Here is a 56,412-nt window from a genome sequence, read left to right as displayed (position 1 = left end):
CAGGCTCTGGCTCTCGTGCAGTCCCATCGAGCGCGCATTGGCCACCGGCAGGCCTAGCCATTCGCGCGGCAGGTTCTGCTCGTAGCGGCCATGGCCGGTCTCGTGGATCGTCCCGGTCAGGCTCTGCAGGAAGCTGTCGTCGCGGTAGCGCGTGGTCATGCGCACGTCCTCGGGGACGCCGCCGCAGAAGGGATGGGCGCTCTCGTCCAGGCGACCGGCCTCGAAGTCGAAGCCCAGCAGCTTCATCGCGTCCAGGCCCAGCGCGCGCTGCGCGGCGGCGGGGAACGGGCCTTGCGGGTGGATGACGGTGTCGCCGGCCTGGCGCGCCATCACCTGCTGGATCAGGCCCGGCAGCCATTGGCGCAGATCGCCGAAGACGCGGTCCACCTCGGCCGAGCGCATGCCCGGTTCGTACAGGTCCAGCAGCGCGTCGTAGCGGCTCAGGCCGGCGTCCTCGGCGAGCAGGCGGGCCTCCTCGCGGGCGTGACGGACGACGGGGCGCAGGTTCTCGACGTAGCCGGCCCAGTCGTTGGCGCCGCGCTGGCTGCGCCAGGCGTGCTCGCAATGGGAATTGGCCAGCGACTTGGCCTCGACCAGGCTTTGCGGCAGCGCGTTGGCCGAGCGCCAGACGCGGCGCATCTCGCGCAGCGAGGCCCGCTGGAAGTCGTCCAGCGGCTCCTGGTCGGCCTCGTCGAGCAGGCGGCGCAGCTCGGGATCGGTGGCCAGCTGGTGCAGCAGCCCGCCCATCTCGGCCAGGGCCTCGGCGCGGGCCTGGGCGCCCCGCGCCGGCATGAAGGCCGACTGGTCCCAGGACGCGATCGATTGCAGGTGGTTCAGACGGTGCAGGCGCTGGTGGCGCTGGCGCAGGGCCTCGTAGGCCGGGGTGCTCGGGGCGGTGCTCATGGGCGGGTCTCCTGAGGAATCCGCGCATTGTGCTGGCAGTGACGGTACCGCTCCCGGCTCCCCCCAAATGGCGTGTACGGGGCGCCACTGCGGCGGTCCCGCGAGCGACGCCGGCGGATCCGCCCGACCCGTGATCAGCGCTCCGGCGACGGCAGGACGCGGCGGAGCGTCTCGGCGGCCTGGTCGAGCCATTCCCCGCGGCGGCGGTACATGGCGCGCTTCCTCGACGGCACGGTCGACAGGTCGCGCACGCCGACCTCGTCGGGCAGCGTCCAGCGGCCATCGGCCTGGCGCTCGGCGCCGTTGGACTCCCAGAAGCCCCGGTAGTCGAAGGCATGCGGCGAGCCCCGATGGCGGCGGCGCGCGCCGACCTTCAACGACGGGTCGATGCCGGCCACCGGCAGCGTCCACTGGCGGCCCAGCAGACGCAGCACGGTCAGCAGGAGATAGGGCGGGCGCAGGCCCTCGAAGGCCTGCGTCGCGGCGCGGATGCCATTCAACGCCTCGGCGTCGTCCATGCGGGGGCCCTGCACCGACCCCACCAGCAATCCGCCCCCCCGCACGAAGCAGAAGGTCAGCATCGACAGGCGCCGGCCCTCGGCGTCACGCAGGCTCAGCGACCACAGGCCTTCCTGCAGGCTGATCTCGTTCAGGCCCAGGTCGATGGAGAAGTCGCCATGGCGCAGCAGCACCTGGCGGCCGTCGGTCAGCAGCGCATCCTTGGCGCCGGCCAGCCAGGACTCGGCGGCGACCAGGTTGTGGTGGTACTGGCGGAAGCGCTCGCGCATGCCGTGGCGCTGGTCGACGAAGGCCTGGTAGAGGGGGGCGAAACCGCCGGCGCCACGCTGGCGCAGGAGCGGGCCGGCCAGGCTCAGCGGCGACACCTGCCATTCGAAGTCGCGCCGGTAGAAACGGGACCAGGCCATCGCCGCGCCGATGCGCAGCACTCGGCCGCAATTGGAGGGACGGGTCTTCAGATGCACCAGGATCTCGCCCAGCGAGGGCCAGGGCAGCGGCTGGAGCGCCGGTGTCCGCCGGGCGGAGAGGGCGTCGAGCGCCGCGGCAGCGGTGCCGCCGATCGGCAGCGTCATCGAGTTCATGGGCCGGTTGCTGTTTGATTCGCAATGTGAAGCAGTGTAAAGACACTTCACCAAATGCAACCATCCGGAGCGGCCCGGAGATAGGGGGAATGGAAGCGCTACCAGGCGATCGGCGGGCGAGGAGCGCGCGGGACGGCGCGAAGACCCTCACCCCTGCCCTCTCCCGCAAGCGGGAGAGGGGGACACCAGCGAGAGCGAGAGCGAGAGCGGGAGCGGAGAGCGGAGAGCGGAGAGCGCGAGTGGCGCTGTTGGCGGCGATGAGCGTCAGCCGATGATCGACATGCCGATCGCCGTCATCAGGACGTAGCGGGTGAACTTGCCGATCGCCATGTAGAGGACGCAGGGCCAGAACGGCAGGCGCAGCCAGCCGGCGAGCGCGCACAGCGGGTCGCCGACGATGGGCAGCCAGGACAGCAGGCAGGCCTTGGCGCCGAAGCGGCGCAACCAGCCCAGCAGGCGCTGGTCGCGCGGCTTGTGGTGGACGGCGGCCTCGTAGGCGCGCTCCGCGCCGTAGCCCATCCACCAGGTGATGGCGCCGCCCAGCGTGTTGCCGGCGGTCGCCACCAGGATCGCCGGCCAGAACAGGTCGGGCCGCGCGTTGACCAGCAGCAGCACCACGGGCTCGGAGCCCAGCGGCAGCAGCGTGGCCGAGATCAAGGCAATGACGAAGACCGCGCCGAGCCCGACTTGCGGGAGCGCCAGGGTCTCCAGCATCAGGTGAATCATGTGTTGCAGCCAGGCTTCCATGCTGGGATTATCCAAAGTCGATCCGAACGAGGACGCCAATGTCTCTTCGCAGCCTTGCTGCCACGACGATTGCGCTGCTGGGTCTGGTGCCCGTCTGGGCGCAGACGCCGTCGCAGCAGACGCCCCCCGGCGCTCCGGCAAGCCCTGCACCCGCCGCCCCGCCCCCGGTTCCCGGATGCCCCCAGCTGGTGGCCTCGGGCAACCCGCAGTACCCGCCCTACCTCTGGCGCGACCCGGCCGACGAGCAGAAGCTGATCGGCGCCAACGCCGACCTGATGCAGTGGGTGGCCGCCGAGATCGGCATCCCGATCGAGACCCGCTACGTCGGCCCCTGGGGCCGCGTGCAGGAGGAGGCGCGCGCCGGTCGCGTGGACCTGGTCGCCGGCGCCTTCTTCACGCTGCCGCGCACCGAGTACATGGACTACTTCCACCCCGCCTTCCGCGAGACCCGCAGCGTGGTGTGGACGCGCGGCGCCGCGCCGGTCGCCTACAAGCGCTGGAGCGACCTGGGCGGCTTGCAGGGCGTGACCGTGATCAACAACAGCTTCGGCGTCGAGTTCGACACCTACGCCCGGCAGTCGCTGAAGATGACGCAGGTGGCCAGCATCGAGCAGGCCATCCAGATGCTGCAGCGCGGCCGCGCCGATTACATGATCTACGAGGACACCCCGGCCGAGGCCTATGCCGCCCGCAACGGGGGGCCCGCGATCCGGCCGTTGACGCCGGCCGTCGCGCACGAGGGCCTGTACCTGACGCTCTCCCACCGCTCCCGCTGCAACACGCCCGAGGTGCGCGGCCGGCTGGCGCGCGCGGTCTACAAGCTCTCGCAGGACCGGGTCATGGCGCGCTTCGTCGAGCAGGGCTTCCTGAACTGGCGCAAGCAGTCCCCGCCCTGACCGGCCCCGCCGGGAGAGGGCGAGGCGGTTCTCCCCGGAGCGGTATACTTCTGCCTCTTTTTTGTGCAGATCCATCCGGTCCGCACCTCGTCCACCCCGCCCCGTTCCCGCTCCCGTTCCATGACGACGCCGACCCCCGGCCCTCTCGCGCTGGGTCCCTTCCAATTGCCGAACCGCCTGTTCGTCGCCCCCATGGCGGGGGTGACCGACCGGCCCTTCCGCGTGCTGTGCAAGAAGCTCGGCGCCGGCTACGCGGTGAGCGAGATGGTCACGTCGCGCAAGGACCTGTGGAACAGCCTGAAGACCTCGCGCCGCGCCAACCATGAGGGCGAGCCGGCGCCGATCTCGGTCCAGATCGCCGGCACCGAGGCCGCGATGATGGCCGAGGCCGCCGCCTACAACATCGACCGCGGCGCCCAGATCATCGACATCAACATGGGCTGCCCGGCCAAGAAGGTCTGCAACAAGTGGGCCGGCTCGGCGCTGATGCAGGACGAACCGCTGGCGCTGGAGATCATCGAGGCCGTCGTCGCCGCCTGCGCCCCGCGCGGGGTCCCCGTCACGCTGAAGATGCGCACCGGCTGGTGCCAGGCCGAGAAGAACGCCGTGGCGCTGGCGCGCGCGGCGGAGTCCGCCGGCATCGCCATGGTCACCGTGCACGGTCGCACCCGCGAGCAGGGCTACACCGGCCAGGCCGAGTACGACACCATCGCCGCGGTCAAGGCCGCGCTGCGCATTCCCGTGGTCGCCAACGGCGACATCGACAGCCCCCGCAAGGCCCGCGAGGTGCTGGCCGCGACCGGTGCCGACGCCATCATGGTCGGCCGCGCCGCCCAGGGCCGGCCGTGGATCTTCGCGGAGATCGCGCACTTCCTGGCCACCGGCGAGGAACTGCCCGCCCCCCGCATCGCCGACGCCAAGCGCTGGCTGGTGGAGCACCTGCACGATCACTACAGCCTGTATGGGGAGCTCACCGGCATGCGCAGCGCGCGCAAGCACATCGGCTGGGCGGTGCGGGCGCTGCCCGGCGGCGAGGACTTCCGCCGCCGCATGAATCTGCTGGAGAGCTGCGAGGCGCAGGTGGACGCGCTCAGCGGCTGGCTGGACGCGCTCGCGGACGAGCATGACCGTTTGCCGTACCTGGCCGCGCTGGACGCGGCCAACGATGAACAAGACCAAGACGAAGACCAAGAAAGAAGGCTGACGGCATGACGCCAAAACCGATCGAAACCTGCGTGCGCGAGAACCTGGAAGCCTACTTCCGCGACCTCGGCGGCGAGGCCCCGCATTCGATGCACGAGATGCTGATCCGGCTGGTCGAGAAGCCGCTGCTGGAAGTCGTCATGCAGCACAGCGAAGGCAACCAGAGCAAGGCCGCCGAGTGGCTGGGCATCAACCGCAACACCCTGCGCCGCAAGCTGGTCGAGCACAAGCTGATCTGAGCCGTCTGCCCCTGTCCCCCGGATCGCCGCATCGCTTCGACGCCGTCCCTCATCGAATCCCCGCATCCCCCTTAGAGAGCTCCCCATGGCACAACTCACCGCCCTGATCTCGGTCTCCGACAAGACCGGCATCGTCGACTTCGCCAAGGCGCTGCATGCGCTGAACGTGCGCCTGCTGTCCACCGGCGGCACCGCCAAGCTGCTGGCCGACGCCGGCCTGCCCGTGACCGAGGTCGCCCAGCACACCGGCTTCCCGGAGATGCTGGACGGTCGCGTCAAGACGCTGCATCCCAAGATCCACGGCGGCCTGCTGGCGCGCCGCGACCTGCCCGAGCACGTCGCCGCCATCCAGCAGCACGGCATCGACACGATCGACATCCTGGCGGTCAATCTCTATCCGTTCGAGGCCACCGTCGCCAAGCCCGGCTGCACGCTGGAGGACGCGATCGAGAACATCGACATCGGCGGTCCGGCCATGGTCCGCAGCGCGGCCAAGAACTGGAAGGACGTGACGGTGCTGACCGACGCGTCGCAATACGCCCAGGTGCTGGAAGAGCTCAAGGCCGACGGCAAGACCAGCGACAAGACGCGCTTCGCGGCTTCCGTCGCCGCGTTCAACCGCATCGCCCAGTACGACGCCGCGATCAGCAACTATCTGAGCGCGCGCCTGGACGACGGCACGCAGGCCGAGTACCCGGCGCAGATGAACAGCAGCTTCATCAAGGTGCAGGACCTGCGCTATGGCGAGAACTCGCACCAGACCGCCGCGCTGTACCGTGACCTTTACCCGGCGCCGGGCTCGCTGGTCACCGGCAAGCAATTGCAGGGCAAGGAGCTCAGCTACAACAACATCGCCGACGCCGACGCGGCCTGGGAATGCGTGAAGAGCTTCGACACGCCCGCCTGCGTGATCGTCAAGCACGCCAACCCCTGCGGCGTGGCCGTCGCGGCCAACGCCGCCGACGCCTACGCCAAGGCCTTCAAGACCGACCCCACCAGCGCCTTCGGCGGCATCATCGCGTTCAACCGCGAAGTGGATCGCGCCGCGGCGGAGCTGGTCTCCAAGCAGTTCGTCGAAGTGCTCATGGCCCCGTCCTTCAGCGCCGAGGCGCGCGCGATCTTCGCGAGCAAGGCGAATGTGCGCCTGCTCGAGATCGCGCTGCCCGCCGGCGGCGCGCGCCCCTGGGACCAGGGCCGCAACGCGCAGGACGTCAAGCGCGTGGGCTCGGGCCTGCTGGTGCAGACGGCCGACAACCACTTCCTGACCAAGGCCGACCTGAAGGTCGTCACCACGCTGCAGCCGACGGCGCAGCAGCTGGACGATCTGATGTTCGCGTGGACCGTGGGCCAGTACGTCAAGAGCAACGCCATCGTGTTCTGCGCGGGTGGCATGACGCTGGGCGTGGGCGCGGGCCAGATGAGCCGCATCGACTCGGCCCGCATCGCGTCGATCAAGGCGGAGAACGCCGGCCTGTCGCTGACCGGCTCGGCCGTGGCCAGCGACGCCTTCTTCCCGTTCCGCGACGGCCTGGACGTGCTGGCCGATGCCGGCGCGGCCTGCGTCATCCAGCCGGGTGGCTCGATGCGCGACGAGGAAGTCATCGCCGCCGCCAACGAGCGCGGCATCGCCATGGTCTTCACCGGCGTGCGTCACTTCCGCCATTGAGATCGACCTGACGACGCGGCGCGAGGCGGGGCAAGACCCGCCCCCGCGCTTGGTCCCAGGACACGAAGCCCGGCCTCGGCCGGGCTTTTTTCTTGGCGCCCGCGAGCCGGTACTTCGCGTCGCCGACGGGCGGTTTCGCCGAGCGTCAAGATCCCGTCAAGACGTGGGCGGACACCTTGAGGACCTCCCTACCAACGGGGGAGACGGGTGACGGCGGGATACCGTACGGCGTCGCGAGCCCGCCACTAAATCGACAAAATGTTGCTGGTTCATGACGTCCTTCATGGGGACCGGGTGCAAACCCTTGCTACCTTTCGCACCCCGCACCGATCGGGTGCTGATTCCAAGAGAGAAGTACGTCATGAAGAAGATCATCATCGCCGCCGCGGTCGCCCTGCTGGCCACCGGCGCCGCCCAAGCCCAATCGCAAGCCCTGACCGGCTTCTACGGCGACATCGGCTACACCTTCGTCAAGGTCAAGGACGACAACGTGGCTCCGAGCTTCAAGCCGGGCGCCATCCGTGCCTTCGTCGGCTACGACCTGCACCCCAACGTCGCCGTGGAAGCCATGCTGGCTGGCGGCGCTGGCGATGACACCAAGCAAGGCGTCACCGTCAAGATCTCGCGCTCGTACGGCCTGTTCGTGAAGCCGAAGTACGCCTTCAACGACCAGTTCGAAGTGTTCGGCCGCCTGGGCTTCGCCGACTCGAAGATCAAGGTCTCGGGCGGCAACGCCGTGGCCACCGGCAAGGACAACAGCTTCGCGTGGGGCGTGGGCGCTGCCTACAACTTCAACAAGCAGGTCTATGGCGCGGTGGACTACATGTCCTACTTCGACAAGGACTCGACCAAGATCGACGGCGTGACGCTGAGCGTCGGCTACCGCTTCTGATCGGTCCCCGACCGGCATGAGGGCTCCGAGCGGCCCTCGCCCCAAGGCCCGGCCCTGCGCCGGGCCTTGTCGTTTCTGGAGGCCGGATGTCGCCAGCGAGACGCGGCCTAGTCGCCCCTCTCTACTCCAGGGTCAGTTCGCTTGGCCCCACGCCGCGTTTGCGCTTAGCCTGCCGGGGTCGCACAAGAACATCGGGGAGACGCCCATGGACCACGCCCTGCACGAACGCCTGCACCTCGTGCTGGAGCAGCAGCGCATCGCCTTCGATCGTGAGCGCCTGCCCACGCTGGCACGTCGCCGTGACCGGCTGGAGCGGCTGCGGCGCATGACCTCGGAGAACGCCGAGGCGCTGGCCCAGGCGATGTCCCAGGACTTCGGCCATCGCTCGCGGCATGAGAGCCTGCTCGCCGATCTCTTCACCGTCGAGTCCGGCATCCGCCACGCGCTGCGCCACCTCAAGCGCTGGACCGCCGTGCGGCGCGCCCCGACCGCCCTGCACTTCCTGCCCGCCGGCAACCGGCTGATGCCGCAGCCGCTGGGCGTCGTGGGCATCGTCTCGCCCTGGAACTATCCGTACTACCTGGCGATGGCGCCCGCGCTCGCCGCGCTGGCGGCGGGCAACCGCGTGATGATCAAGCCGTCCGAGCTCACGCCCGCGACCTCGTCGCTGATGGCGCGCCTCGTGGCCGAGCACTTCGCGCCGGACGAGATGACCGTGATCACCGGCGACGCCGAGGTCGGCAAGGCCTTCACCCAGCTGCCCTTCGATCACCTGTTCTTCACCGGCTCGACCGCGGTCGGCCGCCATGTCGCGCTGGCCGCGGCGCAACACCTGACCCCGGTGACGCTGGAGCTGGGCGGCAAGTCGCCGGCCATCGTCGACCGCAGCGCGGACCTGGCCCTGACCGCCGAACGACTGGCCTTCGGGAAGCTGCTCAACGCGGGGCAGACCTGCGTCGCGCCCGATTACGTGCTGGCCCCGCAGGAGCTGGTCCGGCCGCTGGCCGACGCGATCGTCGCCGCGATGCGACGCCTGTATCCGCGCATCGCCGGCAACCCGGACTACACGGCCATCGTCAGCGCGCGCCATCACGCGCGGCTGCGCGGCCTGCTCGACGACGCCCGCGCCCGGGGCGCGACGCTGATGCCCACGCACGACGAGCATCCCGACGATCGCCGCCTCGTGCCCACGCTGCTGCTGGGCACCACGCCCGAGATGGCGGTGATGCGCGAGGAGATCTTCGGACCGCTGCTGCCCATCGTGCCCTACGGCCACGCGTCCGAGGCCATCGCACACGTCAACGCGGGCGACCGGCCGCTGGCGCTGTACTGGTTCGGCGACGACCGCGCCGCGCGCGAGGACGTGCTCGCCCGGACCCTCGCCGGCGGCGTCACGGTCAATGACTGCATCTGGCACCTGGGCCAGGAGGACCAGCCTTTCGGCGGCGTCGGCGCCAGCGGCATGGGCGCGTATCACGGCGTGTGGGGCTTCAACACCTTCAGCAAGCTCAAGCCGGTCTTCGTGCAGTCGCGTTTCGCGGGGACCCGGCTGTTCCACCCGCCCTACGGAAAGACCTTTGACCGCCTGCTCGGTCTGCTGAAGAAGATCTCCTGAACGCGGAGGCGGACATGTCCCAGGCCACCGCTCAAGCGGACGCTCGCGTGGGTACCCACGCGGATCCGACCTCGGCCGATGCGCGGGCCGACGCGGACTTCATCATCATCGGCGGCGGCTCCTCGGGCGCCGTGCTGGCCAGCCGGCTGAGCGAGGACGCGAGCTGCCGCGTGCTGCTGCTCGAGGCCGGCGGACGCGGCGACGGCTGGGTGACGACCACGCCCTTCGCCGGCGCGATCCAGGTCTCCCGGAGGGTCAACAACTGGGGCTTCGCGACCGAGCCCCAGCCCGGCCTGAACGGCCGCCGCGGCTACCAGCCGCGCGGCAAGGCGCTGGGCGGCTCGTCCGCGATCAACGCGATGGTCTACACGCGCGGGCATCGCAGCGACTACGACGCCTGGGCCGCCGCCGGCAACCCGGGCTGGTCCTACGAGGATGTGCTGCCCTGGTTCATCAAGGCCGAGGGCAACGCGCGGCTCGGCGCGCCCTGGCATGGCAGGCACGGCCCGCTGCGCGTGAGCGACCTGAGGACCGACAGCCCGATCCACACGGCCTGGAGCGCCGCGGCGCGCGAGCGCGGCCACGCGGTGCTCGACGACTTCAACGGCGCGGAGATGGAAGGCCTGGGCACCTACCAGGTCACGCAGCACGAAGGCGAGCGCTGGAGCGTCGCTCGCGGCTACCTGCAACCGCATCGGGACTCGCGGCCCAATTTGCGCATCGAGATCGGCGTGCGCGCGTTGCGCCTCGTGCTCGAGGGCCGGCGCGCCGTGGGCGTCGAGGTGCTGCAGGACGGTCGGAAGCGCACGCTGCGGGCCGCGCGCGAAGTCATCGTCAGCGCCGGCGCGCTCCAATCGCCGCAGCTGCTGATGCTCTCGGGCATCGGTGACGGCGCGACGCTGCAGGCGCTGGGCATTCCCGTGGCGCACCACCTGCCGGGCGTGGGCCGCAACCTGCACGATCATCCCGACTTCGTCTTCGGCTACGCGTCCGACAGCCTGGACCTCGCCGGCCTGTCGCCGCGTGGCGGCGCGCGGCTGATGCGCGAGATCGGCCGCTTCCGCCGCGAGCGCCGCGGGATGATCACCAGCAACTTCGCCGAATGCGGCGGCTTTCTCTCGACGCGATCGGGTTTGCCGGCGCCCAACGTGCAGCTGCACCTGGTGGTGGCGCTGGTCGAGGACCACGCGCGCAAGCTGCGGCTGGGACATGGCCTCTCGTGCCACGTCTGCCTGCTCCGTCCGCGCAGTCGCGGCACGCTGTCGCTGGCCAGCGCCGATCCGCTGGCCGCGCCGCGCATCGATCCGGCCTTCCTTCAGGATCCCGAGGACGTGCGCGAGCTGATCGAGGGCTACCGCTTGACCCGCGATCTGATGCGGGCGCCCTCGATGCAGGCGTTCTGGAGGAAGGAGCTGTGGAGCCTGGGTGTCGACAGCGACGCCGACATCGAGGCGCTGCTGCGGCGCCGTGTCGACACGGTCTATCACCCGGTGGGCAGCTGCCGCATGGGCGGGGACGCGATGGCGGTCGTCGACGCGTCCTTGAAGGTCCACGGCATCGACGGCCTGCGCGTGGTCGACGCCTCCATCATGCCCAGCGTCGTCAGCGGCAACACCAACGCGCCGGCGGTGATGATCGGGGAGAAGGCGGCGGCGATGATCCGCCGCGCTTGAGTCCTGGCCTCGACACCACGCCGGCCTTTCAGAGCGTCAACACACCGCCGCCCGCCGCGCATCTCACGTTGACCACGGTGTCCGCGGGCTGGACCAGGAAGATGGTCTGCACGGGATTCGAGAAGTCGCCCGCGCCGTTCGCGTCGATCTTCAGCGTGATGTCGCCGGCGGCATCGACCGATTTCTGGATGAAGCTGGCCTCTTCCCCCGCATCGAAGCCGCTCAGCAGCGCGCTCACGTCGAGCACGTCATGGTCCGACCGGAAGAAGTGCGCGATGACATCGATCCCCTTGTCGCCCGCGGCCCAGGTGACGGTGGCCGGGCCGCTCAGCTGCAGATAGTCGTTCCCGGCCGAGGTCGACCTCGGATTGGTGATCCATTGGAAGTCGTCGATCTGACCATCGGTCAGGTGATAAAGGGGGGCGCCGAAGGCATTGGCGTTGAGCCCGCCGCTGCGTTGACGGACCGCGCTCACGTTGCCCACCTCGTCCGTCGCGTAGAGGCGGTACATCCCGTCCGCCAGCGAGTCGAAGATCATCGGTGCGCCATCCAGGGCCCGTGCCTGGTGTTCCGTCGACGACACGGCCAGCAGGTCGTCGTAGGAGGACACCTGGCGGTCCGATCGCACGGCATGCAGGGTCACGTGTGCTTCGCTGCTGTAAGGGCTGCCGTTGCCCTCGATGGTGACGCTGGGCGCGGTGGTGTCGCGGACCACGTCGATCGAGGTGACCGCCGACTTGTTTCCCGCTGCGTCCACTTGCCACACCTTCAGGGTCATCGGCCCATCCGCAACGCTCGCCGGCAAGGAGAAACCGTCCGGCGAGTCCGCGCGGACGGTGTAGCCGTAGTCCACGAAAACGGTCGCGCCCTCCTCCGCGCCCCGCAGATGGAAGGCGTTGGTTCGGGTCAGCATTTGCCCGTTGGCACCGCGGACAAACTGCGCGGGGTCGAAGGCCATCGCGGCCGGCGCCTCATGGTCCACCGGTGGGGTGCCCGGGGCCTGATCCGCCATGGAGGGGACCGAGGGATCCGATTCCCCCGAGCTCGGTCCCTTCGCAGGAGGGTTCGCTTCGCCGGTCGGCTGATCGGCCGCGCTGTCGCGTGTCGGCTGGCCAGGCGTGGGCTCGGCAACCACCTCGACGGGAGCGGGGGCCGGGTCGGCAGCGGGCGCGGATGCAGGTTCGGGCACAGTGGGCGCTGGTGCGGGCGCAGTGGGCGCTGGTGCGGGTGACGGAACAGGAGCGGAGGCGCGCTGATCCTGGCCCAGCGCCTCGGAGGGCATGGTCGGGCTCACGTGGTCATCCGCCTTGGCCAATCGGCCAGAGGCCTGGAATGCGGACGTCTGTCCTCCGCCTCCCATCGCCGCGCCTGCCAGACCCAGCAGGCCGAGCGCGCCGACGGCCAGGCCTGACGTCGGCAGCGAGGGCAGCGCCACCGCGCAACCCCGATCGTCGTCGTGCGGGGCCTGCACCGGATCAGCCGTCCCCGTCGTGCTGCAATCGGTGGCGTCGGAGGTCGTGGAGGTCGTGGAGGTCGTGGCCGTCGTCCCGGTCGCGACCTCCGCGGCGACAGTCCCGGCGTCGGAGGGCGACGGTGCCGGAATCGGATCGTCGACACGCGGTGGCGGCAATGTCCCGATCTCGTCGAGCGACCGACGTCGGCGCGTCGACGCGATCGGGTCGGCATCGGCCGGCCGCGCGGTGGGGAGCTGGGGGGACGAACGGGGGGCGCTGTGGGCCATGGCGGATCCTTGGGATTGAACTCAAACGAGTGCGGCAGTCTCCGGCCCGTCGCTTGGCGCCGGAATGCCATCAATCGCGTGAACTGGTGTTCTTGGATAGCTTGTTTGAGCCATTAGCCGGTCAATCGAAGTCGGCCGGAACCGCGCGGGGATAATCCCGCCCCATGGTCCTCGCCGAAATCACCGGCCTCTTCCTCGCCTGGCTGGCGCGCCTGATCACCGGCGCGCAGGGGCACTGGAAGGGCAGCCCGCCGACCGCGGAGCAACGCATCTACTTCGCCAATCACCAGAGCCACTTCGACTGGGTGCTGATCTGGGCCTCGCTGCCCGGCGAGCTGCGCACCCGCACGCGCCCCATCGCCGCCCGCGATTACTGGACCAGTTCCAAGCTCAAGACCTGGCTCACCTCGGCCGTGTTCAACGCGGTCTACGTGAGCCGCACCCGCGCCACGCCGGACGAGGATCCGCTCGAGCCGCTGGTCGACGCGCTGCAGGGTGGCGATTCGCTCGTCATCTTTCCCGAGGGCACGCGCTCCAACAAGGGCGCGCCGCAACCGTTCAAGGCCGGCCTCTTCCACCTGTCCGAGCAGTTCGCCGACGTGCAGCTCATCCCCACCTGGATCGACAACGTCCAGCGCGTCATGCCCAAGGGCGAGGTCGTGCCCGTGCCCATCCTGTGCACCGTCACCTTCGGCGCCCCGATCCGCATCGAGCCCGGCGAGGACAAGCGCGCCTTCCTCGAGCGCGCGCGCGCCGCGGTGATGGCGCTGCGTCCGGGAGGATGGAAGGAATGAGCTGGCTCAAGTCCCTGAACCCCGGCGAGCAGGTGGCCTTCCTGTTCGTGGTGCTCTTCGGCGCGCTGCTGCTGGTGAGCATCGGCTCGGTGCTGTGGTCGCTGCGCGAGCGGCCGGAGGAGGAGCAGGACGAGTGGCAACGCCGCTGGTCCAACTTCCGCCACGAGCTCAACATGGTGTGGATCGGCGCCTGCCTCTTCTGGGCGGCCTGGGTCTCCGGACCGGTGGGCGCGACGCTGCTGTTCGGCGTGTTCTCGTTCCTGGCCTTCCGTGAGTTCATCACCCTGCTGCACACCCGCCGCGCCGACCACCGCGGGCTGATCATGGCCTTCTTCGTGATCCTGCCGCTGCAGTACGTGCTGGTGGGCACGCGTCACTTCGACCTGTTCTCGGTGCTGATCCCGGTCTACGGCTTCCTGGCGATCCCGGTGGCCAGCGCGCTGGCCGACGATCCGGCGCGCTTCCTGGAGCGCAACGCCAAGATCCAGTGGGGCATCATGGTCTGCGTCTACGGGCTGTCCCACGCGCCGGCGCTGCTGCTGCTGGACATCCCCAAGTACCAGGGCCGCGGCGCCTTCCTGCTCTTCTTCCTGGTGGCGGTGGTGGCCTGCGGCCAGATCGCGCAGGCGGTGGCGACCAGCCGCTTCCGCGCCAAGCCGGTGGCGCGCCACATCAGCCGCTCGTTCACGATGAAGGCCTGGTGGATCGGCACCTTCAGCGCCGCCTTCGCGGGCGCGCTGCTGTACTGGATCACGCCCTTCAAGGCCGGCCAGGCCGCGATCGCGGCCTTCATCGCGGCGGGCTGCGGCAGCTTCGGCGTCTTCGTGATGCAGGCGCTCAAGCGCGACGCCGGCATCAACGCCTGGGGCAATCGCAGCGCCATCACCGGCGCGGTGGGCCTGCTGGACCGCATCGCGGCGATGTGCTTCGCGGCGCCGGTGTTCTTCCACTCCGTGCGCTGGTATTTCGGACGAGGATGATCACGACATGAGCATGCGCATCCTCGGCATCGACCCCGGCCTGCAGACCACCGGCTTCGGCGTCATCGACGCGGACGGGCCGCGGCTGGCCTACGTGGCCAGCGGCACGATCAAGACCAACGCGCTGCCGACGGGCGACCTGCCCGGCCGGCTCAAGATCCTCTACACCGGGATCCGCGAGGTGGTCGCGCGCTACCAGCCGACCTGCGCGGCGGTGGAGATCATCTTCGTGAACGTGAACCCGCAGTCCACGCTGCTGCTGGGGCAGGCGCGCGGCGCGGCGCTGACCGCGCTGGTGTCCTGCGACCTGCACGTGTCGGAGTACACCGCCGTCCAGATGAAGAAGGCCATCACCGGCCATGGCGGCGCCGCCAAGGCGCAGGTGCAGGCCATGGTGGCGCGGCTGCTCGGCCTGCCGGGCGAACCCGGCAAGGACGCGGCCGACGCGCTGGGCATCGCGATCATGGACGCCCACGCCCGCGTCTCCTTCGACGCGATGAGCCGTCAGACCACGCTGCAGCGCCGTCAGCACGCGCAGTTCAAGGGCTCGCGGACGTATTGAGCGCGGCGCCCTCGACGAGCGCCGGACCGCGCCGGCGGACGACGCCTCGGGCTCGGTGTTCAGCGCTCAGCGTTCAAGGCTCGTCCTGCCAGTAGTCCAGGTCGCCCTGCCCGATCTTGCGCATCGCGTCGAAGTCCGGCTCGCCCTCGCGCGTGCGGCGCGAGGAGGCGAGGAACTTGCCCGAGTCCGGGTACTCGCAGATCTCGGGGCTCTCCATGGTGCTGATGGACAAGTAGCGCAGTGGTGCGTCGGAATCGTTGATCAGCTGGTGCGGGTAGTCCGGCCCGGCGGGCAGGAACATCACGTCGCCCGCCTTGATGGGAAGCATCTCCCCCGCCACGCGCAGCGTGCCGCGCCCTTCGAGCACGATGAACATCTCCTCCTGCGCGTGATGCAGGTGGTAGGGGCAGGCGCGCTTGCCGGGCTCGATCACGTCATAGGACGCGCCGAGCTTGCGAGCCAGCGTGCCCGGCGCGAGCCGCACGCCGCGCGAGTCGTAGTGCGGCGGCCGGACGTAGGGCTGGAGCTCGGCCTCGTGAAAGTTGCGGATCAACTGGGCGGCGAGGGCCTGGGCGCGATCGGACATGGGGACTCCTGGCGGATGGCGGGGCGAACGACAGGCCATGACGGCCTGCCGCCGGGCGCGGCGGCTCGGCGGCGCGACGACCCGAAATGACGGACGGCGACCGGCAGGCTAGCCGTGAACGCCCGCCCATGCCCAAAGAATTTCGGCGGCGGGGGAATATCCTCGCTTTCTCCCGTGTTCCTGCAGTACCCATCCCTTCTTTCCAAGGAGACCTGCATGAATTCCAAGCTCAAGCTTGCCGCCGCCGTCGCGCTGGCGCTCGTGTCCGGACTGGCCGCGGCGCAGTCGGCGCCCGCCATGGTCAAGGACGGCGTCTTCGTCGGCGCCAACGAGATGACGCTCTACACCTTCGACAAGGACACGGCCGGCAGCGGCAAGAGCGTCTGCAACGGTCCCTGCGCCGCCAACTGGCCCGCGCTGATGGCCAAGGCCGACGACAAGCCCATGGGCGACTGGACCATCGTCACCCGCGACGACGGCGCCAAGCAGTGGGCCTACAAGGGCAAGCCGCTGTACTTCTGGGTGAAGGACACCAAGGCCGGCGATCGCAACGGCGACAATTTCAACCAAGTCTGGCACGCCGCGAAGCCGTGATCGAGGCTCCGCTTGGGGCGCCTCGCGTCGTTGCAAATCCTCGCCATAGCGATGCTATGGCTGCGGTTTGCGCCTAGCGATGCATCCCCAATCGAAGCCTCGCTCCCAGCCTCGCAGTCCTTTCTATGTCCCTCTCCCTCCAAGAAGCGATTCCGTTGCTGCCGCGACTGCGGCGGCATGCGCGGCTGCTGTGCGGAGACTCGGCCCGCGCCGACGACCTGCTGCAGGACACGCTGGAACGCGCCGCCCGCAAGGGCGCGCTGTTCCATGCGGAGGCCGGGCCGGAGCGCATCGACGCGCTGCGCGGCTGGCTGCTGACGCTGATGCACCGGCTGTATCTGAACCAGCGCCGCGATGCGCGCGAGGCGCTGCACGACTCGCTGGACGAGGACGAGTCGCTGCAGCCGCTCTCGCACGAGCCCCAGCAGCAGGTCGCCCTGCGGCTGGACATGGAACGCGCCCTGGCCGCGCTGCCGGCCGCCTCGCGCGAGATCCTGCTGCTGGTCTGCGTGGAGGAGCTCAGCTACCAGGACGCCGCGCGGGTGCTGGACGTGCCGATGGGCACGGTGATGTCGCGGCTGTCGCGCGCCCGCGAGCGGCTGCGCCAGCTGATGACCGACGGCGCCCCCGCGCGGGCGCCGCTGCGGGTGGTGAAATGAGCGCCAACCCATGACGAACGATCTCGACTTCGACGACGCCACCTTGCACGCCTACGTGGATGGACAACTCCCTGCGGAGCGTGCCGCCGCGGTGGCCGACTGGCTGCTCCAGCATCCGCGCGCCGCGCGCCAGGTACTGGACTGGCGCGAGCAGCGCGAGTCCCTGAGGAATCTGCACCGCGACTGGCTGGACGAGCCGGTCCCGCCGCGGCTCGCCGCCGCGCTGGAGCCCTCCGCCGCTAACGACGCGCGCTGGCCGCGGGCCTGGGTGGCCGGGCTGCTGCTGGCGGTCGGGCTGGGTGCCGGCGCGGCCGGCGGCTGGGGCGGTCACGCCTACTGGTACGGCAAGAAGGAGGCGGCCGAGCAGGCAGCCTCCAACGCCGCCGCGCGGGCCGCCGGCCGCGATCCCTCGATCCCCGAGTACGTTCGCGACGCCGCCATCGCGCACGTCGTCTATCAGCCGGAGAAGCGCCATCCCGTCGAGGTCGGCGCCGATCAGGCGGATCACCTGATCCAGTGGCTCAGCAAGCGGCTGGGCCAGCCGCTGCACGCGCCGGTGATGCGCGACTACGGCTGGAAGCTGGTCGGCGGCCGGCTGCTGCCCGCGGGGGACGATCCGGCCGCCCCGGTGAACGCCAGGCCCAGGACGACCGCTGGCGCCGGCCCGGCCGCCGAGGCCAACCCCGCGGCGGCGCTGGCCCGCGCGCAGTTCATGTACGAGAACGACGCCGGCGAGCGCTTCACGCTCTACGTCAGCACGGGCGCGGCCTCGCCCGAGGCGCCGGTCGCCTTCCGGCTGATGAGCCGCGTCGAGGGCGGGCAGACCACGCGCAGCCTGTTCTGGATCGACGGGAAGCTCGCCTATGCGCTCAGCGGCAACTTCGACGAGAAGCGGCTGAGGGTGCTCGCGGACCTGATCCATGTGCGCATCGGCATGCCGGATCCCAAACCCGCGAATCCCAGCCCGGCGTCCTGACCCGCCCTTCGGACCCGCTCGCCAGTCAAGTCCGGCTGACCCGGTGGTCCCGGCGGTTCCGGCTGGCCCGGTGGGCCCGATGAGTTCGACGAGTCCGACGAGGTCGGCAAGCGCGGCGGGTCCACCAGGAATGGCAGCAGAGGCGCATTGACCGCACGGTGCCATCGCCCTCAAGACCTGAACTGAAAAGCGCGAGCGGCACAATCCGGCGCCATGTCCTTGACTCGACTCATCGCCGGCCACATCCGCGGCCACTGGCGTCCCTATGTCGCGAGCGCGCTGATGCTCGCCACCATCGCCGTCCTCACCGTCTGGATCCCGCGCCAGGTCGGCCATGTGGTCGACCTGCTGGTGGCGCGCCGCATCGGCGGCTGGGACCTGATCGGGCAGTTGGGCCTGCTGGTGCTGGCCGGCCTGGCCATCTACCTGCTGCGCGTGGGCTGGCGTCTGGCCCTCTTCGCGACCGCCTACGAGCTCGGCCGCCACCTGCGCACGCGGCTCTACGCGCGCCTGACGCGCCAGGGGCCGGCCTTCTTCCACTCGCACGCCACCGGCGACCTGATGGCGCTGGCGACCAACGACGTCGACGCCATCGAGATGGCCGCCGGCGAGGCCCTGCTCGCCGCCTTCGACGGCACGCTGACGCTGATCCTGGTGCTGGGCATGATGACCCTGGGCATCGACTGGCGCCTGGGCCTGGCCGCGCTGATTCCCTTCCCCTTCATGGCCTACGCCTTCTGGCGCATCTCGAATCACGTGCACGTGGCCTGGGCCGATTCGCTCAAGCGCTTCTCGGCGCTGAACCAGCAGGTGCAGGACAGCCTGGCCGGCGTGCGCACCGTGCGCGCGCTCGGCCTGATCCGCCGCAGCCGCGAGCAGTTCGGCGAGCTGGCCCGCGAGGCCGGCGGCGCCGCCTACCAGGCGCAGCGCTGGGAGGCGATGTTCGAGCCCGCCGTGGGCCTGTCGCTGAGCGCGGCCACCGTCATCGCGCTGGGCACCGGCGCGTGGCTGGTCGGCACGAACCTCATCAGCATCGGCCAACTGACCGCCTTCACCATGTACCTGGGCCAGCTGATCTGGCCGATGTTCGCGGCCGGCTGGGTGCTGTCGCTGCTGGAACGCGGCCGCGCCGCGTGGTCGCGGCTGCAGCCGGTGCTGGACGCGCCGGACGGCCTGGTCGACGCCGGTACCCGCGAACTGCCCGCTCACGCGGACATCGCCTGGGACGCCGTGTCCTTCACCTACCCGAACATGACCCAGCCGGCGCTCGAGGACATCGCGCTGACGCTGGCGCCGGGCCGCACGCTGGGCATCGTCGGCGCGACGGGCTCGGGCAAGTCGACGCTGCTGCGCCTGCTGCTGCGTCAGTACGAGCCCAGCGCGGGCGCCGTGCGCCTGGGCGGCGTGCCGGCCGGCGAGATCCGCCTGGACGCGCTGCGCCAGGCGCTGGCCTGGGTGCCGCAGGAGCCCTTCCTCTTCTCGGCCTCCGTGGCCGACAACATCGCCCTCGCCCGCGCCGACGCGACCCGCGAGCAGGTGATGGAGATGGCCGAACTGGCCGCGGTCCACGACGACATCGCGCGCCTGCCGCAGGGCTACGACACGCTGGTCGGCGAGCGCGGCGTGACGCTGTCCGGCGGCCAGCGCCAGCGCGTGGCGATCGCGCGGGCGCTGCTCGCGGGCGCGCCCATCCTGCTGCTGGACGACGCGCTCTCCGCCGTCGACAGCGGCACCGAGACGCAGATCCTGGACCACTGGCGCGAGCTGCGCCAACGCCATCCCGAGCGCAGCCTCGCGGTGGTCAGCCATCGCCTGTCCGCGGTGATGGAGGCCGACGAGATCGTCGTGCTCAAGCAGGGCCGCATCGTCGAGCGCGGCCGCCACGAGGACCTCATCGCGCGCGGCGGCTGGTACGCGGGCCAATGGCGCTATCAACAACTGGAGGCCAGCCTTGACGCAGCCTGAGCTGAACGCGGCGGAGACCGCGTCCGAGAACGCGACCGCCCACGCCACGGGCCAGGCACCTGGCAACGGGACGGCCAACGCCGCGAAGCCGGAGCACTCGCCGCGCGAGGCGCTCGCGCTGCTGGCGCAGGCCGCCGCGCCCGAGCGGCGCGGCCTCCTCAAGGGCCTGGGCTGGCTGGTGATCGCCGCCGCCCTCGAGGCCATCGGCCCCATCCTGGGCAAGCAGTTCATCGACGCGCACGTGCTGCCGCGCGACTTCGACATCGGCTCGATGGGCCTGCTGCTGGGCGCGATGCTGCTGGCCGGCTGGACCGCCAGCCTGCTGCGCTACGCGCAACTGCGTCGCATGGCCTCGGTCGCGCAGCGCTCGGTGCTGCGACTGCGCGAGCAGGTCTACGCCCATGTGCTCGCCCAGCCCATGGCCTTCTTCGACCGCAGCATCACCGGCCAGTTGCTGAGCCGCATCACCAACGACACGGACGCGGTCAACAACCTGTATCGCCAGGTGCTGTTCGTGATGCTGGACTCGACCATCGTCGTCGCCGGCGCGCTGGTGGCGATGGCCTGGCTGGACTGGCGGCTGATGCTGATCGTGCTGGCCCTGGTGCCGGCCAGCTCCACCATCATCTGGCTGTACCAGCGCGCCAGCAGCGGCCCGGTGCAACGGGCGCGGGCGCTGCGGGCGGACCTGAACGCGCAGATGGCCGAGAGCATGGCCGGCATGGCGATGCTGCAATCGGCGGGCGCCACCGGCCGCTTCGCCGCGCGCTACGAGCAGGCCAACCAGGCCCAGCTGCAGGCCCGCGTGCAGGAGCTGCGCGCCAACGCCTGGCTGCTGCGCCCGGCGCTGGACCTGCTGAACGTGCTGCTGATCGTGACGGTGATCTACGGCTTCGGCCTGCGCGAGCTGTCAGGTGTCGAGGTCGGTCTGCTGTACGCCTTCCTCGCCTACATCGCGCGCGTGGTGGAACCGCTGATCCAGATCACCATGCAGTTCAGCCAGCTGCAGCAGGCGCTGGTGGCGGCCTCGCGCGTACGCGCCTTGCTGCGCGAACCGACCGAGCCGCGCTCGTATCGGCCGGAGCGCCAGGTCGGCGCCGGCGCCATCCACTTCCAGCACCTGCAGTTCGCCTACAAGCCCGGGCACCCGGTGCTGCGGGACCTGGACCTCGACATCCCGGCCGGCAGCTTCGTCGGCATCGCGGGACACACGGGCTCGGGCAAGTCGACGCTGCTGGCGCTGCTGCTGCGCTTCTACCGGCCGCAGCAAGGCCGCATCCTGATCGACGGCCAGCCGCTGGACGAGCTGCCCGAGCAGACCTTCCACGACGCGCTGGGCCTGGTGCCGCAGGAGCCCTACCTGATCGCCGGCACGGTGCGCGAGAACATCCGCATGGGTCGCGCCATCTCCGACGAGACGATCGAGGCCTCGGCGCGCGCGGCGCGGGCGCATGACTTCCTGTCCGCGCTGCCGCAGGGCTACGAGAGCCGGCTGGGCGACGGCGGGTTGTCGGTGTCGACCGGCCAGAAGCAGCTGATCGCGCTGGCCCGCGCGCTCGCGGGAGATCCCCGCATCCTGCTGCTGGACGAGGCGACGGCCAACATCGACAGCGCGACCGAGGCGCAGGTCGGCGAGGCCCTGCGCGCGTTGCGCGGCCGGGTCACGGTGCTGGCGATCGCGCACCGGCTGTCGACGATCCGCGAGGCCGACCAGATCGTGGTGCTCAACCACGGCAAGCTCGCCGAGCGCGGCACGCACGAGGCGCTCATGGGCATCGACGGCGGGCTCTACCAGCGGCTGGTGCAATTGCAGGCCCTGGAGGAATGAGCACGGGCCGGCACCGCATCGCGCGGTCCGCGCAGCGCTGAAAGCACGAAGGCCGCTCGATGAGCGGCCTTCTTCATGGTGCGTGCGAGCGCGTGGGGCGTCAGACCAGCAGCACCAGCCGCTCCAGGAACAGCACGGCGAAGAAGCCGATGCCGGCGATCACGGTCCATTTGATGAGCAGGATGCCGCGGCGGCGCCAGATCGGCTGCCTGGTCGCGATGTAGAGCGCGAAGCAGATCAGGCCCGAAACGATCAGCAGCGCGGAGACGAGGCGGAAGATCAGCACGTGCGGGGATTCCTTGGCCGTCCGATCACCACGCCGGCGCCAGCTCGGCGAATCCGGGGGGCGCCTCGCGCTCGTCCTCGAAGGTGACGATCTCGTAGGCCTCGGCGTCCGCCAGCAGCTCGCGCAGCAGCAGGTTGTTCAGCGCGTGGCCGCCCTTGAACGAGGTGTAGGCCGCCATCAGCGGATGACCCACCACCTGCATGTCGCCGATCGCGTCCAGGATCTTGTGCTTCACGAACTCGTCGTCGTAGCGCAGCCCTTCCGCGTTCAGCACGCGGTAGTCGTCGACCACGATCGCGTTGTCCATCGACCCGCCCAGCGTCAGCCCGCGCGAGCGCATCAGCTCGATGTCCTTGGTCATGCCGAAGGTCCGGGCGCGGGCGATCTCGCGCTTGTACTGGCCGCTGCCCATGTCGAACACGTACTGCTGGCCGGTCGCCGACACCGCCGGGTTGTCGAACTCGATCTGGAAGCTCAGCGTGTAGCCGTGGTGCGGCGTCAGCTTGGCCCACATCAGGCTCTTGCCATCGCCCTTGCGCACCTCCACCGGCTTCTTCACCCGCAGGAACTGCTTGGGCGCGTTCTGCAGCTCGATGCCCGCCGACTGCAGCAGGAAGACGTAGCTCGCCGCGGAGCCGTCCAGCACGGGGACCTCGTCCGCGTTGATGTCGATCAGCAGGTTGTCCAGCCCCAGGCCGGCGCAGGCCGACAGCAGATGCTCGATGGTCTGCACCTTGGGCTGGCCGGGATCGCCCTCGGGGCTGATCGTCGTGGCCATGCGGGTGTCGCAGACGTTGTTGGTGCGCACCGGAATGTCCACCGGCTGCGCCAGGTCCACCCGGCGGAACACGATGCCGGTCCCAGGGGCCGCGGGACGGAGCGTGATCTCCACCTTCTGGCCGCTGTGGATGCCGACGCCGACCGCGCGGGTCAGCGACTTGATGGTGCGTTGCTTGAGCATGGGGCGCATTGTCCCAAATGTGACTCAACCCTGCTGGACCAAAGCCTCTCGATCCTCGCGCGCGACGGGCAATCGCAAGGTCACGACCGTGCCGTGACCGGGGCTGCTTTCCACGCGCAGCAGGCCACCCAGGACCTTCGCGCGACGCTGCAGGCCGCGCAGCCCGCGGCCTTGCGAGATCGACCCGATGTCGAAGCCTTCGCCGTCGTCCTCGACGCGGATCTCCACGCGCCGACCCAGGTCCCGCGTGACCACCCGAACCCGCGTCGCCCGCGCATGCTTGAGCGCGTTGGTCAGCGCCTCCTGCATCAGGCGCAGCACGTGCAGCGCGTCGGGCGGCTCCAGCCATTCCAGCGGCGGCAGGTCGTGCACGTCCCACTCGAGCTTGAGCCCGCCCAGCTGCAGCCGCTTGCCCAGCCGATAGCGCATCGTCGCCAGCAGCGACACGAGGTCATGCCCCACAGGCTCCAGCGAATCGATCACCAGCCGCAGGTCATCGACGCATTCGCGCAGCACGCCCACCACCTGCTCCTGCGGCATCGAGCCCTGCTCCACCGCCACCATCGCCGACAGCAACGACGAACCCAGCCCGTCGTGCATGTCCTGCATGATGCGCTGCCGCTCCAGCAGCAGCGCCTGCTGGCGCTCGACCTCGCGCAGCTTGTCGTGCTGCGCGCGCAGCTCGACGCTCTGCTCGTCCAGGCGCTGGGCCAGGTCCTCGTTGGCGCGCTCGACGCCGCGCAGCGCCTCGATGTAGCGGTGCTGCACCGCGTAGAGGAAGCTGGCCAGGATCACCAGCGTGGCGAAGGGCATCAGGTAGACGTGCTCCGGCCACCACCAGCCCGCGAGCAGGCCCAGGTCGTGCACGCCCAGCGCGACGCCGACCACCAGCGCCAGCGCCATCACGCGCAGCTCGCGCGTGCCCTGGCGCCAGGCGACGCTCGCGACGAAGGCCGTCCCCGCCAGGCCCACCACCGCGTTGCAGATGTGCAGCAGCACCAGCGCGTCGAAGCCGCGTCCCCACAGCGGCATCGAGGCCAGGCTGGAGACCAGCACGAACAGCGCCATGCCGCGCTCGAAGCGCGCGAAGCGCTGCCGCGCGAAGCGCAGCGCGAAGAGGAAGGTGAGCAGCATCACCCACGACATCGAGGCGTGCGTGACCCACCAGAACCACTCGAGCGCATCGCGCGTGCGCGGCAGGTCCAGGTGGTAGTGCAGGTTGCGGACCAGCCACGCGACCGTGGCCAGCGAGAACAGCAGATAGGCGGGATCCTCGCGCCGCTTCATCCACAACACGAGCGCGAACAGCCCCAGCGTGACCAGTGTCAGGCCGGTCGCCTGCGGCACGCCGATCTGCAGCACCCAGCGGCGGTCGTGGCGCGCCTCCAGGTCCTCGCGCGCGCCCAGCCAGACGCTGGACACGGAGTAGTAGCCGCCCTGCATCACGGGGACCGCGATGACGACCTCGATCTCGCGGGCCTGCTGGATCTCGGTCAGCGCCGAGGGCAGCACCACCCACAGCGGTCGCACCCATTGCTCGCGCGCGCCGGACTGGTTGTCGAAGACCGGACGCCAGCCATCGTCGGTGCGCACCAGCACCGCCGCCGCGAGCGCCACCAGCCGCGGCATGTAGAGCGCGACGCTGGTGGGCCATCGCCCGTGCGGCGCGGCGTAGCGGACCCGATACCAGCGCATCTGGTAGCGCGCGTCGGTGCTGCCGCTGGGCGCGGCCTCGCGCTGCTTGACTTCGGGGAGTTCCACCCGCTGCCAGGCGGCGGCATCGGTCGGCGGCAGCAGCGACTGCGGCAACGCGCCGTCGCGCCCGTCGATGACGCGCAGCGCGCGCCACCAGGCCTTCAGCTGATCCTGGGTCCAGTCGGAGGTGGCGACCTCGGCCTCGATCGCGCGCTGCGCACCACCGGCGGGCCCGGCATCGGGCAAGGGCCGCGCGGGGCCGAGCGGCGCGGCGCGCGCGACCTGGGTCGCGCCGGCGGGGCCGGTGGCTGCCTGCGCGCGCGCAAGGTCGGGCATCAGCGCGATCAGCGCCGAGGCCATCAGCAACGGGAAGACCCGGAGGAACCAGGGGACCATGCGCGCTCGGTATCGTTCTTGTAATCGGGCGCCAGTGTGCCGAAGTTCACCGAACCGCACGAGCGTTCATTTGCAACACGACTTCCGGGACGCAAAAAAGGCCACGCCCCTGCTGGGGCGTGGCCTCAAATGCTGATGGCAGAAGTCGGATCAGTCCGCCTGCTTGCGCAGGAAGGCCGGGATCTCGATCTCGTCCATGCCGTTCGACGACAGCGCCTCGACCTTGGCGGCGGCCGTGCGGCCATGACGCCACACGCTGGGCACGCTCATGCCACCGAAGTCCTGCGCGGTCATCGGCGCGGCGGCCGTCGTGGTCTGCGCGGCGGCGGAGCCGGGCATCACCACCGGCTGCGTCAGCACCGGCATGTTGTCCGTGCCGGTGCGCAGCGTCGTCTGCTGCACCACCAGCTGCGGCTGCTGGCGGGCCGCGGCGCGCTGGCTCAGGCCGGTCGCGATCACGGTGACGCGCAACTGGTCGCCCAGCGACTCGTCGTAGGCCGTGCCGTAGATGATGTGCGCGTCTTCAGCGGCGTAGCGCTTGATCGCGGTCATCGCGTTGCGGCTCTCGGCCAGCTTGAAGTTGTTGCGGCTCGCGGCGATCAGCACCAGCACGCCACGCGCGCCCGACAGGTCGATGCCTTCCAGCAGCGGGCAGGCCACGGCGCCTTCGGCGGCCTTTGTCGCGCGGTCCGGACCCGAGGCCACGGCCGTGCCCATCATCGCCTTGCCCGGCTCGCTCATCACGGTCTTCACGTCCTCGAAGTCGACGTTGACCAGACCCGGCATGTGGATGATGTCGGAGATGCCGCCGACCGCGTTCTTCAGCACGTCGTTGGCGTGCGCGAAGGCCTGGTCCTGGGTGACGTCGTCGCCCAGCACTTCCAGCAGCTTGTCGTTCAGCACGACGATCAGCGAGTCGACGTTGGCCTCGAGCTCCTGCAGGCCCAGGTCCGCGGCCTTGCCCCGGCGGTTGCCCTCGAACTCGAACGGCTTCGTCACGACGCCGACGGTCAGGATGCCCATTTCCTTGGCCACGCGAGCGATCACGGGCGCCGCGCCGGTGCCGGTGCCGCCGCCCATGCCGGCGGTGATGAACAGCATGTGCGCGCCGGTGATGGATTCACGGATGCGTTGCTCGGCTTCCTCGGCGGCCACACGGCCGACTTCGGGTTTCGCGCCGGCGCCCAGGCCGGTATGGCCCAGTTGCAGGAGTTGGTCGGCCTTGGAGCGATTCAAGGCCTGGGCGTCGGTGTTGGCCACCACGAATTCCACGCCCTGCACACCCTGGGCAATCATGTGCTCGACCGCGTTTCCGCCGCCGCCGCCCACGCCGATCACCTTGATCTGGGTGCCTTGATCAAACTCTTCGATCATCTCGATCGCCATATCAAACCTCCTGTCCATATTGTGCAGCTGCCATCAACAAAATAGAAGTGGGATGCCGCCCCTTTTAGGGGGCAAAACCCTCAGAGAACGTAAAAAAACGTGGGCCGGTGAAGTTCCAGCCTCTTAGAAGTTACCCAGGAACCAGTCCTTGGCGCGCCCGAACAGGGTCTTCACGGAACCTGCCTGCTGCGAGGCCTTGAAACCCCGCGTGCGCGCCAATCGCGCTTCCTCCAACAAACCCATGACGGTCGCCGACCGGGGATTGGCGACCATGTCGAACAAGGCGCCGCCGTAAGTCGGATTCCCCCGACGGACCGGCTTCAGGAAAATGTCCTCGGCGAGTTCGACCATGCCCGGCATGACCGACGATCCGCCCGACAGGACAATCCCCGACGAGAGCAGTTCCTCGTAACCCGATTCCCGGATGACCTGATGCACGAGCGAGAAAATCTCCTCGACGCGCGGCTCGATCACGCCGGCGAGCGCCTGTTTGGACAACATGCGCGGCGCGCGGTCGCCCAAACCCGGGACTTCCACCTGATCGGCCGGGTCCGCCAGCAATTGCTTCGCCACCCCGTGCTCGACCTTGATTTCCTCCGCATCCTTGGTCGGGGTGCGCAGCGCCATCGCGATATCGCTGGTGATCAGGTCGCCGGCGATGGGAATCACCGCGGTATGACGGATCGATCCACCGGTGAAGATGGCCACGTCCGTCGTGCCGGCACCGATGTCGACCAGCGCCACGCCCAGGTCGCGCTCGTCCGAAGTGAGTGCCGCCGCACTCGAGGCACTCGGATTCAGAACGAGCTGCTCGACCTCCAGGCCGCAGCGGCGCACGCACTTGACGATGTTTTCCGCCGCGCTCTGGGCGCCGGTCACGATGTGGACCTTGACCTCCAGCCGGCCGCCGCTCATGCCGATCGGCTCCTTGACCTCGTGGCCGTCGATCACGAATTCCTGCGGCTCGACCAGCAACAGGCGCTGGTCGTTGGGAATATTGATGGCCTTGGCGGTTTCCACCACCCGGGCCACGTCGACCGGCGTCACTTCCTTGTCCCGCACGATGACCATGCCGGTGGAGTTCTGGCCGCGGATATGGCTGCCGGTAATCCCGGTGTAAACCCTGGAAATGCGGCAGTCGGCCATCATTTCCGCTTCCTTGAGCGCCTGCTGGATGGACTGGACGGTCGCGTCGATATTCACCACCACGCCCCGCTTGAGTCCATGGCTGGGCGCCACGCCCAGGCCGGCGATGCGCAATTGGCCGTCGCCCATGACTTCAGCCACCACCGCCATGATCTTGGCGGTGCCGATGTCCAACCCGACGACCAAATCCTTGTATTCCTTGGCCATGCCTGTCCTCAATTCTTCTTGGTGGCGCCCTTGGGCGCGTTTGAAACCGTCGTCACGCCCGCCAAGCGGACCGCGTAGCCGTTCTCGTGCCGGAGGTCGGCGGAAACCAGCGAGGTCTGATAGCGCGTGGTGATCTGGGTGATGTTGGCGATGAACTGGCCATATCGAGCCACGACCTCCGCCTCGCTGCCGCGACCCAGTTCCACCACCGCGCCCTTTTCCAACGTCGCCTTCCACGAACCGCGTCCCGACAAATCCAGCCGGGACACCCCCTCGTCGAGTTTCCGGTGGGTCATCGGATCCAGTTGCCGCCACATGGCCAGCATGGCCGCCGAGGATTTGTCCGGACCGGCCAGCGTCGGCAGATCCTCATCCTCGACATCCCCCAGATTGGCCTCGAAGACCTCCCCGAAGGTATTCACCAGCCGGCTGTCGACGACCGCGTCACTGTCCGCGTCCGCGTTCTCGGCCTTGGTTTCCCAGTAGGCGGCGGGCTGGTGTTCCTCCAGGGTGACGACCAGCTGCAGCGGCCAGACCCGGCGCACCGTCGCGTGGCGCACCCAGGGCACCGCCTCGAACGCCGCCTTGGCCTTCTGCAGATTCATCGTCACGAAGCTGCCGGACAGCCGCGGCAGCGCGTTGGCGCGCAGCGAGGCGCTGCTGTTGCGGCTGACGTCGCCCTCCACCGTGATCGCGCGGATCGCCAACGCCGGCTGGCGCGCCAGCCACAGCGCCCCGGCCGCCAGCGCCGCCAGCGCCACGCCGGCGAGCAGCAGCCCCGCCACGCCGTTCATCACTCGGATGTCCGGCGGCAGCGGTGCGGCGGTGTGGGTGAAGGTGGCGCCCATGGCGATGGCTCGGGGGTGTCGCGTCGTGGTCCGGTCAGGCCTGGCTGTCCAGCCGCGCCTGCGACAGCAGGTACAGGCACAGCTTCGGGTAGGCGATGCCCACGGCGGCGGCCGCCTTGGGCACCAGCGAGTGCGAGGTCATGCCCGGCGAGGTGTTGATCTCCAGCAGGAACAGCGCGCCGTCCGACTTGCGCCGCATCACGTCGACGCGGCCCCAGCCGCGCGCGCCCAGCGAGCGGTAGGCGTCCAGCACCAACGCCTGCACGCGCGCCTGCTCCTGGGCCGGCAGCTGGCCGACCAGGTATTGCGTGGTGTCGGTGAAGTACTTGTTCTGGTAGTCGTAGTTGCCGCCTTCGGCCCGGATCTCGATGACCGGCAGCGCGATGGCCGAGGCGCCCTCGCCCAGCACCGGGCAGGTCAGCTCGGCGCCGTCGATGAACTCCTCGCACAGCACTTCGGCGTCGTACTTCGCGGCGAGCGCGACGGCGTCCTGCATCTCCGAGTAGCCCATCACCTTGGTCGCGCCGATGGACGAGCCCTCGTGCGGCGGCTTGACGAAGATGGGCAGGCCCAGCTCGTCGGGGACGGTGCGGATGCGCTCGCGCGTCTGCTCGTCGCGCTTGAGCGCGACCCAGCGCGGCGTCGACAGCTGGTCGGCCAGCCAGACGCGCTTGGTCGTGATCTTGTCCATCGCGATGGCCGAGGCCATCACGCCGGAGCCGGTGTAGGGGATGCCCATCAGCTCGAGCGCGCCCTGCACCGTGCCGTCCTCGCCGTGGCGGCCGTGCAGCGCGATGAAGGCGCGCTGGAAGCCCTCCGTCTTGAGCTCGAGCAGGCTGCGCTCGGCCGGGTCGAAGGCATGGGCGTCCACGCCTTCCGCCTGCAGCGCGGCCAGCACGCCGGCGCCCGACATCAGCGAGACCTCGCGCTCGGCGGACTCGCCGCCGAAGAGCACGGCGACCTTGCCCATGGCCTTCGGGTCGATGCCGGCGATGCCCAGCTGCTCGAAGAGCGCGGACTCGGAGCCGGAAGAAGGAACGGAAGATTGGTTGAGGTCCGCAGTCATGCCCGGACTCCCTTCGCTTGCGTCATGAGTGCCACGGTGCGCGCGGGGACGGCGGCGATCGAGCCGGCCCCCATCACGATCACCACATCGCCGGCGCGCGCCTGGTGGGCGATCGCCTGCGGCAGTCCCTGCCAATCGCCGACGAAGCCGGCCGCGGTGCCGCGGGCGGCCACCGCTTGCGCCAGGCTTTCGCCGCTGATGCCGGGCAGCGGGGACTCGCTGGCGGCATAGATCTCGGTGAGCAGCACGCCGTCGGCCTGCGCCAGCACGTCGGCGAACTCGTCGAAGCAGTCGCGCGTGCGGGTGTAGCGATGCGGCTGGAAGGCCAGCAGCAGACGGCGGTTCGGGTACGCGCCGCGCGCGGCGTTCAGCACCGCCTGCATCTCGACGGGGTGATGGCCGTAGTCGTCGATCAGCAGCACCGTGCCCTCGCCCGCGGCGGCGTGGCCGGAAGCGTCGAGGGACGCGGCCACCGGCAGCTCGCCATACGACTGGAAACGCCGGCCCACGCCGCCGAAGTCGGCCAGCCCGCGCAGCAGCGGCTCGTCGGCGACGCCCAGCTCCATCGCCATCGCGATGACCGACAGCGCGTTCAGCACGTTGTGCCGGCCGTTCAGCCGCAGGCGGACCTGCAGCGGCGCGCGTGTCTGGCCTTGACGATCCCGGCGCAGCACGGTGAAGCGCATGCCGCCGCCGGCCTCGGCCGCGACGTCGATCGCGCGGACCGCGTTGCCGTCCTCGAGACCGTAGAGGATCACCGGCCGCGACAGCATCGGCACGATGCTGCGCACGCCGGCGTCGTCGCCGCACAGCACGGCCGCGCCCCAGAAGGGCATCAGGTGCAGGAAGTCGACGAAGGCCTGACGCAGACGGGCCATGTCGTGCCCGTAGGTGTCCATGTGGTCGGCGTCGATGTTGGTGACGATCGCCAGCTGCGGCAGCAGGTGCAGGAACGAGGCGTCCGACTCGTCGGCCTCGACCACCATGTGCAGCCCGCCGCCCAGCGCGGCGTTCGCGCCGCTGGCCAGCAGCTGGCCGCCGATCGCGTAGGTCGGGTCCAGGCCCGCGCTCATCAGCACGGTGGTCAGCAGCGAGGTCGTCGTCGTCTTGCCGTGCGTGCCGGCGACGGCGATGCCCATGCGCGGACGCATCAGCTCGGCCAGCATCTGCGCGCGCAGCAGCACCGGGATGCCCTGTTGATGCGCGGCCATCAGTTCGGGGTTGTCGGCCTTGATCGCGCTGGACTTGACCAGCAGCTGCGCGTCGCCGACGTGCTCGGCCGCGTGGCCGATCCTCACGTCCACGCCCAGCGCGCGCAGGCGGCGCGTGGTGTCGCTCTCGCCCTGGTCCGACCCGGACACGCGATAGCCCTGGCCCGCCAGCAGCTCGGCGATGCCGCTCATGCCGGCGCCGCCGATGCCGGTGAAGTGGATGCGTTGGACGGCGTGCCTCATGCGCGCGCTCCCTTCGCGTCCTTGCGGGCGACCAGCGCCTCGAGTTCGTCGGCCACGCGCGCCGCGGCGCGCGGACGCGCCAGCGAGCGCGCCTTGGAGGCCAGCGCCAGCCAGTCCTCGCGCGGCGCCTGCAGCAGCGCGTGCAGCTTCTCGGCGCTCAGCTCGCCCTGCGGCAGATGGATCGCGGCGCCGTGCTGGGCCATGTACTGCGCGTTGTCGCGCTGGTGCGAGGTGGTGCTCACCACCAGCGGCACCAGGATGCTGGCGACGCCCGCGGCGCAGAGCTCCGACACCGTCACCGCGCCGGCGCGGCAGATCACCACGTCGGCCTCGGCCAGGCGGGCGGCCATGTCGTTGATGAAGGGCACGACCTCGGCCTGCACGCCGGCCTTGGCGTAGGCGGCCTGGACCAGCGGGAAGTTGGCCTCGCCGGTCTGGTGCGTGACCATCGGGCGCTGATGCTCGTCCCACAGCGCCAGCGTCTGCGGGAGCACCTCGTTGATCGCGCGCGCGCCCAGCGAGCCGCCCACCACCAGCACCTTCAGCGGACCGGTGCGGCCGGCGAAGCGCAGCTCGGGCGCGAGCAGGTCCTCGATCTCGGCACGGACCGGATTGCCGGTGACCACGGCCTTGCGCTGCTGCGCGGCGGCCAGGCCGTCGAAGCCGAAGGCGATCTTGCCGGCCACCGGCGCCAGCGCCTTGTTGGACAGCAGCAGCGCCGCGTCGGCGTTGACCAGCATCAGCGGGCGGCGCATCACCCAGGCCATCAGGCCCCCGGGGAAGCAGACATAGCCGCCCATGCCCAGCACCGCGTCGGCCTTGCGGGCGCCGAAGACGTTGGCGCTCTGCGCCAGCGCCTTGAACAGACGCACGACGCCCAGCACCGAATGCTTCAGGCCCTTGCCGCGCAGACCGGCGAAGGACAGACGGTCCATCGGCAGGCCGGACGGGGGCACCAGCTTGTTCTCCATGCCGGCTTCGGTGCCGAGCCAGGACACGGTCCAGCCGCGGCGCTGCATCTCGGCGGCCACGGCCAAACCTGGGATCACGTGACCGCCGGTGCCGGCCGCCATCACGACGAGGTGACGCGTGCTCATGCTCGCCCCCCTCGCATCAGTTGTCGGTTCTCGATGTCGATACGCAAGCAGATCGCCAATGCCACGCAGTTGAGGACGGTCGCCGAGCCGCCGTAGCTCATCAGCGGCAGCGTCAGGCCCTTGGTCGGCAGCGCGCCCAGGTTCACGCCCATGTTGATGAAGGCCTGGCCGCCCATCCAGATGCCGATGCCCTGCGCGTACAGACCGGCGAAGACGCGGTCCAGCGCCACCGCCTGGCGGCCGATGTGGAACAGCCGGCGCGACAGCCAGAAGAAGGCGAAGATCACCACGGCCACGCCGATGAAGCCCAGTTCCTCGCCGATCACGGCGAGCAGGAAGTCGGTGTGGGCCTCGGGCAGGTAGTGCAGCTTCTCCAGGCTGGAGCCCAGGCCCTGGCCGAAGAACTCGCCGCGGCCGAAGGCGATCAGCGAGTGGGTCAGCTGGTAGGCCTTGCCCTGCGCGTACTTCTCGTCCCAGGGGTTCAGGTAGGCGAAGATCCGCTCGCGGCGGAAATCGCTGAAGGTGATCATCAGCACGAAGGCGCCGATCAGCACCGCCACGCTGAGGAAGAACATGCGGCCGTTGACGCCGCCCAGGAACAGGATGCCCATCGCGATCGCCGCGATGACCATGAAGGCGCCCATGTCCGGCTCGGCCAGCAGCAGCATGCCGGCGAAGGCCAGCGCGCAGGCCATCGGCCAGACGGCGCGGATGAAGTTCTCCTTCACCTCCATCTTGCGGACCATGTAGTTGGCCGCGTACATCGCGATGGCCAGTTTGGCCAGCTCGGAGGGCTGGAAGTTCATGACGCCCAGCGGCAGCCAGCGGCGCGCCCCGTTGACGCCCTTGCCCACATGGGGGATCAGCACCACCATCAGCAGCACCAGCGCGGCGACGAAGATCTTGGGCGCGTGCCGCTCCCAGAAGTTCACCGGGACCATCACCGTGATCCAGCCGGACAGCAGGCCGATGAGGATGAACAGCGCCTGGCGCGCGAAGAAGTGCATCGGCGCGTACTTGGCGAACTTGGGGTTGTCCGGCAGCGCGATGGACGCCGAATAGACCATCAGCAGGCCCAGCGCCAGCAAGGCCATCACCACCCAGATCAGCGTCAGGTCGAAGCCCAGGATGCGGGTGGGCTGGCCGGCCGAGGTCGACACCCAGTCGCGCACCGGCACGTCGACGCCGGGCGCGCCCTCGCCGCGACGCGCGAACGCGCCGCGGACACGCTCGCCCAGCGTGGCGAAGAACGAGGAGACGGGCGGCGCGGCGCTCATCCGATGAATCCTTCGTCCTCGGCCAGCTCGCGCACGGTGGCGATGAACACCTCGGCGCGATGGGCGTAGTTGCGGAACATGTCCAGGCTGGCGCAGGCGGGGCTCAGCAGCACGCTGTCACCGGCGTGGGCCTGCGCGAGCGCCCAGTGCGTGGCGGCTTCCAGCGAGTCATGGCGATGCATCAGCACGCCGCTGTCCCGCAGCGCGGCCTCGATCTGCGGGCCGTCGCGTCCGATCAGCGCGACCGCGCGGGCATGCAGCGCGATCGGCGTGGCCAGCGGGGAGAAATCCTGCCCCTTGCCGTCGCCGCCCAGGATCATGACCAGCTTGGCCGGCGCGCGGTCGGCGCCCAGGCCCATCACCGCCGCGACGGTCGCGCCGACGTTGGTGCCCTTGGAGTCGTCGTAGAAGTCCACGCCCTTGATGGCGGTGACGAACTCGACGCGATGCGGCTCGCCGCGGTACTCGCGCAGGCCGTGCAGCATGGGCGCCAGCGGGCAGCCGATGGCCGTGGCGAGCGCCAGCGCGGCCAGCGCGTTGGCGGCGTTGTGGCGGCCGCGCACGCGCAGCGCGTCGGCGGGCATCAGGCGCTGGATGATGAGCTCGTCCTCGTCGTCCTTGCGGCGCTTCAGGCCCTTGAGTTCCTCTTCCTGCTCGCGGGCGCGGACCAGCCAGGCCATGCCGTTCTCGACCAGCAGGCCGAAGTCGCCCGGCCGCTGCGGCGCGTCCAGGCCGAAGCGCACGGTGTCGCGCTCGACGACCTTGGCCGGGCGGCCGCGGCCTTGCTTGACGATGATGGGCGCGGGCACCAGCGCCTCGACCTCGGGGTCGTCGCGGTTGATCACCAGCACGCCGTGCTCGCCGAAGATGCGGCCCTTGGCGCGCGCGTAGGCGGGCATGTCGCCATGCCAGTCCAGATGATCCTGGGTGATGTTCAGCACCGCGCCGGCGCTGGGCTCGAAGCCCTGCACGCCGTCGAGCTGGAAGCTGGACAGCTCCAGCACCCAGACCTGGGGCAGCACCTCGAACTCGGCGGGCTTCGGCGGCGGTGGCTTGATCGGCAGCGGCTGCTCGTCGAGCAGCTCGGCCACCGTCTCGAGCGCGTTGCGCTCGTCGACGGGCGCGGCCTCGATCGCGGGGGTCTCGTCGACGGCCGCGGCGTCGACCGTCCCGGCTGCCGGGACGGCATCGGCCGCGTCGGCATCGACGGACTCGAGCAGCACCTCGGCATGCGGAATTCCGGTGGCGTCGGTCGCCTCGGCGGGCTCCGCGATCTCGGCCGGCAGCTCGACCCGCGCGCTCGCGTCGGTCGACGCATCCGCGGCGAGCGCATCGGGCGCCTGCGCCGCGTCGGACGGGATCACCGCCTCGATGGCCACGTCCACGACCGCGTCCGCGTCCACGCTCGTCTCCGGGGCCGCTGCGGCATCGACGGGCTCGGCGGCCACGACGTCGGACGCCTCGGCGCCCTCCTCGGCCTTGGGCTGCGGCATCGGCTCCTTGTCGAGCGCGTCGCTGAGCGTGCCCAGCAGCGTGGGGCCGATGTTGCCGGCCATCGCGACGCGGCGGCCGGCGCGCTCGACCAGCAGCGCGGTCATGCTGGTGGTCGTCGTCTTGCCGTTGGTGCCGGTGATCGCGAGCACGCCCGGCTCGTAGCGATACAGGGTCTTGAGCTCCGCCAGCGCCTGCGCGAACAGCTCCAGCTCGCCGCGCATCCGCAGGCCGATCTCCTCGGCGCGCGCCAGCAGCGGCTTCAGCCGCGCATCCAGCGGCGACAGGCCGGGACTCTTCAGCAGCACCCAGCTGTGGTCGATCGTGGCCAGCAGCTCGGGCGTGAACTCGCCGTGCACGAAGGCCGCGTCGGGCAGGCGCTCGCGCAGCGCGGCGAGTTGCGGCGGCTGCTCGCGGCTGTCCCACACCGTCACGCGCGCGCCCAGGCGAGCGGCCCAGGCGGCCATCGCGAGCCCGGAGTCGCCCAGCCCCAGCACGAAGGCGTGCCGGTCCTGGTAGAGCGCGGGGAAGTGCAGCGGCGTCATCGTCGTGGCGTCCCGATCAGCGCAGCTTCAGGCTCGCCAGGCCGACCAGGCACAGCAGCATGGTGATGATCCAGAACCGGATGACGACCTGCGTCTCCTTCCAGCCCGACTTCTCGAAGTGGTGGTGCAACGGCGCCATCTTGAAGATGCGCCGGCCCTCGCCGTACTTCTTCTTCGTGTACTTGAACCAGGTCACCTGCAGCATCACCGACAGCACCTCGGCGACGAAGACGCCGCCCATGATGCCGAGCACGATCTCCTGTCGCGTGATCACGGCCAGGGTGCCCAGGCCGCCGCCCAGCGCCAGCGCGCCGACGTCGCCCATGAAGACCTGCGCCGGATGCGCGTTGAACCACAGGAAGGCAAGACCCGCCCCCGCCAGCGCGGCGCAGAAGATCAGCAGCTCGCCCGCCCCCGGGATGTAGGGGAACAGCAGGTACTTGCTGTAGACCGACGACCCCGTCACGTAGGCGAAGACGCCCAGCGCCGAGCCCACCATCACCACCGGCATGATGGCCAGGCCGTCCAGGCCGTCGGTGAAGTTCACCGCGTTGCTGGTGCCGACGATGACCAGGTAGCTCAGGCCGATGAAGCCGAACACGCCCAGCGGGTAGCTGATCGACTTGAAGAAGGGGAGCATCAGGTCGGCGCGGGGCGGCAGCTCGGTCGAGAAGCCGCTCGTGACCCAGCGGAAGAACAGCTGGACCACGCCCAGGAAGCTGGTCTCCGACACGCTGAAGGCCAGATAGATCGCCGCGACCAGGCCGATGATGGACTGCCACATGAACTTCTCGCGGCTGCGCATCCCTTCCGGGTCCTTGTTGACCACTTTGCGGTAGTCGTCGACCCAGCCGATCAGGCCGAAGCCCATGGTCACCAGCATCACCACCCAGACGAAGCGGTTGGACCAGTCGAACCACAGCAGCGTCGACACGCCGATGCCGATCAGCACCAGCACGCCACCCATGGTCGGGGTGCCGCTCTTGGCCAGATGCTGCTGCACGCCGTACTCGCGGATGGGCTGGCCGATCTTGAGCTCGGTCAGGCGGCGGATGACCCAGGGCCCGAAGGCCAGGCCGATCAGCAGCGCCGTCAGCGCCGCCATCACCGCGCGGAAGGTGATGTACTGGAAGACGCGCAGAAACCCCAGTTCAGGGAAATAGGTCTGCAGCCACTGGGCCAGACTAAGCAGCATGGGGTTCTCCTGGGCCGCCGGACTGCAAGGCGGCCACGATCTGTTCCATCTTCATGAAGCGCGAGCCCTTCACGAGGATGTTCTGCACTTGCGGCGCCTCGCCCAGCGCCGCGATCAGCTCGGCGACGGTGTCGAACGAGCGCGCGCCCGGGCCGTAGGCCTCGGCCGTGTCGCGCGCGGCCTCGCCGGCGGTCCACAGCGCCGCGAGGCGCTGGTCGGCCGCATGCGCGCCGACCTCGCGATGGAATTCGGGGCCCTGCTCGCCGACCTCGCCCATGTCGCCCAGCACCAGCCAGGATTGACCGGGCAGCTCGGCCAGCACGTCGATGGCGGCGATCACGCTGTCGGGGTTGGCGTTGTAGCTGTCGTCGATCAGCGTGACGCGGCGGCCCTGCCACTGCACCGTCTGCAGCGCCGAGCGGCCCTTCACTGCCTTGAAGGCCTGAAGCCCCTCGCGGATCGCGGCCAGCGGCGCGCCGGCGGCCAGCGTGCAGGCGGCCGCGGCCAGCGCGTTGCGCACGTTGTGCTGACCCGCCATCGCCAGCGCCACCGGCACGGTGCCGGCGGGGGTCAGGATCTCGATGGCCCAATGGCCCGCATGCGGCGTCGCGCCCGCGGCGGCGGCCGCATCGGCACCGGCATTGGCCGCTGCATCCGCGTCGCTCGGCGCGACCCACTGCGCGCGGCCCATCACGTCGGCCTGCCCTTGCAGCGCGAAGGTCAGCGTCGCGCGGCCGGCGGCCTGCTCCTGCCAGACGGGCGCGCAGGGATCCTCGGCCGGGAAGACCGCGACACCCGCGGTGCCCAGCGCGCCGATCACGGCGCCGTTCTCGCGCGCCACCGCCTCGACGGTGTGCATGAACTCCTGATGCTCGCGCTGCGCGTTGTTGACCAGCGCCACCGAGGGCTGCGTCATCGCGGCCAGCGGCGCGATCTCGCCCGGGTGATTCATGCCGAGCTCGACCACCGCGGCGCGATGCCAGGCGGCTTCGTTCTGGCGCAGGCGCAGCAACGTCAGCGGCACGCCGATCTCGTTGTTGAAGTTGCCTTCGGTCGCCAGCATCGAGGCCTCGCCCAGCCAGGCGCGCAGGATGGCCGCGATCATCTGCGTGACCGTGGTCTTGCCGTTGCTGCCGGCGACGGCGATCACCGGGAGGTGCTGGCGTTCGCGCCAGGCTTGCGACAGCAGCCCCAGCGCGGCCTTCGCGTCGGGCACCAGGAGCCCAGGGAGGCCGGCCTCGGCCAGACCGCGCTCCGCGAGCGCGGCGACGGCGCCGGCGGCCTTCGCCTGCGCGAGGAAGTCGTTGGCGTCGAAGCGCTCGCCGCGCAGCGCAACGAAGAGATCGCCCGCGCGCAGCGAGCGGGTGTCGGTGTGCACGCGCAGCAGCGCGGTCGAGGCGTCGCCCACCAGCGTCGTGGCGGGCAGCAGCGGGCTCAGCAGCGCATGGGCCTCGCCCAGCGTCATCATCGGGATCGTCGCGGCGCTCACAGCCCGGCCCTTTCGATCAGGGCGGCGCGCGCCGCCTGCACGTCGGAGAACGGCCGGCGCTCGCCGCCGATCTCCTGGTAGTCCTCATGGCCCTTGCCGGCGATCAGCACGACGTCGCGCGCGCCAGCCTGGTCGACCGCGCGGGCGATCGCGACAGCGCGGTCGGCCTCGACCTCGCGCTTCGCGCCGGCCGGCAGACCGGCCTCGATGTCGGCCAGGATGCGCAGCGGATCCTCGGTGCGCGGGTTGTCGCTGGTCAGCACCACATGCGCCGCGAGCTTCGCCGCGATCGCGCCCATCAGCGGACGCTTGCCCGGATCGCGATCGCCGCCGCAGCCGAAGACCACGCGCAGCTCGCCGCCACGGGCGGCGGCCAGCGGGCGCAGCGCGCTGAGCGCCTTCTCCAGCGCATCGGGGGTGTGGGCGTAGTCAACGACCAGCTGCGGCAGCTCGCGGCCGCTGCCCACGCGCTGCATGCGGCCGGGGACCGGCGTCACCAGCGCGGCGACGCGCGCGATGTCTGCCAGCGAATGTCCCAGCGCCCGCAGCCCGGCGATCACGCCCAGCAGGTTGGACACGTTGTAGTCGCCGATCAGCGTGGTGCGCACGGCCACGGTGGCGTCGCCCTCGCGCAGCGTGAACGCCAGCCCCTGCGCGTCATGGCGCAGGTCCTCGGCGCTCAGGCGCGCGTCGCGGTGGTCCAGGCCGTAGGTCCAGAGATCCAGCGCGCCGCCGGCCAGTTCCGCCGCCAGCTCGGCGCCCTTGGCGTCGTCCAGGTTCAGCACGGCGGCCTGCAGGCCGTCCCAGCCGAAGAGCTTGCGCTTGGCGGCCCAGTAGGTCGCCATGTCGCCGTGATAGTCCAGGTGGTCCTGGGTGAAGTTGGTCAGCAGCGCGACCTTCACCCGCGTGCCGGTCAAGCGGTGCTCCTCGATGCCGATCGAGGACGCCTCGATCGCGCAGGCCGAGAAGCCGTCGTCGACCATGTGCTTGAAGGCCTCCTGCAGACGCACCGGATCGGGCGTGGTCAGGCCGGTGGCCTCGATGGACGCGGTGGTGGCCGCGCCGGGCACCGGCGGCTGGCCCACGCCCAGCGTGCCGATCACGCCGCAGCGCGCGCCCAGCAGCGTCAGCGCCTGCGCGATCCACCAGGCGCTGGAGGTCTTGCCGTTGGTGCCCGTCACCGCCAGCACGTCCAGGCGCGCGCTGGGCTCGCCGTAGAACGCCGAGGCGATGCGGCCGCAGTTGGCCTTGAGGTCGGGCAGCGAGGCGATGCGCGCGTCGGTGAAGCCGTACTCGGCCGCGCCGGCATCCTCGACCAGCGAGGTCGCCGCGCCGGCCTGCAGCGCGCCGGCCACGAACTGGCGCGCGTCCTTTGCATAGCCGGGCCACGCGATGAAGGCGTCGCCGGGACCGACGCGGCGGCTGTCGGTGCGCAGCTGGCCGCTCGGCGTCCATTCGAGCAGCCAGCGGGCGGCGGCCTCGGGGGATTTCAGGTGCATCAGCATGATTCGTCGTGCCCGCTCAGAAACTCTCGTCCACGGCCTGCAGCTTCTGCTGCGCCAGGATCTGCGGCTTGACGTCCAGGTCGGCCGGCTCGCCCAGCAGGCGCAGTGTCTGCGCCACGACCTGGCTGAACACCGGACCTGCGACCGCGCCGCCGAAGTACTGGCCGTTCTTCGGCTCGTCGACCATCACCGCCACGATGATGCGCGGCCTGGAAATCGGTGCGATGCCCACGAACCAGGAACGGTATTTGTGGCTCGCGTAGCCCTTGCCTTCCTGCTTGTGCGCGGTGCCGGACTTGCCACCCACGCTGTAGCCCGGAACCATGGCTTGAGGGGCCGTGCCGCCGGGGCCGGCCGCCATCTGCAACATCACCCGGATCTCCGCGGCGGTCTTGGGGCTGAACACCTGAATGCCGGAGACCGGCTGGTCGGCCGGTCGCTTGGTCATGGTGATGGGGATGATGTCGCCGTTGCGCGCGAACACGGTGTAGGCGCGCGCCAGCTGCAGCAGCGACGCGGACAGGCCGTAGCCGTAGCTCATCGTCGCCTGCTCGATCGGGCGCCAGCTCTTCCACGGGCGCAGCTTGCCGGTCACCGCGCCGGGGAAGTCGATCTGCGGCCGCTGGCCCAGACCGATGGCGGTGAACATCTCGTGCATCTCGCGCGGCTGCATCATCAGCGCCATGCGGGCGGCGCCGATGTTGCTGGATTTCTGGATCACCTGCTGCACCGTCAGGTCGCCGTGCGGGTGCGAGTCCGTCGGGGACCAGCCCGAGATCACCACGCTGCGCGGCCCGGTGCTGAGCAGCGTGTCGGGACGGACGCGGCCGGTCTCCAGCGCGAGGCCCGTCGTGAAGGGCTTCATCGTCGAGCCGGGCTCGAAGACGTCGGTCAGCGCGCGGTTGCGCAGCTGCTCGCCGGACAGGTTCTGGCGGTGGCCGGGGTCGTAGCTGGGGTAGTTCGCGAGCGCCAGCACCTCGCCGGTGTGGGCGTCCAGCACCACGACCGAGCCGGCCTTGGCGTTGTTCTCGGCCACGGCGTCACGCACGCGCTGGTAGGCGAAGAACTGGACCTTGGCGTCGATCGAGAGCTCGATGTCCTTGCCGTTGGCGGCGGGCACGCGCTCGCCCATGTCCTCGACGACGCGGCCCAGCCGGTCACGCACCACCGCGCGCGAGCCGTCGCGACCCTGCAGGTCCTTCTGGAACGCGAGCTCGATGCCTTCCTGGCCCTGCTCCTCCAGATTCGTGAAGCCGACGATGTGCGCCGAGGCCTCGCCTTCCGGATACTGGCGCTTGTACTCGCGGTCCTGGAACACGCCCTTCAGGCCGAGTTCCTTGATCTTGGCGGCGGTCTGATCGTCGGCCTGACGGCGCAGGAAGACGAAGCGGTTGGACGGGTCCAGGCGCTTGTCGAGCTCGGCCGGGCTCAGGTCCAGCAGCTTGGCGAGCTGACGGCGCTTGTCCGGGTCGGTGTCGACCTCTTTCGGGAAGGCCCAGATCGACGGGACCGCGACGCTGGCGGCCAGCACCTGGCCGTTGCGGTCGCTGATCTTGCCGCGGCTCGCGGGCAGCTCCATCTTGTGGGCGTAGCGGGCCTCGCCCTGGCGCTGGAAGAAGTCCTCGCCGATGAGCTGGATGTAGGCGGCGCGCGCCAGCAGGCCGGTGAAGGCCAGCCCCACCAGCGCGACCAGGAAGCGCGAACGCCACGGGGGTGTCTTGGACGCGAGCAGCGGGCTGCTCGAGTAGCTGACGCTGCGCGTGTTGGCGTTGCGGGCGCGCTTGCCGATCATCGGGTGGCTCCCTGCGCGCGGGCGCCGCGCGGGGCGCTGGCGACCAGTGCCGGCGCGTCCGGGTTGTAGGTGATGGCGGGCGTGATCGGGCGCATCTTCAGGCGCTCGCGGGCGACCTGCTCCACGCGCAGGTTGGTCGCCTGGGCCTGGCGGTCAGCCAGCAGCTTCTGGTAGTCGGCGTCGAGCCGGCGGCCCTCGGTCTGCGAGCGGTCCAGCTCGGTGAAGAGCCGGCGCGCGTCGTAGGCGCTGCGGACCATGTAGATGCCGGAGACCATCACCGCGACGATCAGCAGCAGGTTCAGGCGGCCGATCATCGACGGCCTCCCTTCTTCTGCTTGCCGGTGGGCTCGGGCGTCGGGGCGGGGATCGGCGCGTCGGTGCGCTCGGCCACGCGCAGGATGGCGGAGCGGGCGCGCGGGTTGGCCTCGACCTCGGCCTCGCTGGGCTTGATGCGCGCGATCGCCCGCAGCGGCGTGGGCTGCGGCGCGGCGAACGGGGCGCGGCGGTCGAAGACTTCCTTGCTGTGCTGGGCGATGAAGGTCTTGACGATGCGGTCTTCCAGCGAGTGGAAGCTGATCACCGCCAGGCGGCCGCCCGGCTTGAGCTTGGCCAGCGCCGCGTTCAGCCCCTGCTGGAGCTCTTCAAGCTCGGCGTTGACGAATATCCGTAGAGCCTGAAATGTGCGCGTTGAAGGGTCCTTGCCCGGCTCGCGGGTTTTGACCGCACCAGCCACGACTTGGGAAAGCTCGGCGGTTGTTCGTACAGGACGCCCGCCTTCCCGGCGAGCCACAAGCGCCTTTGCAATCGGGAGAGCAAACCGTTCTTCGCCATAGTCGCGGATCACCTGTGCGAGTTGGGACACCTCGGCGCGAGCGATGAAGTCCGCGGCGCTCTCGCCCCGCGTCGTGTCCATGCGCATGTCGAGGGGGCCGTCGAAGCGGAAGCTGAAGCCGCGCTCCGGGTTGTCGATCTGCGGACTGGAGACGCCCAGGTCCAGCAGGATGCCGTCGACCTGGTCGACGCCCAGCGCGTCGAGTTGCGCGGCCATGTCGGCGAACGCGCTGTGGCAAATGTGGAAACGCGGGTCGTCGACCCGCGTCTGTCCGGACGTCGCGGCCGCGACCGCCTCGGGGTCGCGGTCGATCGCGATCAACCGCCCCTTCTCGCCGAGCCTGGACAGCAGCAGCCGCGAATGGCCGCCGCGGCCGAAGGTGCCGTCGACATAGATGCCGTCGGGCGTCGTGAACGCGCCATCGACCGTCTCGTGCAGCAGCACGGTCGTGTGGGAGAAGGTCGGGTTGTCGGACTGCTCGGCGCTCATGTCGATCAGAAGCTGAAGTCCTGGAGCGCGGCCGGCAGCTCGGACTGCATCACGGCGGCCTCGTGGGCGGCGTAGGCCTGCGAGTCCCACAGCTCGAAGTGGCTGCCCATGCCCAGCAGCATCACGTCCTTCTGCAGGCCGGCGGCGACGCGGAGCTCCGGGGCCACCAGCACGCGGGCGGCAGCGTCGATCTCGACGTCCTGGGCGTTGCCCAGGAACACGCGCTTCCAGCCGGCGGCGGACATGGGGAGCGCGGCGACGCGGTCACGGAACTGTTCCCAGGCGGGACGGGGGAAGACCATGAGGCAGCCCTCCGGGTGCTTGGTCAGGGTCAGTTGACCCGCGCACAGGGCCTGCAGCACGTCGCGGTGCCGTGTAGGGACGGTCAAGCGCCCCTTGGCGTCCAACGCCAAGGCACTTGCCCCCTGAAACACGACATTCGCCACTTTGCCCCACCGAATTGCACTTTCTCCCACTTTAATGGCGGGTCCGCGGCCGGTCAAGGAAATTTGGCGTTTTTCCCAATCAAATCAACTACTTAGCAGCCATTCTCAAGCATTTGCGCGAAATAAAAGTCCTTGTAAATGAAGGACTTAAGAACTGCTGTGCAAGTGATGGATCAACAAATCGGCGCGTTGTACCCACCGGAAACCGGGGACGCGCTGAGCGGAATCGATACTGGATGCCCAACCAGTATCGGCGACGACGCGCAAAAGAAAAGCGGCCCGGAACTCCGGGCCGCCTGCATGCGAGGGGTCGTGGGTGATCGAGGAAGGCGGGGCCGCCGATCAGTTCGCGGACGCCGGCCGGGCCACGCCCTCGGGCACCGGGGTCGGCGACGGGGCTGCCTCGCCCTGCCACCACTGCGGCGTCGCGCCGGGTTGCTCGATCGACAGCGGCGCGCCGATCACTGGCGTCACCAGGTCCACGTTGCGCAGCCTCGCCAGCGCGGTGATGCGTTCGAACGGGTCCTGCCAGCGGTGCATCGCCAGGTCGAAGGTGCCGTTGTGGATCGGCAGCAGCCGCTGGCCCTTCAGGTCGATGTGCGCCTGCATGGTCTGCTCCGGCTGCATGTGGACATAGGGCCAGCGCGGGTCGTAGGCGCCCGTCTCCATCAACGTCAGGTCGAAGGGGCCGAGGCGCTCGCCGATGGTCTTGAAGCCGTCGAAGTAGCCGGTGTCGCCGCTGAAGAAGATCCGCAGGTCGTCGTCGACGATCACCCACGAGGCCCACAGCGTGGTGTTGCGGTCGCTCAGGCCGCGGCCGGAGAAGTGCTGCGCCGGCGTCGCGGTCAGTTGCAGGCCGGCGAGGGTCGTGCCCTGCCACCAATCGAACTGGCGCACCTTGGCCGCCGGCACGCCCCAGTCGATCAAGCGCTGCCCCACGCCCAGCGGAGTCACGAAGTGCCGCACCTTGGGCGCCAGCGCCAGCACGGTGTCGTGGTCCAGGTGGTCGTAATGGTCGTGGGACAGGATCACCGCCTCGATCTCGGGCAGTTCATCCAGGGCGATCGGGGGCGCATGGAAGCGCTTGGGGCCCATGAAGCTGAAGGGGGACGCTCGTTCGGAGAACACCGGATCCGTCAGCCAGAAGCGTCCGCGCAGCTTGAGCAGCACCGTCGAGTGGCCCAGCCGGAACAGCGTCCGGTCCGGCGCCGCGAGCAGCTGGTCGCGCGTCAGGGCGCGGACCTCGATGGGCTGATTGGGCACGGTGCCCTTGGGCTTGTTGAACATGAAGTCCCACATCAGGCCCATCGTCTTCCAGAAGCCCTGCGAGGGCTCCACCGCCGGGTTGTGGAACTTGCCGTCGTGCCATTGCGGCGATTGCTCGACGCTGGGCTGGGCGCCGGCATCGGCCGCGGCGACGGCCGCATCGGTGGCGGAAACAGTCGCCTGGTGGGCCGGCGAGGACAGGGCGCGGGAAGCGGTCATGGCGAGAACTCCCAGGATCAGGACGGCCGCGACGCCGATCAGCGTCGTCAGCAGCAGCGGGTGGAGGGCGGAGCGATGGCGGGTCGGGGTCATCGGGGATCCGTCGGGCGGAAGCTGAAAACTTGCACTACACAGTGTAGTTTTCGGCGGAGTGTAGACATCCGGATCGAAAAAGTAAACTCCCCGGTGTAACATCGTCGCCCATGACTTCCGACGCCTCCGCCACCGCTCCGGCGCCCTCCCCGTCCCTCGACGATCCGGCGCTGGACACGTCGAGCGCCGACGCCCCCACGCGCCTGACCGACCGCAAGCGCCAGGCCATCGTCGACGCCGCCATCGCCGAGTTCCGCGAGCATGGCTTCGAGGTCGCCAACATGGACCGCATCGCGGCCCGGGCGCAGGTGTCCAAGCGCACCGTCTACAACCATTTCCCCGGCAAGGACGCGCTGTTCGACGCGATCCTGGAGCGGCTCTGGGCCGCCACCGAAGCCCAGGTCAAGCTGCCCTATCGGAGCGACCTCCCGCTGCGCGAGCAGCTGCTGATGCTGATCGCGCAGAAGCTCGCGATGTCCGACGATCCGCAGTTCCTGGATCTGGCGCGGGTGCTGATCGCGGAGGCCATCCATGCGCCGCAGCGGGCTCGGGACATGCTGTGCCGGCTGGGCGGACGTGAGGAAGGGCTGACGGTCTGGATCCGCGCGGCGATGGCCGACGGCCGGCTCAAGACGAGCGATCCCGCGTTCGCCGCGGCGCAGCTGCAGGCGCTGGTGAAGGGCTTCTCGTTCTGGCCGCAGATCACCATGGGCCAGCCGCCGCTGGACAAGGCCCAGCAGCGTCAGGTCGCCGAGTCGGCGGCGGACATGTTCCTCGCGTTCCACGCGGCGGACTGAGCGCGGCCCCCCCCTTGCCCGCGAGCGGGGGCAGGCACGCTCTGGCCTGCGACGGCCCTCACCCCAGCCCTCTCCCGCGCAGCGGGAGAGGGGGCGTTCCATCGCTCAGGATGTTCGATTGATGCGAGCCTCCGCGACCCTCGACCCGCGACCCGCGACCCGCGCTCGGCGCCAGAAGCCCCTCGCCCACGGAGTGGGAGAGGGGTTTGGGGTGAGGGCCGTCGAAGTCAGCGAGCCCAATGGGCCCCTCGTCCGCGGTGCGGGAGAGGGACAGCGGAGAGGCTCGTGGCAGCTCAGAGCTTGACCGGATGTCCCTGACCGCCGCTCAGGCGGAAGGTGCCGACCACCTCGGCCAGCTTCTGCGCCTGATCCTTGAGGCTCTCGGCCGCGGCGGCCGATTCCTCGACCAGCGAGGCGTTCTGCTGCGTGACCTGGTCCAACTGCGCGACCGCGACGTTGACCTGGCCGATGCCGTGGCTCTGCTCCTGGGCGGTGTTGCTGATCTCGCCGATCATCTGCGCCACGCGCTGCACGCTGCCCACGACCTCGTTCATCGTGTCGCCGGCGGCGGCCACCTGACGGGTGCCGGTCTCGACACGCTCGACGCTGGCGGTGATCAGGGTCTTGATCTCCTTGGCCGCGCCAGCCGAGCGCTGCGCCAGCGCCCGCACCTCGCCCGCCACCACCGCGAAACCGCGGCCCTGCTCGCCCGCGCGCGCCGCCTCGACGGCCGCGTTCAGCGCCAGGATGTTGGTCTGGAAGGCAATGCCGTCGATCACGCCGATGATGTCGCCGATCTGGCGCGAACTGGCGCTGATGTCCTGCATGGTCGACACCACCTGGCCCATCGCCGCGCCGCCCTGCCCGGCCACGCGGCTGGCGCTGTCGGCCAGCTGGCGCGCCTGGTCGGCGTTGGCGGCGCTGTTGGCCACCGTGCTGTTGAGCTCCTCCATCGAGCTGGCCGTCTCCTGCAGGTTGCTGGCCGTCTCCTCGGTGCGCTGGCTCAGGTCCTGGTTGCCGGCCGCGATCTGGCGCGAGGCCACCGCGATGGACTGGCTGGTCTCGCGGACCTGCAGCATCACCTGCTCGATCTTGTGGACGAAGGCGTTGAAGCCGCTCGAGATCTCGGCCAGCTCGTCCTCGCCACGCACCTCCAGGCGCTGGCTGAGGTCGCCCGCGCCGGCGCCGATGTCGTTCATCGCGCGCTTGATGCCGGCCAGGCCGCGCAGCAGCGCGCCCACCGCGGCGGCGGCGATCAGCGCCGCCACCACCGTCACCAGCACCATCGTCACGCCAGCGTTGCGCAGCACGCTGGAGAGCGCAGCCAGCGCCTCGTTGCGCTCGGCGGCGACGACCAGCACCCAGTCGGTGCCCGGCACGTCTACGGCCTTCAGGAAGAAGCGGTCGTCGCCGATGTCGGCGGGGGTCAGGTCATTGCCGTGGGCGGCCGAGATCAGCGCGCCGTCCAGCGCCGCCGACAGGTCCTTGACCGGTTTGAGCGTCAGCGCCGCGTCCGGATGGGCGATGACCTTGCCGTCCTTGTCCAACAGCATGGCGAAGCCGTGCTCGGTCGGCTTGATGGCCTTCATCGTGGCGACGATGTCGTCCAGCGGCACGTCGGTGCCGGTGACCGCCTTGACCTGGCCACCCGCGCGCACGGCGCTGGCGAAGGTCACGACCAGCTTCTTGCTGGAGGCCGCGACATAGGGCGCGGTGATGATCGGCTGGTCGCTGCCGGAAGCGGCCTTGAACCAGCCGCGGCCGGTCGGGTCGTAGTCCGACGGGCGCTGGCGATCGGGGATGGAGATCATCCGCTTGTCGGCCGAGCCCACGTAGGCCAGGTCCAGGCGGCCCGACTGCTGCGCCTGGGCCAGCGCGGGGCGCGGGTCCTCGAGCAGCGCGGACGGCGCCATCGCGGCGACCACGTCCTTCTGCGTCCGCACCCAGGCGGCGATGCCGCCGGCATGGGCCGCGGCCAGGTCGTTCAGTTGCGCCTGCACCTGGCGGTGGGCATGGTCCCGGACCGCCCAGTAGCTGGCGAAGGTGGCGAGCGCCACGGCCCCCACCACGATGAGGATGCTGATGGCGATGAGGCGCGACTTGATGGTCTTCAACACGGCGGAGATTCCTGGAAGGGAGACGCCGCGGCCGTCAAGGAGCAAGACGATCAGGGCTTGATCGAACTCAAGCCCGGGACGCGGCGCGCGAATTGTGCGCGTAGCGCCGTGCTGATCCGAGGGTTTCCCCGCAGAAGAACGACGCCCCCGTGACGATCGTCACGGGGGCGTCATGGTGGGGATTCAGTGCGCCGGCAGGATCGTGGCGTAGTGCCTGCGCCGCGGGCCGTCGCCGCTCAGAATGATTCCTTGATCAGGCGGCCCGTCTGCGCCTGCAAGGGGCGGGCGTTCATCGGGTAGAGCCGCGAGAACACCGTGATCTGCTGCGAGGACACCGGCACCGGCTGGCGGAAGACCAGCCACAGCACGCCCTCGCTGCACGGCGGCGTGGTCATCGAGCCCATGTAGGAGAAGTAGCCCCGCTCCTTGGGCAACAGGTTGCCGAGGTCGATCGGGACCGGCGCCTCGTAGGCGTCGCCGCGTTCCAGCGGCAGGTAGTTCCAGACCGTCTGGACCAGCGGCTGGTCCTGGCCTCGCTCCAGCAGCACCGCGATGGTGGCGAGCCGCCCCTCCGCGTCCTGGTGAACCAGGTGGACGGACATGTCGAACTGGCGGCCGTTGATGCGTTCCTCGCTGGGCCGGTGGAAGTGGAACTGCACCAGCTCGTAGCGGCGGCCCATGATCTGGATCGAGTTGCCCGGCGCGACGTTCACCTGGATGGTGTGCCCGTTGTCGACGACCGAGAAGTTGCTCGGCTTGTAGTCGAACTGGATCTTCTCCTGGTCGACCTTGATGGTGTCGCGCAGGTCGATGGGGCTCTGCCGGGTGCCGATCGCGCACTGGCGGAACTCGGGCTGCAACTGGCCCCACCGGTCCGGCGCGCCCTCCCCCGTGTACCCCCACGGGATGGAGGACCTCGGCGCCGAGGCGGCCATCCCCGCCTTGGCCGCGGCCTTGCGGGCGCGAAGATCGACGGGGTTGCTGGTCTTGATGTCGGCAGGCGCCTTCTTCGCGTTCAGCTTCAGCGAGCCCGCATCGTCCTTGAGACGCTCGGCCAGGCGGTCGCGCAGTTGCTCGGTCGAGGCTTCCTCGGCCTTCGCGGGCGGCGCGTCGGCGGCCGAGGCGGCCTGGGCCGCGCTCAGCAGGGACAGGATCAGGGCGGCCGACAGCAGGCGGGCCGGGCCGAGGCGGTGGGACATGGACGAGCTCGGTTGAAAACGCTGCCCTTGATTTCGGAGCCTGGCCGCGCTTCTTGAGGTCGAGGCCCCGGCCGGCCACCCGGGCAGCCTCGGGAGCGGGCGGACGTCACGCCCCGATCGCCCGGGCCTCGGCGAGCGAAGGCTCAGTTCGTCGGGGCGGGGATCTCGTGCTTGACCCAGGTCCAGGAGATCAGGCCGATGCACATCATCGCGGCCGAGGCAATGGCCAGCGTCAGCATCGAGTGCATCACCAGCGGCACCAGCACGCCGGCCACGACGCCGTTGGCCGCGCTGCCGATGCAGGCCTGCAGCGACGAGGCCATGCCGCGGCGGTCCGGCGCCTGGTCCAGCACCAGCAGCGTCACCACCGGCACCATCAGCGCCCACCCGAAGGCGAAGCTGCTGATCAGCGGGAAGGCCCAGACCGGGCTGTGCGGCAGGGTCAGGTTGCAGACGATGTTGGCGATGGACGTGAAGCCCATGATCAGGAAGCCGCGACGGATCTGCTTGCGCGGCGTGATCTTCCCGGCCAGGCGACCGCTCAGGAAGGCGCCGCCCATGATCCCGCCGATGCTGAACAGGAAGAACCAGAAGAACTGCGTGGGGGCCAGGCCCAGGTGCTCGCCCAGGAAGACCGGGGCCGAGAGCACGTACAGGAACATGCCGTTGAACGGGATGCCGCTGGCCAGCGCCAGCAGCAGGAAGCGCCGGCTGCCCACCAGGCTGCCGTAGCCGCGCATCAGCGAGCCCACCTGGAAGGGCTGCTTGTGGTCCTTGTGCAGGGTCTCCGGCATCAGCCGCCAGGTCATGAGGAACAGCAGCGCGCCCACCAGCACCAGGAACCAGAAGATCGCGTGCCAGTCCGCGTGCACGTAGAGGAAGCCGCCGATCATCGGCGCGATGGCCGGGGCCAGGCCGAAGAAGATCGTGACCTGCGACATCACCCGCTGCGCCTCGGAGGGCGGGAACATGTCGCGGATGATGGCGCGCGAGACCACCACCCCGGCGCCGGCCGACAGGCCCTGCACCGTGCGCCAGAACACCAGCTGACCAATGCTGCCCGCCAGCGCGCAGCCCATCGACGAGAGCGCGAACACGGCCATGCCCCACAGCACCACCGGACGCCGGCCGAAGCTGTCCGAGAGCGCGCCGTGGAAGAGGTTCATCACCGCGAAGCCGAACAGGTAGCCCGACAGCGTCTGCTGCATCTGCACCGGCGTGGCGTCCAGCGCCTTGGCGATGCCGGCGAAGGCCGGGATGTAGGTGTCGATGGAGAACGGCCCCACCGTGGCCAGGGCGGCCAGCAGGATGGCGAGGGCCCAGCGCGGCGCGCGCCAGAGTTGGCTGGCTTCGGGATTCATGCGGGCGGAAGTCCGGTGCGTGGGGAAGGCATGCGCGGGATTGCGTGCGAGGGTCGCCCCGGCACCGGCATTGCCGGGAGTCGGAGGTCGGCAGTGTAGCGGGGGCCCCTACACTGCGACCTTTTTGCGGGCGAGGAGCAACGGCGTGCCGGGCGTGTTGAGCATTGGAGTGATCGGTCTGGGCGTGATGGGGCAGCGCATGCTGGCGCGCCTGGCTGGCCATGCGCGGCTGCGCGTGACCCGCGTGTGGGACGAGAACCCCGAGGTGCTGGCCCAGGCGCTGTCGCATTACCCGCTGCTGCGCGCGGCCACCGGGGCCGAGGCGCTGCTGCGCGAGCCCGGCCTGCACGGCGTCTACATCGCCACGCCCCCCGGCCCCCACATCACGCTGACGGAGCGCGCCTTCGACGCCGGCCTGGCCGTGCTGTGCGAGAAGCCGCTGACCACCGACTTCGACGCCGCCCACGACTGCATCGCCCGCATCGAGCGCGAGCGCCGCCGGGCGGCGGTCAACTACTCGCTGGCCTCGTCGATGGGGCTGGCCTCGCTGCAGCTGGCCTTCGGCGCGGCCTCGCGCCGCCCGCTGGGCGCGCTGCGGGACGTGCGCATCGACCTGCGCTTCGCCACCTGGCCGCGCCCCTGGCAGGCCAACGCCGGCGCCTGGCTGTCGCAGCGCGCCGAGGGCGGTTTCACCCGCGAGGTGCTGTCCCATTTCATCTTCGTGCTGCAGCGCGTGCTGGGCACCGCCGACGTGGTCAGCAGCCGCGTCGTGTATCCCGATGACGGCGTCGGCTCGGAGCTGTCGGTGGAGGCTGAACTGGTCGCCGCCGGCGTGCCGGTGCGCATCAGCGCCGGCCTGGGCGGCGAGCGCGCCGACGACAACCGCATGCTGTGGCGCGCCACCGAGGGCGAGATCGAGCTGCGCGACTGGTTCGGCGTCACGCAGCAGCGCCAGGGCGAGCGCGTCCAGAGCCTGGGCGACGCCGAGACCCTGCGCATGAACGGCATGACCGACCAGCTCAGCCACTGGGCCGCGATGCTGGAAGGCCGCTCGCACAGCCTGCCCGGCTTCGCCGAAGCCCTCGCCGTGCAGAAGACCATCGAGGCCATCCTCGCGGGCAAGACCTGACCCTCCCGGGAGACCCGGAATCGAGCGGGTAAACTCCCGCCCGTGAAGCGAGCCAGACCGCCGCTGGTGCGATCGTGGAAACACGGCACTGGAGGAAGGTCCGGACTGCATAGAGCGGCGTAGCAGCTAACGGCTGCCCGGCGAAAGCCGAGGATCAGAGCAACAGAGACGAGTCGAGGTCGGCGCAAGCCGGCTTCGGGTGAAACGGGCAATCTCTACGCGCAGCAACACCAAGTAGGCCAGCGTCGATGCGGCTCGCAGAGCTGGCGGGTAGGTGGCACCGAGCCGGGCAGTGATGCCCGGCCCAGATGAATGGCGGTCACGTGGGAACTCGAAAGAGGATCCGCGCACAGAATCCGGCCTATCGGCTCGCTTCACTCTTTCAACGTCCGCTTGCAAAGCCTTGCAAGCCGACGCCCTTGAAACGGCCCGATCGGGCCGTCCTGGGCACATCGGTTGCCACGCTGCCGGGATGATGCAGATTCAACCGCTCGATCCCCACAGCCCCGCCGCGATGTCGCTGCTGGCGCAATCCGACGCCTACATGGCCGCGCTCTATCCGGGCGAGAGCAACCATCTGCTGGGTCCCCAGGCGCTGGCCGAGCCCCAGGTGCGCTTCGTCGGCATCTGGCTGGCGGAATGGCTGGCCGCCTGCGGCGCGGTCCAGGTCGTCGACGGCCATGACGAGCCCTATGGCGAGATCAAGCGCATCTTCGTCCAGCCGCAGTTCCGCGGCCGTGGGCTGTCCAAGGCGGTGATGGAGGACCTGGAGTCCCACCTCAAGGCACAGGGCATCGCGCTGGTGCGACTGGAGACCGGCGTGCACCAGCCCGAAGCCCTCAAGCTCTACGAGACCCTGGGCTACGACCGCCGCGCGCCCTTCGGCGCCTACACGGAAGACCCCTTGTCCGTGTTCATGGAAAAGCGGCTCTCCGCCGCCTGACGGGTCCCCCGCACGGCCCGCGCGCGGCGGACGCACCGCGCACAAGCGCACGCTTTGGGCCCGCGCGACGCTTGCCTGCGGCGCGCGCCCAACGATCGCCCCCTTGACCCAGGGGTCGCGGACCTGTTGCCAGGATGTGAACGAATGTAACTTCGCGGCTTTCGTCGGCTCGGCCTGTTCGCGATGCGATCAGCGGGTCCGCCTGGAATCCGCTCGATGCCCTCGTCGCCCTCCCCGTCCTCGAAGCTCTCGTCCCTGGAAGCCGTGCGCGCCGTCGCCGCGCTGCTGGTCGTGCTGATGCACGCGACGCACCTGATGCGAGTGCCGCAGTTCTCCGGCCATGTGGGCCTGGGCGGGATCTTCGACTTCGGCTACGTCGGGGTGGATGTCTTCTTCGTCCTGAGCGGCTTCATCATCACCTACGTCCACCACGCCGAGCTGGGCGCCGGGGCGGGCCACTGGCGCGACTTCCTGTGGAAACGCTTCGTGCGCGTCTTCCCGATCTACTGGCTGGTGCTGGCGCTGAGCGTGCTGCCCTCGCTGCTCGCGCGTCTGGCGGGCGGTCGCCGGCCGCTGCTGGACATCGGCCTGGACGCCGTCCCCGGCACGGTGCTGCTGTGGATCGGCGGCGGGCTGCCGGAGTACGTCGGCGTGGCCTGGTCGCTGCAGTTCGAGGTCCTGTTCTACCTGAGCTTCTGCGCGATGCTGCTGCACGTGGGCTTCGGCCTGGCGCTGTACGCGGCGTGGGCGGCGCTGTCCGTCTCGCAGGCCTTCGGCGGACTGCCCGGCCCCATGCCGCTGAGCCTGAGCGATCCGGTCTGCCTGGAGTTCCTGATGGGCGTCCTCGCCGGCCTGCTGGCGCGCCGGGTCTCCCTGCCGCTGCTGCGCGGCCAGGGCCTGATGGTGGCGGCGGCGCTGGTCGCGGCCATCCTCTACGAACGCCTGGGCCCGCAGGGCGCGCATGCCTTCGGCGGCCGCGTCGCGCTGGGCCTGGCCGCCGCGGCGCTCATCCTCACCCTGGTGGCCTGGGAGCGCCGCCGGCCCGTGCGCGTGCCGCGCCCGCTGGCGGCCTTGGGGGCGACCTCGTACTCGCTGTACCTCAGCCACTGCCTGCTGATCAACATCGCGCTGGCCGCGCTGGTGAAGGTCGGCCTGTACCGCGTGCTGCCCGAGGCGGTGCTGTTCCTCGTCGCGATGGCCGTGGCCGTCCTGGGCGGCTGGGCGCTCGGCCGCTGGGTGGAGTTGCCGGTGGTCGCCTGGCTGCGTCGACGCTACGCCGCGCTGGTGCCCGCACGCATCGCGCCGCGAGGCGCGACGCCCGCCTGAGCGGGCCTCGGGCGAAACGGGATCGCGGGGGCGGTCGCCCGCCGCGGCCGCGTCACTCGTCGTCGCCGGTGCCGCCTTCCTGGTCGTTGCGCTTCTTCGCCTGGCGCAGCAGCGGCGCCTCCAGCGACTGCAGGCCGTCGACGAAGGCGTCGACCGGCTCGGGCGAGGCGATCCGCAGCGCCGGCGGCGGCAGCGTCGCCATGTAGCTCGGGCCGATCCAGTACTGCTGCTCGGTGCGCCGGCCGACGGTCAGCACCAGGCCGACGATGGCCATCGTGGCGATGCCCACGCCCAGCCGCCGCGACGCGCGCGGCCACACCACCGACGCGTGCCACCACAGCAGCAGCGCGGCGCCGGCCGACATGGCCAGCGTCTCCAGCGCCTGCAGGCGCGGCAGGTTGACCATGTAGGCCAGCACCGGGACGGCGACCTCCAGCACCTGCAGCGCGACCGTCGCGACCAGCGCCCGCCACAGGTGCGCGCCGAAGGCGAACCAGTGCCGGAACAGCTGCGTCACCAGCGCCCACAGCGCCGCCCACACCAGCACGATGCCCAGCGGCGCCAGGATCGCGCTGACGCTGTCGACCCAGGACCCCGTGCCGTCGCCGGTCGCCCAGTTGGTCGCCCACAGCGTCAGCAGCCACACCGCCAGCAGCGCCGGCAAGGCCCAGTGCGGGCGCGCCTCGCGGCGTACCGGCTCGTCGGCGCGGGTCATGGGCTGCTCGTCGGGCAGCGGGTCCAGCGAGGTCCGCAGCCGCAGCCGCGTCGTGCCCAGCTGCAGCGCCGCGTCCGACGGCCAGGCGACGCTCGCTTCCGCGTCCAGCCGCCGCCCGTCGAGCCAGCCGCCGTTGCGGCTGGGCAGCAGCTGCAGGCGGGGCGCGCCACCGTCGGCCTCGTCCCAGTGCAGCAACGCGTGCGTGCCGGCGACGTGCGCATCGGACAGCACCAGGTCGCATGCCGGCGCGCGGCCGATGCGCAGCGGCCAGGCGTGGATCTTGTGGGTCTCGCGGCAGTGGCCGTCCCGGTCGAGGATCTCGATCACCGCGTCCATGCGAATCCTTGCAGGTAGTGGCGGGTCAGCTGGGTCGCGTTGGCGAAGCTGACGCCGCGGGCCTCGAAGCGGCCCAGCGCGCCCTCGGTGGCCGAGTCCACGTTGGTCACCAGCACCGTCAGGTCGACGAGGCCGTCGAGCTTGCGGTACGCGCGCAGGCAGGCCACGGCGCGCAGCGGCGGGCCGTCGGACTGCTGGACGAAGTTCTCCTTGCAGTAGGGCGCGGTGCGGTCCTTGTCGGCGGCGCCGAGGCGCTCGTTGCGGAAGCTGGCCGAGTACACGGTCGAGAAGCGCAGCGCGCCCAGCTTGCTGCCGTCGTAGACCTCCTCGGTCACGCCGAGGTAGCCGGTCTGCAGCGTCTCGTTGATGAACAGCGCGTGCTCCATGCGGCATTGCGTGCGCTGCATCTGCAGCCCCTGCGCATCGGTCGGCGTGCCGCTGCCCCAGCAGCGCATGTACTGCTCCTGCGGGATCGGGAAGCGGTAGCGCGGATGCGTCAGCGTGCGCCAGGGCTGGGCCAGGAAGTTGCGCGACAGCTCCTCCTGGTAGGCCATCAGCTGCTCGCGCAGGCGGGGCCAGGCGGCGCCCTTCATCGGCGCGGCCTGGCGGCTGCGCTGCAGCAGCGCGTTGGCGTACTGCGCGGGCACCAGGAAGCTCATCTGCTGCGCGAAGATCATCGTGGACACGTTGATGCCGACGATCTCGCCGTCCTCGTCGATCACCGGGCCGCCGCTCATGCCGGGATTGATCGAGCCGGAGTAGTAGATCAGCGGATCGAAGCTGCGCTCGACCAGGCCGTTGTAGGTGCCCTCGACGACGGCGAAGGCCACGTCGTGCGGGTTGCCCATCGAGTAGATGCGCTCGCCCTTGGACAGCGGCTGCTCGGCCTTGCGGAACACCAGCGGCGTGGCGGTCATGCGCGCCGCGGCCGGCGACTTGCCGACGATGCGCAGCAGCGCCAGGTCACGGCGGGCGTCGAAATCCAGCAGCTCCAGGTCGCCGCCGTCACCCTCGGGCGTCTGATACTGCAGGCGATAGCGCTCGGGCTCCAGCGCATGCTGGCTGACCACGTGGTAGTTGGTGATGACGTGGCCCTCGGCGCTGACGACGAAGCCCGAGCCCACCGAGGCCTGGCTGCCGTTGAACAGCGTGCGCACCTGCAGCAGTTGCGCGCGGCTGCGGTCGTAGAGCCGGCGCGCGCTGGCCGAGACCGGCGCGTTCGCCTGGGCCTGGCTGGCCGCCGTGCCGGGCTGATCCGGCACCTGCTGCGGCAGGCCCGGCATCGGCGCGGGCGCGCCCTGCGGCCCTTGAGGGCCGGACTGCGCCGGCGGGGCGACCGGCAGGCGCGGCACGTTCGGCGTGGGGACCGCCGGGGCCGGCTTGCCGGGCACGACCGGCGCCGCGGGCGCCGAGCTGGCGGCGGCGGGCCGCGGCTGCGCCGCGACCGGCTGGCCGAGCGCCGCGATCAGCAGCAGCCCCGCCCCGGCACCGCGCGCGAGAGGAAGAAGGGATGGCGACAAGGAAGCAGACTCCCGAAACGACATGTGTGTCAGCGAGCCCTGGCAGAACCGGTGCCCGTCCAGGCCCGCGGCCCGAGGTCGCATGCTAGCGGCTTTGAGGCCGCCGCCCTCATGGCTGCTGCGGACGTTCGCCCGCGGGCGGTTCCTCGGGCGGCGCGTCGCGCTTGGG

The 56,412-nt window shown here is 70.3% G+C and carries 49 protein-coding genes and 1 other RNA gene (2 of these 50 only partly in view); 20 read left to right on the top strand and 30 right to left on the bottom strand.

Features of this window, described 5'->3' with window-relative positions:
• From MCHT01_RS01935 to MCHT01_RS01925, 3 genes are all read right to left on the bottom strand, one after another.
• Window positions 1-903, bottom strand: the 5' portion of a protein-coding gene (locus tag MCHT01_RS01935; RefSeq protein ID WP_067061627.1) for a carboxypeptidase M32. Its footprint begins 597 nt before the window's first position; only the first 903 of its 1,500 coding nucleotides appear in the window; its start codon is at window positions 901-903; its stop codon lies beyond the left edge, outside the window.
• A 134-nt stretch (window positions 904-1,037) separates the two neighbouring features.
• The gene (locus tag MCHT01_RS01930) at window positions 1,038-2,003 is read right to left on the bottom strand and encodes a DUF535 family protein (protein ID WP_067061624.1); all 966 of its coding nucleotides are present in this window, start codon (window positions 2,001-2,003) and stop codon (window positions 1,038-1,040) included.
• Window positions 2,004-2,267: 264 nt separating this feature from the next.
• Entirely contained in the window at window positions 2,268-2,750 is a 483-nt protein-coding gene (locus MCHT01_RS01925; RefSeq protein ID WP_067061621.1) for a YqaA family protein, read from the bottom strand.
• A gap of 38 nt (window positions 2,751-2,788) precedes the next feature.
• Here MCHT01_RS01925 and MCHT01_RS01920 point away from each other — a divergent pair, with 38 nt between their 5' ends.
• From MCHT01_RS01920 to MCHT01_RS01890, 7 genes are all read left to right on the top strand, one after another.
• Window positions 2,789-3,646: a substrate-binding periplasmic protein gene (locus tag MCHT01_RS01920; RefSeq protein ID WP_084451610.1), complete on the top strand. Its 858-nt coding sequence runs from the start codon at window positions 2,789-2,791 to the stop codon at window positions 3,644-3,646.
• A 120-nt stretch (window positions 3,647-3,766) separates the two neighbouring features.
• Window positions 3,767-4,858: a tRNA dihydrouridine synthase DusB gene (dusB, locus tag MCHT01_RS01915; RefSeq protein WP_067061615.1), complete on the top strand. Its 1,092-nt coding sequence runs from the start codon at window positions 3,767-3,769 to the stop codon at window positions 4,856-4,858.
• Entirely contained in the window at window positions 4,855-5,088 is a 234-nt protein-coding gene (locus tag MCHT01_RS01910; protein WP_067061611.1) for a helix-turn-helix domain-containing protein, read from the top strand. Before dusB ends, MCHT01_RS01910 begins: the two co-directional genes overlap by 4 nt.
• A gap of 85 nt (window positions 5,089-5,173) precedes the next feature.
• Window positions 5,174-6,754, top strand: a complete 1,581-nt coding sequence (gene purH, locus MCHT01_RS01905) for a bifunctional phosphoribosylaminoimidazolecarboxamide formyltransferase/IMP cyclohydrolase (protein WP_067061608.1) — start codon at window positions 5,174-5,176, stop codon at window positions 6,752-6,754.
• Window positions 6,755-7,115: 361 nt separating this feature from the next.
• Window positions 7,116-7,646, top strand: a complete 531-nt coding sequence (locus MCHT01_RS01900) for a porin family protein (RefSeq protein WP_067061605.1) — start codon at window positions 7,116-7,118, stop codon at window positions 7,644-7,646.
• A gap of 205 nt (window positions 7,647-7,851) precedes the next feature.
• Entirely contained in the window at window positions 7,852-9,261 is a 1,410-nt protein-coding gene (locus MCHT01_RS01895; RefSeq protein WP_067061603.1) for a coniferyl aldehyde dehydrogenase, read from the top strand.
• 14 nt (window positions 9,262-9,275) lie between these two features.
• The gene (locus MCHT01_RS01890; RefSeq protein ID WP_084451608.1) at window positions 9,276-10,934 is read left to right on the top strand and encodes a GMC family oxidoreductase; all 1,659 of its coding nucleotides are present in this window, start codon (window positions 9,276-9,278) and stop codon (window positions 10,932-10,934) included.
• A 28-nt stretch (window positions 10,935-10,962) separates the two neighbouring features.
• On the opposite strand, the gene MCHT01_RS26630 is transcribed toward MCHT01_RS01890, so the two are convergent.
• Window positions 10,963-12,675 carry a type I secretion C-terminal target domain-containing protein gene (locus tag MCHT01_RS26630; protein ID WP_169806081.1) on the bottom strand — a complete coding sequence of 571 codons (1,713 nt, stop codon included), beginning with the start codon at window positions 12,673-12,675 and terminating at the stop codon, window positions 10,963-10,965.
• 164 nt (window positions 12,676-12,839) lie between these two features.
• Between MCHT01_RS26630 and MCHT01_RS01875 the strand changes: the two genes are divergently transcribed.
• Genes MCHT01_RS01875 through ruvC form a run of 3 tightly spaced genes read left to right on the top strand, consistent with a single transcriptional unit; the run spans window position 12,840 to window position 15,011 of the window.
• The gene (locus tag MCHT01_RS01875) at window positions 12,840-13,469 is read left to right on the top strand and encodes a lysophospholipid acyltransferase family protein (protein ID WP_067061596.1); all 630 of its coding nucleotides are present in this window, start codon (window positions 12,840-12,842) and stop codon (window positions 13,467-13,469) included.
• Complete coding sequence (locus MCHT01_RS01870) at window positions 13,466-14,449, top strand: phosphatidate cytidylyltransferase (RefSeq protein ID WP_067061593.1); 984 nt, start codon at window positions 13,466-13,468, stop codon at window positions 14,447-14,449. The genes MCHT01_RS01875 and MCHT01_RS01870 overlap by 4 nt, the downstream gene beginning before the upstream one ends.
• Window positions 14,450-14,462: 13 nt before the next feature.
• Window positions 14,463-15,011, top strand: a complete 549-nt coding sequence (ruvC, locus tag MCHT01_RS01865; RefSeq protein ID WP_067061915.1) for a crossover junction endodeoxyribonuclease RuvC — start codon at window positions 14,463-14,465, stop codon at window positions 15,009-15,011.
• Window positions 15,012-15,084: 73 nt separating this feature from the next.
• On the opposite strand, the gene MCHT01_RS01860 is transcribed toward ruvC, so the two are convergent.
• On the bottom strand, window positions 15,085-15,597 hold the full coding sequence (locus MCHT01_RS01860) for a cupin domain-containing protein (protein WP_067061592.1): 513 nt from the start codon (window positions 15,595-15,597) through the stop codon (window positions 15,085-15,087).
• Between the two features lie 216 nt (window positions 15,598-15,813).
• Here MCHT01_RS01860 and MCHT01_RS01855 point away from each other — a divergent pair, with 216 nt between their 5' ends.
• The 5 genes from MCHT01_RS01855 to MCHT01_RS01835 all read left to right on the top strand — a co-directional run bounded on the left by MCHT01_RS01855 (window position 15,814) and on the right by MCHT01_RS01835 (window position 21,619).
• Window positions 15,814-16,191 carry a COG4315 family predicted lipoprotein gene (locus MCHT01_RS01855; protein WP_067061589.1) on the top strand — a complete coding sequence of 126 codons (378 nt, stop codon included), beginning with the start codon at window positions 15,814-15,816 and terminating at the stop codon, window positions 16,189-16,191.
• A gap of 125 nt (window positions 16,192-16,316) precedes the next feature.
• Window positions 16,317-16,850: an RNA polymerase sigma factor gene (locus tag MCHT01_RS01850; RefSeq protein ID WP_067061586.1), complete on the top strand. Its 534-nt coding sequence runs from the start codon at window positions 16,317-16,319 to the stop codon at window positions 16,848-16,850.
• A 10-nt stretch (window positions 16,851-16,860) separates the two neighbouring features.
• On the top strand, window positions 16,861-17,826 hold the full coding sequence (locus MCHT01_RS01845; RefSeq protein ID WP_067061584.1) for an anti-sigma factor family protein: 966 nt from the start codon (window positions 16,861-16,863) through the stop codon (window positions 17,824-17,826).
• A gap of 213 nt (window positions 17,827-18,039) precedes the next feature.
• Window positions 18,040-19,791 (top strand): ABC transporter ATP-binding protein, encoded by a 1,752-nt coding sequence (locus MCHT01_RS01840; RefSeq protein ID WP_067061581.1) that lies wholly within the window; start codon window positions 18,040-18,042, stop codon window positions 19,789-19,791.
• Window positions 19,778-21,619: an ABC transporter ATP-binding protein gene (locus tag MCHT01_RS01835; protein ID WP_369688590.1), complete on the top strand. Its 1,842-nt coding sequence runs from the start codon at window positions 19,778-19,780 to the stop codon at window positions 21,617-21,619. Before MCHT01_RS01840 ends, MCHT01_RS01835 begins: the two co-directional genes overlap by 14 nt.
• A gap of 100 nt (window positions 21,620-21,719) precedes the next feature.
• Here MCHT01_RS01835 and MCHT01_RS01830 read toward each other — a convergent pair whose 3' ends face one another.
• From MCHT01_RS01830 to MCHT01_RS01740, 19 genes are all read right to left on the bottom strand, one after another.
• Window positions 21,720-21,905, bottom strand: a complete 186-nt coding sequence (locus MCHT01_RS01830) for a hypothetical protein (RefSeq protein WP_067061578.1) — start codon at window positions 21,903-21,905, stop codon at window positions 21,720-21,722.
• 25 nt (window positions 21,906-21,930) lie between these two features.
• Complete coding sequence (lpxC, locus tag MCHT01_RS01825; protein WP_067061575.1) at window positions 21,931-22,866, bottom strand: UDP-3-O-acyl-N-acetylglucosamine deacetylase; 936 nt, start codon at window positions 22,864-22,866, stop codon at window positions 21,931-21,933.
• A 24-nt stretch (window positions 22,867-22,890) separates the two neighbouring features.
• On the bottom strand, window positions 22,891-24,957 hold the full coding sequence (locus MCHT01_RS01820; protein ID WP_067061572.1) for a sensor histidine kinase: 2,067 nt from the start codon (window positions 24,955-24,957) through the stop codon (window positions 22,891-22,893).
• Between the two features lie 150 nt (window positions 24,958-25,107).
• Window positions 25,108-26,343, bottom strand: coding sequence for a cell division protein FtsZ (gene ftsZ, locus MCHT01_RS01815; RefSeq protein ID WP_067061569.1), 1,236 nt, complete (start codon window positions 26,341-26,343; stop codon window positions 25,108-25,110).
• Window positions 26,344-26,466: 123 nt separating this feature from the next.
• Complete coding sequence (gene ftsA, locus MCHT01_RS01810) at window positions 26,467-27,696, bottom strand: cell division protein FtsA (RefSeq protein ID WP_067061567.1); 1,230 nt, start codon at window positions 27,694-27,696, stop codon at window positions 26,467-26,469.
• A gap of 8 nt (window positions 27,697-27,704) precedes the next feature.
• Entirely contained in the window at window positions 27,705-28,544 is an 840-nt protein-coding gene (locus tag MCHT01_RS01805) for a cell division protein FtsQ/DivIB (protein ID WP_067061564.1), read from the bottom strand.
• Between the two features lie 34 nt (window positions 28,545-28,578).
• The gene (locus MCHT01_RS01800; protein WP_174549029.1) at window positions 28,579-29,514 is read right to left on the bottom strand and encodes a D-alanine--D-alanine ligase; all 936 of its coding nucleotides are present in this window, start codon (window positions 29,512-29,514) and stop codon (window positions 28,579-28,581) included.
• 92 nt (window positions 29,515-29,606) lie between these two features.
• Window positions 29,607-31,064 carry a UDP-N-acetylmuramate--L-alanine ligase gene (gene murC, locus MCHT01_RS01795; protein ID WP_067061561.1) on the bottom strand — a complete coding sequence of 486 codons (1,458 nt, stop codon included), beginning with the start codon at window positions 31,062-31,064 and terminating at the stop codon, window positions 29,607-29,609.
• Window positions 31,061-32,161: an undecaprenyldiphospho-muramoylpentapeptide beta-N-acetylglucosaminyltransferase gene (gene murG / locus MCHT01_RS01790; protein WP_067061559.1), complete on the bottom strand. Its 1,101-nt coding sequence runs from the start codon at window positions 32,159-32,161 to the stop codon at window positions 31,061-31,063. Before murG ends, murC begins: the two co-directional genes overlap by 4 nt.
• Window positions 32,158-33,438, bottom strand: a complete 1,281-nt coding sequence (gene ftsW / locus MCHT01_RS01785) for a putative lipid II flippase FtsW (protein WP_067061555.1) — start codon at window positions 33,436-33,438, stop codon at window positions 32,158-32,160. The genes murG and ftsW overlap by 4 nt, the downstream gene beginning before the upstream one ends.
• Window positions 33,435-35,474, bottom strand: coding sequence for a UDP-N-acetylmuramoyl-L-alanine--D-glutamate ligase (murD, locus tag MCHT01_RS01780; RefSeq protein WP_067061553.1), 2,040 nt, complete (start codon window positions 35,472-35,474; stop codon window positions 33,435-33,437). The genes ftsW and murD overlap by 4 nt, the downstream gene beginning before the upstream one ends.
• A 16-nt stretch (window positions 35,475-35,490) precedes the next feature.
• On the bottom strand, window positions 35,491-36,669 hold the full coding sequence (gene mraY / locus MCHT01_RS01775) for a phospho-N-acetylmuramoyl-pentapeptide-transferase (protein WP_067061550.1): 1,179 nt from the start codon (window positions 36,667-36,669) through the stop codon (window positions 35,491-35,493).
• Complete coding sequence (locus MCHT01_RS01770) at window positions 36,659-38,134, bottom strand: UDP-N-acetylmuramoyl-tripeptide--D-alanyl-D-alanine ligase (RefSeq protein WP_084451671.1); 1,476 nt, start codon at window positions 38,132-38,134, stop codon at window positions 36,659-36,661. The genes mraY and MCHT01_RS01770 overlap by 11 nt, the downstream gene beginning before the upstream one ends.
• A gap of 20 nt (window positions 38,135-38,154) precedes the next feature.
• Window positions 38,155-39,663 (bottom strand): UDP-N-acetylmuramoyl-L-alanyl-D-glutamate--2,6-diaminopimelate ligase, encoded by a 1,509-nt coding sequence (locus MCHT01_RS01765; RefSeq protein WP_067061546.1) that lies wholly within the window; start codon window positions 39,661-39,663, stop codon window positions 38,155-38,157.
• A gap of 16 nt (window positions 39,664-39,679) precedes the next feature.
• Window positions 39,680-41,455 carry a peptidoglycan D,D-transpeptidase FtsI family protein gene (locus MCHT01_RS01760; RefSeq protein ID WP_067061543.1) on the bottom strand — a complete coding sequence of 592 codons (1,776 nt, stop codon included), beginning with the start codon at window positions 41,453-41,455 and terminating at the stop codon, window positions 39,680-39,682.
• Window positions 41,452-41,769: a cell division protein FtsL gene (gene ftsL / locus MCHT01_RS01755; protein ID WP_245643131.1), complete on the bottom strand. Its 318-nt coding sequence runs from the start codon at window positions 41,767-41,769 to the stop codon at window positions 41,452-41,454. Before ftsL ends, MCHT01_RS01760 begins: the two co-directional genes overlap by 4 nt.
• Window positions 41,766-42,776: a 16S rRNA (cytosine(1402)-N(4))-methyltransferase RsmH gene (gene rsmH, locus MCHT01_RS01750; RefSeq protein ID WP_067061540.1), complete on the bottom strand. Its 1,011-nt coding sequence runs from the start codon at window positions 42,774-42,776 to the stop codon at window positions 41,766-41,768. Before rsmH ends, ftsL begins: the two co-directional genes overlap by 4 nt.
• A 5-nt stretch (window positions 42,777-42,781) precedes the next feature.
• Window positions 42,782-43,210, bottom strand: coding sequence for a division/cell wall cluster transcriptional repressor MraZ (gene mraZ / locus MCHT01_RS01745; RefSeq protein WP_067061537.1), 429 nt, complete (start codon window positions 43,208-43,210; stop codon window positions 42,782-42,784).
• A 354-nt stretch (window positions 43,211-43,564) separates the two neighbouring features.
• Window positions 43,565-44,707 (bottom strand): MBL fold metallo-hydrolase, encoded by a 1,143-nt coding sequence (locus MCHT01_RS01740; RefSeq protein WP_084451669.1) that lies wholly within the window; start codon window positions 44,705-44,707, stop codon window positions 43,565-43,567.
• Between the two features lie 263 nt (window positions 44,708-44,970).
• On the opposite strand from MCHT01_RS01740, the gene MCHT01_RS01735 reads away from it, so the two are divergent.
• The gene (locus MCHT01_RS01735; RefSeq protein WP_067061898.1) at window positions 44,971-45,597 is read left to right on the top strand and encodes a TetR/AcrR family transcriptional regulator; all 627 of its coding nucleotides are present in this window, start codon (window positions 44,971-44,973) and stop codon (window positions 45,595-45,597) included.
• Window positions 45,598-45,890: 293 nt separating this feature from the next.
• On the opposite strand, the gene MCHT01_RS27795 is transcribed toward MCHT01_RS01735, so the two are convergent.
• The 3 genes from MCHT01_RS27795 to MCHT01_RS01720 form a co-directional block, all read right to left on the bottom strand.
• Window positions 45,891-47,714, bottom strand: coding sequence for a methyl-accepting chemotaxis protein (locus MCHT01_RS27795; protein ID WP_148661341.1), 1,824 nt, complete (start codon window positions 47,712-47,714; stop codon window positions 45,891-45,893).
• Between the two features lie 236 nt (window positions 47,715-47,950).
• The gene (locus tag MCHT01_RS01725; protein WP_084451603.1) at window positions 47,951-48,913 is read right to left on the bottom strand and encodes a carbonic anhydrase; all 963 of its coding nucleotides are present in this window, start codon (window positions 48,911-48,913) and stop codon (window positions 47,951-47,953) included.
• 143 nt (window positions 48,914-49,056) lie between these two features.
• Entirely contained in the window at window positions 49,057-50,274 is a 1,218-nt protein-coding gene (locus MCHT01_RS01720) for a multidrug effflux MFS transporter (RefSeq protein ID WP_067061535.1), read from the bottom strand.
• A gap of 154 nt (window positions 50,275-50,428) precedes the next feature.
• On the opposite strand from MCHT01_RS01720, the gene MCHT01_RS25950 reads away from it, so the two are divergent.
• The 4 genes from MCHT01_RS25950 (at window position 50,429) to MCHT01_RS01700 (ending at window position 53,672) form a co-directional block, all read left to right on the top strand.
• Window positions 50,429-51,403, top strand: coding sequence for a Gfo/Idh/MocA family protein (locus tag MCHT01_RS25950; RefSeq protein WP_169806080.1), 975 nt, complete (start codon window positions 50,429-50,431; stop codon window positions 51,401-51,403).
• Between the two features lie 44 nt (window positions 51,404-51,447).
• Window positions 51,448-51,783, top strand: an RNA gene (gene rnpB, locus MCHT01_RS01710) — RNase P RNA component class A.
• Window positions 51,784-51,875: 92 nt separating this feature from the next.
• Window positions 51,876-52,346 carry a GNAT family N-acetyltransferase gene (locus tag MCHT01_RS01705; RefSeq protein ID WP_067061529.1) on the top strand — a complete coding sequence of 157 codons (471 nt, stop codon included), beginning with the start codon at window positions 51,876-51,878 and terminating at the stop codon, window positions 52,344-52,346.
• Between the two features lie 216 nt (window positions 52,347-52,562).
• A complete protein-coding gene (locus MCHT01_RS01700) occupies window positions 52,563-53,672 on the top strand; it encodes an acyltransferase family protein (protein ID WP_067061526.1) in 1,110 nt (369 codons plus the stop codon).
• A 52-nt stretch (window positions 53,673-53,724) separates the two neighbouring features.
• Here the strand turns inward: MCHT01_RS01700 and MCHT01_RS01695 are convergent, their stop codons facing one another.
• From MCHT01_RS01695 to MCHT01_RS01685, 3 genes are all read right to left on the bottom strand, one after another.
• Complete coding sequence (locus tag MCHT01_RS01695; protein ID WP_067061524.1) at window positions 53,725-54,723, bottom strand: FHA domain-containing protein; 999 nt, start codon at window positions 54,721-54,723, stop codon at window positions 53,725-53,727.
• Window positions 54,711-56,243, bottom strand: coding sequence for a S1 family peptidase (locus MCHT01_RS01690; RefSeq protein ID WP_169806079.1), 1,533 nt, complete (start codon window positions 56,241-56,243; stop codon window positions 54,711-54,713). The genes MCHT01_RS01695 and MCHT01_RS01690 overlap by 13 nt, the downstream gene beginning before the upstream one ends.
• A gap of 109 nt (window positions 56,244-56,352) precedes the next feature.
• Window positions 56,353-56,412, bottom strand: partial view of a cyanophycinase gene (locus MCHT01_RS01685; protein WP_067061521.1) — the end only. The gene runs 1,161 nt beyond the window's last position; 60 of the gene's 1,221 nt are visible here — the last part of the coding sequence; the start codon falls outside the window, past its right edge; the stop codon is at window positions 56,353-56,355.

Origin of the sequence: Mitsuaria chitosanitabida ATCC BAA-476 = NBRC 102408 (assembly GCF_001598255.1) — a bacterium.
GTDB lineage: Bacteria > Pseudomonadota > Gammaproteobacteria > Burkholderiales > Burkholderiaceae_C > Roseateles > Roseateles chitosanitabidus.
This window is presented reverse-complemented; position numbering and strand designations above follow the sequence as displayed.

Coding starts and splice junctions, on each gene's coding strand:
- MCHT01_RS01930 (WP_067061624.1), bottom strand. CDS start 2,003: ATGAACTCGATGACGCTGCCGATCGGCGGCACCGCTGCCGCGGCGCTC.
- MCHT01_RS01925 (WP_067061621.1), bottom strand. CDS start 2,750: ATGGAAGCCTGGCTGCAACACATGATTCACCTGATGCTGGAGACCCTG.
- MCHT01_RS01920 (WP_084451610.1), top strand. CDS start 2,789: ATGTCTCTTCGCAGCCTTGCTGCCACGACGATTGCGCTGCTGGGTCTG.
- dusB (WP_067061615.1), top strand. CDS start 3,767: ATGACGACGCCGACCCCCGGCCCTCTCGCGCTGGGTCCCTTCCAATTG.
- MCHT01_RS01910 (WP_067061611.1), top strand. CDS start 4,855: ATGACGCCAAAACCGATCGAAACCTGCGTGCGCGAGAACCTGGAAGCC.
- purH (WP_067061608.1), top strand. CDS start 5,174: ATGGCACAACTCACCGCCCTGATCTCGGTCTCCGACAAGACCGGCATC.
- MCHT01_RS01900 (WP_067061605.1), top strand. CDS start 7,116: ATGAAGAAGATCATCATCGCCGCCGCGGTCGCCCTGCTGGCCACCGGC.
- MCHT01_RS01895 (WP_067061603.1), top strand. CDS start 7,852: ATGGACCACGCCCTGCACGAACGCCTGCACCTCGTGCTGGAGCAGCAG.
- MCHT01_RS01890 (WP_084451608.1), top strand. CDS start 9,276: ATGTCCCAGGCCACCGCTCAAGCGGACGCTCGCGTGGGTACCCACGCG.
- MCHT01_RS26630 (WP_169806081.1), bottom strand. CDS start 12,675: ATGGCCCACAGCGCCCCCCGTTCGTCCCCCCAGCTCCCCACCGCGCGG.
- MCHT01_RS01875 (WP_067061596.1), top strand. CDS start 12,840: ATGGTCCTCGCCGAAATCACCGGCCTCTTCCTCGCCTGGCTGGCGCGC.
- MCHT01_RS01870 (WP_067061593.1), top strand. CDS start 13,466: ATGAGCTGGCTCAAGTCCCTGAACCCCGGCGAGCAGGTGGCCTTCCTG.
- ruvC (WP_067061915.1), top strand. CDS start 14,463: ATGCGCATCCTCGGCATCGACCCCGGCCTGCAGACCACCGGCTTCGGC.
- MCHT01_RS01860 (WP_067061592.1), bottom strand. CDS start 15,597: ATGTCCGATCGCGCCCAGGCCCTCGCCGCCCAGTTGATCCGCAACTTT.
- MCHT01_RS01855 (WP_067061589.1), top strand. CDS start 15,814: ATGAATTCCAAGCTCAAGCTTGCCGCCGCCGTCGCGCTGGCGCTCGTG.
- MCHT01_RS01850 (WP_067061586.1), top strand. CDS start 16,317: ATGTCCCTCTCCCTCCAAGAAGCGATTCCGTTGCTGCCGCGACTGCGG.
- MCHT01_RS01845 (WP_067061584.1), top strand. CDS start 16,861: ATGACGAACGATCTCGACTTCGACGACGCCACCTTGCACGCCTACGTG.
- MCHT01_RS01840 (WP_067061581.1), top strand. CDS start 18,040: ATGTCCTTGACTCGACTCATCGCCGGCCACATCCGCGGCCACTGGCGT.
- lpxC (WP_067061575.1), bottom strand. CDS start 22,866: ATGCTCAAGCAACGCACCATCAAGTCGCTGACCCGCGCGGTCGGCGTC.
- MCHT01_RS01820 (WP_067061572.1), bottom strand. CDS start 24,957: ATGGTCCCCTGGTTCCTCCGGGTCTTCCCGTTGCTGATGGCCTCGGCG.
- ftsZ (WP_067061569.1), bottom strand. CDS start 26,343: ATGGCGATCGAGATGATCGAAGAGTTTGATCAAGGCACCCAGATCAAG.
- ftsA (WP_067061567.1), bottom strand. CDS start 27,696: ATGGCCAAGGAATACAAGGATTTGGTCGTCGGGTTGGACATCGGCACC.
- MCHT01_RS01805 (WP_067061564.1), bottom strand. CDS start 28,544: ATGGGCGCCACCTTCACCCACACCGCCGCACCGCTGCCGCCGGACATC.
- MCHT01_RS01800 (WP_174549029.1), bottom strand. CDS start 29,514: ATGGGCAAGGTCGCCGTGCTCTTCGGCGGCGAGTCCGCCGAGCGCGAG.
- murC (WP_067061561.1), bottom strand. CDS start 31,064: ATGAGGCACGCCGTCCAACGCATCCACTTCACCGGCATCGGCGGCGCC.
- murG (WP_067061559.1), bottom strand. CDS start 32,161: ATGAGCACGCGTCACCTCGTCGTGATGGCGGCCGGCACCGGCGGTCAC.
- ftsW (WP_067061555.1), bottom strand. CDS start 33,438: ATGAGCGCCGCGCCGCCCGTCTCCTCGTTCTTCGCCACGCTGGGCGAG.
- murD (WP_067061553.1), bottom strand. CDS start 35,474: ATGACGCCGCTGCACTTCCCCGCGCTCTACCAGGACCGGCACGCCTTC.
- mraY (WP_067061550.1), bottom strand. CDS start 36,669: ATGCTGCTTAGTCTGGCCCAGTGGCTGCAGACCTATTTCCCTGAACTG.
- MCHT01_RS01770 (WP_084451671.1), bottom strand. CDS start 38,134: ATGACGCTGGGCGAGGCCCATGCGCTGCTGAGCCCGCTGCTGCCCGCC.
- MCHT01_RS01765 (WP_067061546.1), bottom strand. CDS start 39,663: ATGCTGATGCACCTGAAATCCCCCGAGGCCGCCGCCCGCTGGCTGCTC.
- MCHT01_RS01760 (WP_067061543.1), bottom strand. CDS start 41,455: ATGATCGGCAAGCGCGCCCGCAACGCCAACACGCGCAGCGTCAGCTAC.
- ftsL (WP_245643131.1), bottom strand. CDS start 41,769: ATGATCGGCCGCCTGAACCTGCTGCTGATCGTCGCGGTGATGGTCTCC.
- rsmH (WP_067061540.1), bottom strand. CDS start 42,776: ATGAGCGCCGAGCAGTCCGACAACCCGACCTTCTCCCACACGACCGTG.
- MCHT01_RS01740 (WP_084451669.1), bottom strand. CDS start 44,707: ATGACCGCTTCCCGCGCCCTGTCCTCGCCGGCCCACCAGGCGACTGTT.
- MCHT01_RS01725 (WP_084451603.1), bottom strand. CDS start 48,913: ATGTCCCACCGCCTCGGCCCGGCCCGCCTGCTGTCGGCCGCCCTGATC.
- MCHT01_RS01720 (WP_067061535.1), bottom strand. CDS start 50,274: ATGAATCCCGAAGCCAGCCAACTCTGGCGCGCGCCGCGCTGGGCCCTC.
- MCHT01_RS01705 (WP_067061529.1), top strand. CDS start 51,876: ATGATGCAGATTCAACCGCTCGATCCCCACAGCCCCGCCGCGATGTCG.
- MCHT01_RS01700 (WP_067061526.1), top strand. CDS start 52,563: ATGCCCTCGTCGCCCTCCCCGTCCTCGAAGCTCTCGTCCCTGGAAGCC.
- MCHT01_RS01695 (WP_067061524.1), bottom strand. CDS start 54,723: ATGGACGCGGTGATCGAGATCCTCGACCGGGACGGCCACTGCCGCGAG.